The sequence below is a fragment of the Lysobacter antibioticus HS124 genome, from assembly GCF_000336385.2.
In the GTDB taxonomy this organism is placed as follows: Bacteria; Pseudomonadota; Gammaproteobacteria; order Xanthomonadales; family Xanthomonadaceae; genus Lysobacter; species Lysobacter firmicutimachus.
On sequence record NZ_HG424471.1, the window covers coordinates 1 to 52,925 of the forward strand.

Genomic DNA, 52,925 nt, shown 5'->3' on the forward strand with positions numbered 1-52,925 from the left:
CCCGCCCCGCCGTATTCGTGGGCTGCGTCGCCGGCGCCTACGAACGGCCGCTGCGTACGGCGCTGGCTCGCCTGGCGGCCGCCGTCGGCATCGCCCTGGACGCACCCGCCGGCCAGGGCTGCTGCGGCGCCCTGCACGCCCATGCCGGCGACCCCGCCGGCGCGGAGGCGCTGGCCGACGCCAACCGCCGCGCCTTCTCCGGCCACCGGACCGTGCTGACCCTGGCCAGCGGCTGCCACGAGTCGCTGGCGCGATCGCTGGGCGGCGCCCGCGACGCGATCGATTTCCTCGCCGAACACGGCGAACGCCTGCGCTTCCGCCCGGCCGCGCAGCGCGTGGCCCTGCACCTGCCCTGCAGCCAACGCAACCTGTCGCGCTCCGCGCCGGCCCTGCGCCGCCTGCTGGCGCGGGTGCCGCACTTGCAGGTGGTCGAACTCGACGCCGGCTACGGCTGCTGCGGCGCGTCCGGCAGCCAGATGCTGACCGATCCGGCGCGCGCCGCCGATTTCCGCGCACCGCTGCTGGAGCAGTTCGCGCGCAGCGGCGCGACGGTATTGCTCAGCGCCAACATCGGCTGCCGCCTGCATCTGGCCGGCGGCACCGGTCTGCCCGTGCTGCATCCGCTGGAGTTTCTGGCGCAATGCCTGGACGCGGAGCAAGCGGCGTAATCGCCGCCTGCCCCACCCCGGCTCGATCCGCTTGCCGACCGTCCTGCGCAGGCGGGAACCCGGGCCGCACCGAGGCAACGCCCCGAGCATCGGCTTTCGCCCCAGCGACGGCCGGGCCGCCCCCGTCCCGGACGATTTGTCCACCCGCCTCCGGGCCCGCAACCCTGACGCGCGCGCCGTAGAATCGCGTTCATGACGACCCGCCGCCTCACCCCCCTGGACCGCACGCTGGCCGAAGCGCAGCGCGCCCTCGACACCGTGTTCGGCGCGCCCGCGGCCGAGCGCCCCAACCCGGCCGGCAGCACCGCCGAGCTGGTGCTGGAGCCCGACGAGCGCCGCCATTCGGCCGGGCTGATGCGGATCAACCACGTCGGCGAGGTCTGCGCCCAGGCGCTGTACTGCGGCCAGGCCGCGGTCGCGCGCGACGAGGCCACCCGCGAACACCTGCTGCACGCCGCCCAGGAAGAGACCGACCACCTGGCCTGGTGCGCCGACCGCCTGCGCGAACTCGACAGCCGCCCCAGCCTGCTCAACCCGCTGTGGTACGCCGGCAGCTTCGCCATCGGCGCCCTGGCCGGCCTGCGCGGCGACGGCTGGAACCTGGGCTTCGTGGTCGAAACCGAGCGCCAGGTCGAGGCCCATATCGACGAGCACCTGCAGTCGCTGCCCGAAGGCGACCAGCGCAGCCGCGCGATCCTGCGCACGATGAAAGCCGACGAAGCCCGCCATGCCGAAAACGCCGAGGCCGCCGGCGCGCGCATCTTGCCGATGCCGGTGCCGGCGCTGATGGCGGCGGCGTCGAAGCTGATGAAGTCGGTCGCTTACAGGATCTGAACGGCCGGGATTGGGGATTGGGGATTCGGGATTGGTCTTGAAGCGGCAAGCGCCGGCCAGGCCCTTCCGCCTCGCCGAAGTCCCCGTTGAAACAGGGGACTGGGGATTTGCTCCTGCCTTGACCCTGGCCTCGTTCCGATCGCCCGCCCGCAAACGCGAAGCCCGCCTTGCGGCGGGCTTTGGCGTTGCGGCGCAGCAACCGACTCAATCGGCCAGGTTGCGGCCGTGGTAGAGCTCTTCGATCTCGCGGCGCAGGCGCGCCTCGATCTTCATCCGCTCCTTGAACGACAGGTTCTTGGCCTTCTCCTCGAACAGGTAGGTGTCGAGGTCGAATTCCTTCAGGTGCATCTTCGTGTGGAAGATGTTTTCCTGATAGACGTTCACGTCGAGCATCTCGTAGCGCGACTTGATGTTCTTGGCCAGATAATCCTGGATCGAATTGATCTTGTGGTCGATGTAGTGCTTCTTGCCCTTGATGTCGCGGGTGAAGCCGCGCACGCGGTAATCCATCACCACGATGTCGGACTCGAAGCTTTCGATCAGGTAATTCAGCGCCTTCAGCGGCGAAATCACGCCGCAGGTGGCGACGTCGATATCGGCGCGGAACGTGGCGATGCCGCTGTCCGGATGGGTTTCCGGATAGGTGTGCACGGTGATGTGCGACTTGTCCATGTGCGCGACCACGGCGTCGGAGATGATCTCCTTGCCGGCGGCCTTCTTGTCGATCACCGGCTCCTCGGAAATGAGGATGGTGACCGACGCGCCCTGCGGGTCGTAGTCCTGGCGGGCGATGTTGAGGATGTTCGCGCCGATGATTTCCGCCACATCCGTGAGGATCTGGGTGAGGCGGTCGGCGTTGTACGCCTCGTCGATGTATTCGATATAGCGCCTGCGCTCGTCTTCCGAGGCGGCGAAGCAGACATCGTAGATATTGAACGAGAGGGCCTTGGTGAGGTTGTTGAAACCCTGCAACCGCAGGCGCGGCAACGGCTTGACCACTGTAGGAGGATCCGGACGGACGGCGAGGGCCGCGATTATGAGGCAATTGGCCCCGGGGGGAAACGCACCGCGTTTTTGGGCGTTGTCGATTACAAAAGCGTGACCGCTTCTGCGCTTCCATCATCGCTCTCTATCGGACCGGGATTTTCAGGGGCAGGATTTGCCCCAGCGGCCGGATCGCCCTAAGCTCGGCCGACAGACGAAGCCCACTCCCAATGTCCGCCAACCCGGTAGCTCCCTTGACCGCACTGCGCCGAACCAACAGCCCGTTGTTGCCTGACGGCGCAACGATCGAACGTTTCCTGGCCCACTGCCATCGCCGCCGCTACCCGTCCCGCACGGACGTGTTCCGCCCCGGTGACCCGGCCAGCACCCTCTATTATGTCGTCTCCGGCTCGGTGAGCATCATCACCGAAGAAGAGGACGGCCGCGAACTGGTCCTGGGCTATTTCGGCCAGGGCGAATTCGTGGGCGAACTCGGCCTGTTCATCGAGAGCGACCACCGCGAGGTGATCCTGCGGACCCGCAGCACCTGCGAGCTCGCCGAGATCGGCCACGAGCGCCTCTACGACCTGCTGCTGACCCGGCTGTCGTTGGACGCGCCCAAGCTGCTGTACGCGATCGGCGCGCAGATTTCCCGGCGCCTGCTCGATACCAGCCGCAAGGCCGGCCGCCTGGCCTTCCTCGACGTGACCGACCGCATCGTGCGCGCCCTGCACGACCTGGCCAAGGAACCCGAGGCCATGAGCCACCCGCAGGGCACCCAGCTGCGCGTGTCCCGCCAGGAGCTTTCGCGCCTGGTCGGCTGCTCGCGCGAGATGGCCGGCCGCGTGCTGAAGAAGCTGCAGGCCGACGGCAAGCTCCACGCCCGCGGCAAGACCGTCGTTCTGTACGGGACCCGCTAAGTCCCGATGGGACGAGTCGCACCGTCCGCCGAGACCGCACCCCGGGTGCGGCTCGCGGAACTGGGCGACGCCAGCGACGTGGCCGAGCTGCTGAGCCAGCTCGGCTACCCCTGCACCCGGGATGAGGCTGCCGAGCGCATCGCCGTGCTCCGCGACGACCCGCGCCACTACCTGCTGCTGGCCGAACTCGACGGCCACGCCTGCGGCTTGGTCGCCAGCCATACCCGCTATTCGCTGACCCATGGCGCCGACCTGACCCGGATCACCGCCCTGGTGGTCGCCCGCTCCTGCTATCGCCAGGGCATCGGCCGCCTGCTGCTGCGCGAGGTCGAGCGCCGCGCCCGCCGCGACGGGGTCAGCCGGATCGAAGTCACCAGCAACAGCGCCCGCCTCGAGGCCCACGAGTTCTACCGCCGCTGCGGCTATGCCGACGGCTCGGTGAAGTTCGTCAAGACCCTCGGCGATTGACCCTGTCTATCGAAGCGCCGCCGCAGCGGCCTCGAATCCGGCGGATCGGCCGATCCGGCCAATCCCCGGGAAGCCGCCGCGCAGGGCGGATCACCGCTTTCGTGTCGGGCCGATGCCGGCCTCCACCGGGCCACGCCGGCGCCGGCGCCCCCCGCTGGCCTCAGGGGTCGGCCGGGGCCACCGGGTCGCCGGCCCGGCCGGGGCAGCCCCAGTTGAGGATCGGCGTGCCCGGCGGCAGCACCCGGCGGAACATGTCCACCCGCCCGGCCTTGGGATTGACCACCACCGGCGCGCGCGCCGCTTTCAACAGCGGCAGGTCGGCGCTGCTGTCGGAGTAGGCGATCTCCACCGGCGCGTCGAAACCGACCTCGCGCAGCATGGTCATCTTCATGTCCGAATGGCAGTGGCGACGCGCGGCCAGCGCGCCCAGGCGTGGGCCGACCAGGGTGCCGACCACCGGCACGTCCTCGTGGGCGACGAAGGCCAGGATCGCCCGCGCCAGTTCCGGCGGCGCGCCGGTCGCGACCACCACCCGGTCGCCCTGCACGCGGTGGCGATGCAGCACGTCCAGGGCGATCGGCAGCAGGCGGGCGCGGATCTGCGCGGTGTGCAGGGCCACGTAGCGGTCGATCATCGCGTCCAGGCCGCGCGCCCGGCTCAGGCCGACCGTGCCGATCCAGACGAAGGCGGAAATGCCGCGCCGGCGGGTCGGCAGCCAGGCCACCATCGGCCCGGCCACCGGTGCGATCAGCAGCGCCAGCGCCATCCGCCACCACGAGCGCTTGATCAGCCAGGCGAACAGATGACTGCCGGAATCGCCGTCGTACAGCGTGTGATCGAAATCGAACACCACCAGCGGCGCGCCCTCGCGCACCGGCGGGAAGTGCGCGGGCCGGACCGCGCTCACGCCGCGAACAGCCGCTGCAGCGCCGCGCCCGGGTCGCGTTCGCGCATGAAGCTTTCGCCGACCAGGAAGGTCTCGATGCCGGCCGCGCGCATGCGCGCGACGTCGGCCGGGGTGGCGATGCCGCTTTCGGTGACCAGGGTGCGGTCCGGCGGCACCGCGCTGCGCAGTTCCAGGCTGGTGTCGAGCGAGACCTGGAAGGTGCGCAGGTTGCGGTTGTTGACCCCAATCAGCTCGCAGTCGGTCTGCAGCGCGCGTTCGAGCTCGTCGATGTCGTGCACTTCCACCAGCACGTCCATGCCCAGCTCCATCGCCAGGCCGGCCATCTCGATCATCGGCCCGTCTTCGAGCGCGGCGACGATCAGCAGGATCGCGTCGGCGCCGATCAGGCGCGCCTCGTAGATCTGGTACGGATCGACGGTGAAATCCTTGCGCAGCACCGGCAGCGCGCAGGCCTCGCGGGCTTCGCCGAGATAGGCGTTGCTGCCCTGGAAGAAATCGACGTCGGTCAGCACCGACAGGCAGGCCGCGCCGCCGGCTTCGTAGCTGCGCGCGATCTCGGCCGGCTTGAAGTCGGGCCGGATCAGGCCCTTGGACGGGCTGGCCTTCTTGACCTCGGCGATCACCGCCGCCTCGCCGGCGGCGTGCTTGCGCTTGATCGCATCGACGAAACCGCGCGTCGGCAGCTGCATCGCCTGCGCACGCGCGCGCACGTCGACCAGCGGACGCACCCGGCTGCGCTGTTCGATCTCTTCGCGCTTGCGCGCCAGGATGGTGTTGAGGATGTCGCTCATGCCCTGCTCTTGCTCCCATACGCGCGTTCGACCTTGGCCACGCGCAGTTCGAAATGGTCGTACCAATGTTCGCGCCCGTAGGCGCGGGTGGCGGCGTGCTCGGCCTGGCGCTTCCAGGCCGCGATGGCCGCCTCGTCGGCCCAATAGCTTACGGTGATGCCGAAGCCGTCGTCGCCGCGGACCGATTCGACGCCGAGGAAACCCGGCTGCTGCGCGGCCAGCTCGACCATGCGCTGCGCGGCCTGGCCGTAGCCGGGGTCGTCCTCGCCGTTGCGCTGCGAGCTGAAGATCACCGCGTAGTACGGCGGGCTGGGCAGTCGGGCGAAGCGGGCGGTCATGCGGGCTCCCGGGTCAGGAAGAAGGCAGAAGCAAGGGCAACGGCAAGTCCCCCCTGCCCGTTTTTTTCAAAGGAAGGAACGACAACGGCAGCATCGAGCCGGTTGAACCGGCGCGTCCGGGGCCGAGCCGCTCGCTGCCCCCTGTCCCTGCGCCCCTGTGAAAAAGTGCGGTCACGAGAGATTCGATCCTGCATGCCGCGATCACGCCCCCGCCAATTCCCGGGTCAGCGCGACGAATTCGTCCAGCTTGGCCCGCGCCGCGCCCGAAGCGATCGCCCGGCGCGCCAGGACGATGCCTTCGGCGATGCTTTCGCTCTTGCCGGCCGCGTACAGCGCCGCGCCGGAGTTCAGCGCGACGATCTCGCGCGGCAGGCCGTCGCGGTTCTCCAGCGCCTGCAGCAACAGCACCTTGGATTCGTCCGCGTCGGCCACGCGCAAGTTGCGGCTGGCGGCCATGGCGATGCCGAAATCCTCCGGGTGCACTTCGTACTCGCGCACCTGCCCGTCGCGCAACTCGCCGACCAGGGTGCCTGCGCCGAGCGAAAGCTCGTCCATGCCGTCGCGGCCCCACACCACCAGCGCGCGTTGCGCGCCCATCTCCTGCAGCACGCGCACCTGGATGCCGACCAGGTCGGGATGGAACACGCCCATCAGGATGCTCGGCGCGCCGGCCGGATTGGTCAGCGGGCCGAGGATGTTGAACAGCGTGCGCACGCCCATCTCGCGCCGCACCGGCGCCACCACCTTCATCGCCGGGTGGTGCACCGGCGCGAACATGAAGCCGATCCCGGCGCGCTCGATGCACTGCCCGACCTGCTCGGGCTGCAGCTCGATCGCCGCGCCCAGCGCCTCCAGCACATCGGCGCTGCCGGACTTGGACGAGACGCTGCGGTTGCCGTGCTTGGCGACCTTGGCTCCGGCCGCGGCGACCACGAACATGCTCGCGGTGGAAATATTGAAGGTGTGCGCGCCGTCGCCGCCGGTGCCGACGATGTCGACCAAATGGCTGCGGTCGGCGACCTCGACCGGCCGGGCGAACTCGCGCAGCACCGTGGCCGCGCCGGCGATCTCGCCGACGGTCTCCTTCTTGACCCGCAGGCCGGTCAGGATCGCCGCGGTCATGGTCGGCGAAACTTCGCCGCGCATGATCGTGCGCATCAGCTCGACCATTTCGTCGTGGAAGATTTCGCGGTGCTCGATGGTGCGTTGCAGGGCTTCTTGCGGATTCAAGGGCATGGGATCGGGGCCTGGTAGGAGAACGGTGCGGCGGTCGGCGGGTACGGCGGGCTCAGCCTCGCCATCGTTCGCCGTCGCGTCCGTGGCGCAGGTCGCGTACCGAGTAGCGCGGGCGCGCCGTCATCGCTGCAGGAAATTGCGCAGCAGGGCATGGCCGTGCTCGGTCTTGATCGACTCGGGATGGAACTGCACGCCCTCGACCGGATGCTGGCGATGGCGCAGCCCCATGATCTCCTCGAAACCGCCGTCCTCGAATTCGGTCCAGGCGGTGACCTCCAGACAATCCGGCAAGCTTTCGCGCTCGACCACCAGCGAGTGGTAGCGGGTCGCCTCGTAGCCGTCCGGCAGGCCGGCGAACACGCCGCGCCCCTCGTGCCGGATCGGCGAGGTCTTGCCGTGCATGATCCGCTTGGCCCGGATCACCTGGCCGCCGTAGGCCTGGCCCAGGCTCTGATGGCCCAGGCACACGCCCAGGATCGGCGTGGTGGCGCCCAGTCGGCGGATCACGTCCAGCGACACCCCGGCCTGGTCCGGCGTGCACGGGCCGGGCGAAATCACGATCCGCTCCGGCGCCAGGCGCTCGATCTCGTCCGCCGACAGCTCGTCGTTGCGGATCACCCGCACCTGCGCGCCCAGCGCCTGCAGGTACTGGACCAGGTTGTAGGTAAAGCTGTCGTAGTTGTCGATCATCAGGACGGACATGACGCGCCTCGAATGCGGAGGATGCCGGGGTGCGGGCCGGCCAGGATGCCGGCGGCGGGTTGCGCCGGCTGCGACCCGGCGCACGCGGCGACCGCGGACGGGCGCACGCGCTCGCGCCGGCGCGCAGGCCGGTGGAGAGGGGAATTACGGGAAGCGGAGCGGGCTCCGGCCGGCGCGGAACCGGCGGGGCGGCGCGCGCGGGCGCGGCGGGGGAATTCAGCGTCCGGCGGGACGGGGGTCGTAGGCGGGGTCACGCAGCGAATCCTCGGAGGTCGGCGAAGCGGGGACGAAGGCGGCACGCCACCATCGCCAGCCCAGGCCGGCCCATGCGGATTTCTGCGGAATTGCGCGAACGATCATGGCCCTACTGTAACCGCTGGGCTCGGGTCTGCGCGAGAGCCCGGCCCCTCCGCCCCCCTCCGCCCCCCGCCGGCCCGACCGTACGGCGCCGCCCGGGCCGGCCGCAGGCCGCGGCCTCAGTCCGCGTTCGCCAGGCTCACCCGCACCCGCAGCCCCGGCGCCTGATCCAGCAGCGCGATGCGGCCGCCGTGGCGGTGCGCGATCGCCCGCACCAGGCTCATGCCCAGGCCGGTACCGGGCGAGCCGCGGTGCGCCTCCAGGCGCTGGAAGCGGTCGAACACCCGCTCCCGGTCCGCGGCCGGAATGCCCGGGCCGCGGTCGCCGATCTCCAGCACGATTTCGTCGCGTTCGCGCCGCAGGGCGACCTCGACCTCGGTCGCCGGCGGCGCGTACTTGACCGCGTTGTCGAGCAGGTTGACCAGCAACTGGAACAATTGGTCGGCGTCGCCGCGCACCCGCGCCTGCGCCGCCGCGGCGGCACGCAATGCGATGCCGCGCTCGGCGGCGATCGGCGTGTACAGCTCGACCGCGTCGGCGACCAACGCCGCCAGGTCCAACACCGGCTCGTCGTGCACCGGCGGCTGCGCTTCGATCCGCGCCAGTCGCAATAGCGCACCGAAGGACTGCAGCAACTGGTCGGTCTCGGCGATGGCTGCGTCCAGGCGCGCGCCGGTCTCGCCCTGGGCGCGCGCGCGCAACTCCTCCAGGCGGTTGCGCAGCCGGGTCAGCGGCGTGCGCAGGTCGTGGGCGATGTGGTCGGTGGCGTGGCGCACGCCGCCCAGCAATTCCTCGATCCGGTCGAGCATGGCGTTGAAGCGGCGCGCGAGCCGGTCGAAGGCGTCGTCGCTGCCGTCGGGGGTGGCGCGCAGGCCGAGTTCGCCGTGGCCGACCCGCGCCGCGGTGTCGTCGAGATGGCGCAGCCGGCGCGACACCCAGCGCGAGGTCAGCCAGCCGATCAAGGCGCCCAGACTCGCCGCGAACGCCAGCGCGATCAGTGCCGTACGCAGCATCAGCGCCAGGAACCGGTCCTGGCTGCGGGTACGGGTGCCGGTCAGCAAGACGCTGCCGTCCGGCAGGCGCTGCAACTGCGCGACCACGCGCCGCTCGCCGTCGCCGTCGCGCTCGGTGAATTCGATCCAGCGCGCGCCGCGGCGATGGTTGGGCAAGCGCGGGTAATCGCCGGCGATCATGCGGCCGTCGTTCGCGGTCAGGGCGTAGACCGCATCCGGGTCCTCGTCGCCGGCGATGCGTTCGCGCAATTCGCTCAGCAGCGCGGCGCGGCCGTCGTCGCGGTACAACTCGATCAGGCCGGCGGCGTCGACCCGCACCAGTTCGCGCGCGTCCTGGGTCAGCATCGCCGACACCGCGTAGTGCACGCCGACGCCGAGCAGGACGAAGGCGAGCAGGAACGACACCGTCACCGCCAGCGCCAGCCGCGCGCTGGTCGAACGCGGCCACGGCCGCCAGCGGCTCATGCGCCGAGCCGGTAGCCGGCGCCGCGCACGGTGTGCAGCAGCGGGCGCGGGAAGCCCTGGTCGATCTTCTGCCGCAGGCGGCTGATGTGCACGTCGATGACGTTGGTCTGCGGATCGAAGTGGTAGTCCCACACGGCTTCCAGCAGCATGGTCCGGGTCACCACGCGTTCGGCCTGGCGCATCAGGTATTCGAGCAGGCGGAACTCGCGCGGTTGCAGCTCGATGCGCTTGTCGCCGCGGCGCGCTTCGCGGCTGAGCAGGTCCAGTTCCAGGTCGGCCACCCGCAACCGGGTCGGCTCGCTGCCGCCGGCCTGGCCGCGGCGGGCGATGCTGTCCAGCCGCGCCGACAGCTCGGCGTAGGCGAAGGGCTTGACCAGGTAATCGTCGGCGCCGGCGCGCAGGCCTTCGACGCGGTGATCGATTTCGCCGAGCGCGGTCAGCAGCAACACCGGCACCCGGTTGCCGGCGCCGCGCAGGGTCTGCAGCACGGTCATGCCGTCCAGCCCGGGCAGCATGCGGTCGAGCACGATCGCGTCGAAGGGTTCGGTGGTGGCCAGGAACAGGCCGTCCTTGCCGTTGTCGGCGTGGTCGACCGCATGGCCGTCCTCGCGCAAGCCCTTGGCGATGAAACCGGCGGTATGGGGGTCGTCTTCGACGATCAGGACGCGCATGCCGACTCCGGACTCGCGACGGCGCAACAAGGACGGCGACAGGATACGCCGCCCGTCGAGGCCGCGAGGTAAATCAGCCGCGACGCAAAGGCGATGCCCCGCCGGCTCGGCCGGCGGGGCATCGGGCCCACGCCGACGATGCGTGGGGCTCGGGGGCTCAGGGCGAGCGGGCCGGCCGGCGACCGACGCAGTGGGGTCGTGCGGTGCGCAGCGGACGGAGACGATCCGCGCCGGGCGGCGGCCGGCGCGGGCTCACTTCGACGCCGGCGCCGTGGCGGCGGCCGCGGGCTTGGCCGCCTTCTTGGCCTTGTGGTGGGCGTGCTTGACCGTCTTCGCGGCCGGCGCGGCGCCGGCGGCCGTGGTCGGCGCGGCAGCGAAAGCGGAACCGGCGAACGCGGTCAGGGCGACGGCGATCAGGGCGTTGCGGACGTTCATGGGAAGCTCCTTGCAGTTCGGGGTTGGGAGTCTGGGCCGGTGGGGCGTGTCCCCATCGCCGGCTCAGATTGCGCCCTCGCCCCTGCCGCGCAGCTTTCCTGCGCATGAACTTTTTTTAATCCGCCGCCGCAAGCCGCGCTGTGCGTCTTTTTTGTGGGAACGACGTGAGCCGCGACCGTCGAAGCGATGTACGCGAGCGCGGCGACCAGAGCCGCCCGCCTCGCATGTGCGGCCCACACGACAGCCGGGCCGCATCGCTTCGACCGATGCGGTGGTATTCGTCCCTGCGGTTGTGGCGGCTCACGCCGCTCCTACAAGGGCTTGCGCGACACTTACAAACCGCGCGCCGCCTCGGCCACGGCACGGAACAGCGCGCGGCCCTTGTTCATCGTCTCCTCCCACTCCTTCTGCGGGTCGGAGTCGTAGACGATGCCGGCGCCGGCCTGCACGTGCAGGCGGCCGTCCTGGATCACCGCGGTGCGGATCGCGATCGCGGTGTCGGCGTCGCCGTGCCAGCCGATGTAGCCGACCGCGCCGGAATAGACGTTGCGCTTGACCGGCTCGAGCTCGCGGATCACTTCCAGGGCGCGGATCTTCGGCGCGCCGCTGACCGTGCCGGCCGGGAAGGTCGCGCGCAGCACGTCGGCGTAGCTCAGCCCCGGCTGCAGGCGGCCGGTGACTTCGCTGACGATGTGCATGACGTGGCTGTAGCGCTCGATCACGAACTGTTCGCCGACTTCGACCGTGCCGGCTTCGGACACCCGGCCGACATCGTTGCGGCCGAGGTCGATCAGCATCAGGTGCTCGGCGCGCTCCTTGGGGTCGGCCAGCAGTTCGGCTTCCAGCGCGTGATCTTCCTCGACCGTCTTGCCGCGCGGGCGGGTGCCGGCGATCGGGCGCACGGTGACTTCGCCGTCCTGCAGGCGCACCAGGATCTCCGGCGACGAACCGACCACCTGGGTGCCGCCGACGTCGAGGAAATACATGTACGGCGACGGATTCAGCGCGCGCAGGGCGCGATAGACGTCGACCGGGCGCGCCTTGAACGGCACGCTCAGGCGCTGCGACAGCACCACCTGGAAGATGTCGCCGGCGCGGATCAGTTCCTTGGACTTCTCCACCGCCTCGATGAAGCCTTCGCGGGTGAAGCCGGAAACGAAGTCGCCCTCGTCCAGGCCGGCCGGATCGAGCGTCTCGGGGTAGCTGGCGCCGCCGATGCGCAAGCGGTGCACGAGCTGGTCGAGGCGGCGGTTGGCGCGGGCGAAGGCCTGCGGCTCGCGCGGATCGGCGTGCACGATCAGGTACAGCCGGCCCTTGAGGTTGTCGAATACCGCGATTTCCTCGCTCTGCATCAGCAGGATGTCGGGCGTGCCGAGCTCGTCGGGCTTCTCGCCACCGGCCAGGCGGCGCTCGATGTACTGCACGCACTCGAAGCCGAACCAGCCGACCAGGCCGCCGGTGAAGCCCGGCAGGCCGTCGATCTTCGGCACCCGGTACTCGGTGCGCAGGCGTTCGACTTCGGCGAAGGGGTCCTCGACCACGCGGCTGTCGACCAATTCGCCGTGCTCGGTGACGAACAGGGTATGCCCGGCGAAGGCGTACACACGCTGCGCCGGCAGGCCGATGATCGAGTAGCGGCCGAAGCGTTCGCCGCCTTCGACCGATTCGAACAGGTAGGTATGCGGGCCGTCGGCGAGCTTGAGGTAGACCGACAGCGGCGTATCGAGGTCGGACAGCACCTCGCGCACGACCGGGATGCGGGTGTAGCCGTTAGCGGCTTGCTGCTGGAAGAGTTCGTGCGAGATCACGCGGCGGTTCCTTCATGGGCGAGTGGGCAGGAGCGACGATGGCCGACGGCCACCATCGCCAACCCACGTCGGCGCAGAAGGAGTGCGGGTTCGCCCAGGCGTTCATGGCCACACTGTAACCGCTTCGCGCACGCCGCGCGACGGGTCAGCCGGCGAGCGCGCCGGGCAGCGTCGCGGGCCCGGCGGCGGCCAGCAAAGGGCAGTCGGCCGGCAGGTGCATGCGCACCCGTCCGGGCACGCAGTCGACGCGGAAATGCCGCGCCTGCACCGGCTCGCCGTCGAGATTGAGGGTCAGCGGCGCAGCGGCGTCGATCTCGACCCGGCGCAGGCGCGCGCGGGTCGCGATCCGGTCCAGGGCGGCGTGCTTGCCTTCGGTCAGCAAAGTGCGCACCGTCGCGCCGACTTCGCCGGACAGCGCCGGCACGATGGTCAGGTCGAGCAAGCCGTCGTCGATCATCGCGTCCGGGCACAGCGCCTGGCCGCCGCCGGCCTGACGGCCGTTGCCCAGGCCCAGGGCGATGAAGTCGCCCTCCCAATCGAAACCGTCGCCGTGCAGGCGCGCGCGCAGCGGTTCGATCCGGCCCAGCTTGGCGATGCCGGTCACCAGGTAGGCCAGGCCGCCGAGCATCTTCTTCAGGCCCTCGTCGGTCTCCAAGGTGACCTGGGTGCCGAAGCCGCCGCTGGCCAGATTCGCCGCCCAATGCACGCCGTCCGGCGCCTGCAGACGGATCAGGTCGATCGCCTGCGCGGGCCGGCGCCGGATCAGTCGCAAGGCCTCGTGCGGCGCATCGGGAATGCCGGCCGCGCCGGCGAAATCGTTGGCCGTGCCCAGCGGCACCAGGCCCAGGCTGGGCAACTGCGTGGCGGTTTCGTCGCGATGCGCCAGCGTGGTGGCGACCTCGCTGAGGGTGCCGTCGCCGCCGGCTGCGACGATGCTGTCGACGCCGTCGGCGATAGCCTCGGCGACATAGCGTTCGGCGTCGCCGCCTTCCCAGGTGACCCGCACGTCCAGCGCCACGCCGTCTTCGCGCAAAGCCGCCACCGCCTCGCGCAGCGAGTCGTCGCCGGCGGACTTGCCGTTGAGGATCAGGCGCCAACGCAGTGCGGACATGAAGGTTCCAGGGCGGATCGGAGTCCGGCGAGGCTAGCAGCCGCGGCTCAAGCCGCGGTGAACATCAAGATTCGCCACGAATGTCACACACTTGTCATCGTCGATCCGGAATATGGGAGGCCATATCAGGGACGACGGGCGGAGGCTGGATTGCCTCCAAATCTTCCGGACGCGGGCCGCCAGGCCCGCGTCTTTTTCGTTGCGCCAGCAGGCACCGGCAGGAACGCAGACCGTCAGGCCGCCCGGACCGATCCGGTGCGGACGAGCGCGCCCCGCGGCTTAGCGCCCAGCGCCCCTAGCGCAGTTCTTCATCGGCCAGCACCACCCCGTCCTGGTCGGCGCACAACCACTCGCCGGGGCGAATGACCAGCCCGCCGAACTCCACCGCCACATCGCGCGCGCCCTGGCCGAGCTTGTCGGTCTTGCGCGGGCAGGTGCCCAGCGCCTTGACCCCGAGCGCCATCGCCCCGATCGCGCCGCTGTCGCGGATCGCGCCGAACACCAGCACCCCGGCCCAACCGTTGTCCAAGGCCTTGGCCGCGAGCAGATCGCCGAGCATCGCCCGCCGCATCGAACCGCCACCGTCGATCACCAGCACCCGGCCGCGGCCGTCCTCGGCCACCGCTTCGCGCACCAGCGAATTGTCTTCGTAGGCCTTGATCGTGCTGACCCGGCCGTCGAACGCCAAACGTCCGCCGTAATCGCGCAGCGGCAACTCCAGCACGCGCACTCGCTCCTCGTGGAGATCGCACAGATCGCAGGTGTTCATCGCGTCGCTCCGGCTGCCCGATGACGCCACCATGCCACGCCGTCGCGCCCGCGCCTACCGCGGCCTGCGCCTCAGCGACGCAAGCCGCGACGGGCGCAGCACGAGGAAACCGGCGCCGATCGAAGCCAAGCTGCGCAGCTGCGGCGTACGCCGCGCCAAGGGAAGCGCAGCGGGTCATGCCGCGGTTTGGTTTCGCCGCGGCCGAACCGCGCGCCTCGCTCAGCCGCGCACGCCCGCCACCGCCGCCTTCATCTTGCCGATCACCTCGGCGTAATCCGGCGCGTTGAAGACCGCCGAACCGGCGACGAAGGTATCGGCGCCGGCGGCGGCGATCTCGGCGATGTTGTCGGCCTTGACCCCGCCGTCGATCTCCAGCCGGATCGGCCTGCCGCTGCGGTCGATCATCTCGCGCACCCGGCGCAGCTTGTCCAGCGCCGAGAGAATGAAGCTCTGCCCGCCGAAGCCGGGGTTGACCGACATCAGCAGCACCAGGTCCAGATCCTGCAGCACCCACTCCAGCACCTCGACCGGCGTGGCCGGGTTCAGCACCAGCCCAGCCTGGCAACCATGCGACTTGATCAGCTGCACGGTGCGGTGGACGTGGGCGCTGGCTTCGGGATGGAAGCTGATCAGGCTGGCGCCGGCCTTGGCGAAGTCCGGCACGATGCGGTCGACCGGCTCGACCATCAGGTGCACGTCGATCGGCGCGGTCACGCCGTGCTTGCGCAGGGCTTCGCAGACCATCGGACCGATGGTCAGATTGGGCACGTAGTGGTTGTCCATCACGTCGAAATGCACCCAGTCGGCGCCGGCCTTGAGCACGTTGTCGACCTCTTCGCCGAGCTTGGCGAAATTGGCCGAAAGGATCGAAGGGGCGATGACGGTGGATTGCATGGGCGCGGCTCGGGGAGGACAGGCGGGTATTGTCCCGCAAAAGGCCGGCGCCAGCGTGGAGGGGACAGGCGTCGGCCGGCCTCGGGCCTCGGGATTTGCCGTCTCCGATGCGCTCACTTCCTGTTCTTGCGCAGGGTCTTGATCCGGTCGTAGGCGCGATTGAGCTCGCGCGCCCGCCGCTCGGCCTGCTCGCGCAGCTCGGGGGCGGCGTTGACCACCCGGTCGGGGTGGTACTGGGCGATCAGGCGCCGGTAGGCCTGGTCGACCTCGGCGTCGCTGGCCTCGCGGGTCAGGCCCAGGGCCGCATACGGGTCGTCGCCGCGCAGGCGGAACCAGTCCGAATCGAAGGCGTGGCCGATCAGCAGGCCGATCACCGCGCCGAGAAAGGGGTTGGCGCGCAGCAGCGCCGCGCCGGCGAAGAAACCCAGCAATTTGCCGTACCAGCGCTGCATCGCGCCCGCCGTCCCGGGCCTTCGCGGCCCCGCCCAGGCCCGCCCCGGGCCGCCGGACGCCAGTCTACCTGCACGCGGCGCCCAGCCGGCGTACACTGCCCGGCCCTGTCGCGCACGCGCGCGAGCCTCGCGGGCTCCGGCGACCGGCGACAGGGGGTCCACGCACCGCCATCGGGGTTTCCACCTTGACGACCACACTGCTGCAATCCGAACTGCCCGGCCTGCCCTTGCGCCATCGCGGCAAGGTCCGCGACGTCTTCGACCTGCCCGCCGAGCGCCTGCCGGCCGGCGCCGCCCCGGGCGGCGACTGCCTGCTGATGGTCGCCACCGACCGCCTCAGCGCCTTCGACGTGGTCCTGCCCGACCCGATCCCGGGCAAGGGCGAGATGCTGTGCCAGATCAGCAACTTCTGGTTCGGCAAGACCGCGCACATCATTCCCAACCACCTCACCGGCATCGACGTCGCCGCGGTCCTGCCCGAGGGCGTGGACGCGGCGCTGTACGCCAAGCGCGCGGTGGTGACCAAGCGCCTGAAGCCGGTCGCGATCGAGTGCATCGCCCGCGGCTACGTGATCGGCAGCGGCTGGAAGGACTACCAACGCACCGGCCGGATCAGCGGCATCGCCCTGCCCAGCGGCCTGCGCCAGGCCGAGCAATTGCCCGAGCCGATCTTCACCCCCTCGACCAAGGCCGCGGTCGGCGACCACGACGAGAACATCGACTTCGACACCGCGGTGCGCACGGTCGGCGCCGAGCTGGCCGAGGCGGTGCGCGACGCCACCCTGCGCCTGTACCGCTACGCCGCCGACTACGCGGCCGAGCGCGGCATCCTGCTCGCCGACACCAAGTTCGAGTTCGGCACCGATGCCGACGGCCGCCTCTACGTCATGGACGAGATGCTGACCCCGGACTCCTCGCGCTATTGGCCGGCCGACCAGTATCAGGTCGGCACCAGCCCGCCGAGCTACGACAAGCAGTTCGTGCGCGACTACCTGGAGACGCTGGACTGGGACAAGACGCCGCCGGGTCCGCGCCTGCCGGCGGAAGTGATCGAGCGCACCCGCGCCAAGTACGCCGAAGCGCTGCAGAAGCTGGCCGGGATTTCGGTCGACTGATCCCGTCGGACGCCCCGGCGCGGGGCGTCCGCGGCCAAGTGAGGGCGGCGCCGCGGCCAACCTGCCGCCGCGCCGCGCCGGTCCGCACCGATCCGCGCCACACTGCGCCTGTCCCGTCGGTCACGGATACAGGTCCGAACATGCGCGCTACCCTGCCCGCACCTCCCATCGCACGGGCATCGCATGAACATCGGTTATCTCTACCTGGCGATCGCGATCGTCGCCGAGGTGGTCGGCACCAGCGCGCTCAAGGCCTCCGACGGCTTCACCCGCACCGTCCCGTCGCTGCTCGTCGCCGCCGGCTACGGCACCGCGTTCTATTTTTTGTCGCTGGTCTTGCGCACGGTGCCGGTCGGCGTCGCCTACGCGATCTGGTCGGGCGTGGGCATCGTGCTGATCGCCGCCATCGGCTGGCTGTTCATGCAGCAGACCCTGGACGCCGGCGCGGTCCTCGGCATCGGCCTGATCGTGGCCGGCGTGGCGGTGATCCAGCTATTCTCGAAAGCCGCGGCGCACTGAGCGTCGCCCTGGCCGGCCGTACGGGCGTCCGCCCGCCGACGCCGGCGCCGTTCCGCCCCACCGGGAGCCGAGCATGAGCACCGCCGCCGAAACGCAACGCCCCATCGACCGCTGGTTCGCCAGCTACTCCGGCGACCACCGCAACGCCGTCAACCAACGCATCCACGTGATCGCGGTGCCGGCGATCCTGTGGAGCGTGATCGCCCTGCTGTGGTGCATCCCCGCGCCCGGCACCTGGTTCCGCCCCGGCATCTGGGCCGCGGCGGCGATGTTCGGCGCGATGCTGTACTACTACCGCGCTTCGCGCTCGCTCGGACTGGGCATGCTGATCCAGTTCGCCGTGTTCTCGGCCCTGACCTGGTGGATCGCGCAGCGCTTCGGCCTGAGCGCGCTGCTGTGGACGGCCATGACGGTATTCGTGGTGGCCTGGATCGCCCAGTTCGTCGGCCACAAGATCGAAGGCAAGAAGCCCAGCTTCCTGACCGACCTGACCTATCTGCTGATCGGCCCGGCCTGGGTGCTGGCCAAGCTGTACCGCAAGCTCGGCTGGCGCTACTGAGCGCCCTCAGGCGGCCGCATAGCGCGCCGCCGCCAGAGCCGCGCCCCACAGCCACAGCGCCGGCAGCAGCGACACCGCCAACGCGCGCGTCCAGCGCAGGCGCGCGCCGTCCGGCCCGGGCAGGAACAGGCGCACGCCCAGGGCCAGCGCCAGCAGCGACAGGACGAAGGCCAGGGCCGCGAACGGCGGGCCGGAACTCAGCGCGCTGCCGTGGGCGAGGATCAAACCGGTCACCGCCAGCATCGCCCACACCACCACGCCGAACAGCACCGTCCACAACACCGCGCCGAACGCCGGCCGCGCGCCGAACGCGCGCGCCACGCCGGCGCGCAACCACCAGGCCGCGATCGTCCAATATGCGATCGCCGCCAACAACACGCCCACCGCCGCGAGCAGCGGGGTTACCGAGTCATGCGCCACAATGCCGTCCTCCGCCCCGCCGTTGGGGCCGCCGTCCAGCCGGCCACGATAGCCCAGCCGCCGCCCCCATGCCCGTCCGCGATCTCGTCCTGCTGCTGCTCGTCGTCCTGTCCTGGGCGCTCAATTTCCTGACCTCGGCCTTCGCCCTGCGCGAGATTCCGCCGTTCCTGTTCACCGCGCTGCGCTTCGCCCTGCTGGCGCTGCCGCTGGCGTTCCTGCTCAAGCGTCCGCCGCCGGGCCAGTGGCCGCGCCTGATCGCGGTCTGCCTGTGCATCGGCGTGCTGCATTTCGGCCTCAGCTTCAGCGCGTTGAAAGCCGCCGGCGATCTGTCTTCGCCGGCGATCGTGCTGCAAAGCTACGTGCCGATGACCGCGCTGCTGGCTTGGTGGTTGCTCGGCGAGCGCTTCGCCTGGCGCACCGGCGCGGCGATCGCGATCAGCTTCGCCGGCGTGCTGGTGCTGGGCTTCGATCCGCTGGTGCTGGATCGGCCGCTGGCGCTGGTGCTGATGCTGGTCTCGGCCGCGTTCCTGGCCCTGGGCACGGTGTTGATGAAAGGCCTGCGCGGGTTGGACATGGTCAGTCAGCAAGGCTGGACGGCGTTGATCGCGGTGACACCGTTGCTGGCCGTGAGTCTGGTCCTGGAACCCGGCGGCCTGGCTGCGCTGGGTTCGGTCAGTTGGATCGCCTGGCTCGGCGTGGCCTACGCCGCCTTCGTGTCCTCGCTGTTCGGCCACGGCCTGTACTACGTGCTGGTGCAGCGCTACCCGGTAGCGCAGGTGACGCCCTGGCTGCTGCTGGTGCCGGTGTTCGCGATCGCCCTCGGCATCGCCTTCTGGGGCGACCGCCCCGGCCCGCGGCTGTGGATCGGCGGCGCGATGGTACTCGGCGGCGTGCTGGCGATCGCCCTGCGCACCCTGGCCAAGTCGCGGACGCGGAAGTAACCGCCGTCGCCGTCCATTGCCATTGCCATTGCCATTGCCGTTGCCGTTGCCGTTGCCGTAAGAGCTTGGCGGCGCAACGAACTCGCGAGAACAACAGCAGCCCCGAAGGGCGGCCGCAGGGATGCGGCCCGTGTGCAGCCAGGCCAGGGATGGCTTGTGCGGAGCAGCCCGGCGAAAACCTCGTCCCATAGTGGCTTTTGATCCGAAACCGCCATGGCGTTTTCTTTGGTTACTTTTGACCGAAGGAAATCCCGTAGGACGTTGTCGCCTTGGACAAAGAAAGTAACCCGGCCGCTTGCGGACGGAAGCTTTGCTTTAGAGCTTTAGAGCTTTAGAGCGACCAACGGCGCGAGACCGCAAGAATGCGGTCGCGGCTTACGCCGCTCCTACAAGGGGCGCAGGACAAGATGCGGCGAGATCGAGGGATGGCGGTCGCGGCTTGCGCCGCTCCTACAGGGGGCGCAGGACAACACGCGGCGAGATTGAGGGATGGCGGTCGCGGCTTACGCCGCTCCTACAAGGGGCGCAGGACAAGACGCGGCGAAGTTGAGGGATGGCGGTCGCGGCTTGCGCCGCTGCTTGCCCCTGAAGCAACCACGCCGACTGGCGCCGGCCTCATTCGCTCGGCGTGTCGAACATCTCGGCGGTGGGCCGGAACGGCCGCGGCGCGTAGCCGAAATCGCGCTGCGCCGGCGCCGCGTCGAAGGCCATGTCGCTGCGCATGCGCCGCACCGCCGCCTCGCCCAGGCCGGTCGCGCGCCCGGTCGCCTGCGCCGCGAGCAAGGCCAGGTTGAAGATCGGCGACGGCAGCTCGATCAGCCGCACCGGCGGACGCAGGCAGGCCAGGGTCCGCGCGACCATTTCGCGATAGGTGAGCGTTTCGCCGCCCGGCACCGCATATACCTGGCCGCAAGTCGCCGGCGCGCCATAGGCCGTGAATGCCGCCTCGGCCAGATCTTCCACGTGCACCGGCTGGCGCAACCCGTTGGCCCCGCGCGGCAGCGGGAAGTAACGCAAGCGACGCGCCAGCTGGGCGATGCGGGTCAGGGTCTGGTCGCGCCCGGCGCCGTAGATCAGGGTCGGCCGCAGCACCGTCGCCGCATCGCTGCGCGGCGGTGCGGCGGCGAACAGGTTGGCCTCGCCTTCGCGCAGCTCGGCCGCGACCCGGCGCTCGTCGGCATCGGCCGAACCGCGCTTGGTTTCGGCGCTGGTCGAACCGAACGCGATCACCCGCGAGGCCTCGATGCCCGATTGCGCGTACCAGCGCGAGAACTTCAGCAGCGGCCCGCAGCTGAAGATCGCATCGACCCGCGCCGGCAACGGCGGCATCGCGTCCAGGTCGCCGTGCAGCCAGTGCAGGCCGGGACGGTCGTGCTGCTCGTGGCGGGAAATCGCGGTCACCCGCCAACCGGCGTGATAGAGCCGTTGCAGCAGCGGAATCCCGATCTGGCCGCTGCCGCCGAACACCAACGCATGCTTCATTCGTGCGAACCCTGCCCGCCGCGCGCCGGCAGCACCGCGCGCAGCCAGAAGTAACCGATCAGCGCCGACAGCAGCGATGCACCGAGAATGCCGAGTACCGCTTCGTCGTAGCGCGACGGGTCCTGATACGCAAGCGAGGCGATGAACAGGCTCATGGTGAAGCCGATGCCGCACATCAGGCCGAGCCCGAACATCGCCCGCAGGTCCATGCCGGACGGGAACCGCGCCCAGCCCAGCGCGCGCATCAGCAGCGCGGCGCCGACGATGCCGATCGGCTTGCCCACCACCAGGCCCAGCACCACGCCCATCGGCAGCGGATCGAGCATGTCCTGCAACTGGATTCCGCCCAAGGCCAGGCCGGCGTTGACGAAGGCGAACAGCGGCAGGATCGCGTAGGCCACCCACGGATGCAACGCGTGCTCCAGGGTTTCCAGCGGCGAGTGCTCGGTCTCGTCGTCGATGGCGTTGCGCTTGTCGACGTGCGGGATCAGCAGGCCGGTGGCGACGCCGGCCAGGGTCGCGTGCACGCCGGACTTGAGCACGCACACCCACAGCACGGCCCCCAGCGCCAAGTACGGCGCCAGCGCGGTCACCCCGCGCCGGTTGAGCAGCCACATCGCCGCCAGCGCCACCGCGGCCCAGATCAGCGCGGTCGCCGACAGGCCGTGCGAATAGAAGAACGCGATGATCAAAATCGCGATCAGGTCGTCGACCACCGCGATGGTCGACAACAGCAGCTTCATCGCCACCGGCACCCGCGAGCCCAGCAGGGCCAGCACGCCCAGGGCGAAGGCGATGTCGGTCGCGGTCGGCACCGCCCAGCCGCGCATGGCCGTGGCATCGCCGCGGTTGAGGGCGAAGAACAGCAAGGCCGGCACGATCACGCCGGCGCTGGCGCAAACCATCGGCAGCACCAGCTGCGAGCGCTCGGCCAGCTGGCCGCTGAGCGCCTCGCGCTTGATTTCCAGGGCGACCAACAGGAAGAACACCGCCATCAGGCCGTCGTTGATCCACAGCAACAACGGCTTGTCGATGTCCAGCGGGCCGATGCGCAGTTGCACCGGGATCGCGCGGAACGCCTCGTAGGCGTCGCGCAGCGGCGAATTGGCGGCGATCAGCGCCAGCACGGCGGCGCAGATCAGGACGATGCCGCCGGCCGCCTCGAGGCGGAAGAACTCGCTGAGTGCGCGCAACGCGCGCCGCGGCAGCCGCGGTGGGAGGTTGGTTTCGCTCATCGGCCCATTATAGGGCCAGCCTCCGCCAAAGCCGGGCGAAAACCGGCCGCCGGCACCGGCTCAGCTGTGCAGCATCGCCACTTCGAAGCCGATCCACACCAGCAACGCGACCAGCAGGATCGTGCCCTCGCGCTTGCTGACCCGCAGATCGCCCTTGAGCATCGGATACAGCATCAAGGCGAACAACGCCGCGGCCGGCAGCTCGAAACGCACGAACGAGGCCGGCAGCGGCACGCTGCGCAGCGCCGCCATGCCGCCGATCACGATCAGCAGGTTGAACAGGCTGGAGCCGATCACGTGGCCGGCCACGATGTCGCCCTGGCCGCGGCGCGCGGCCGCGATCGCCGCGGCGACTTCGGGCAGCGCGGTGCCTATCGCCACCGGCAACAGGCCGGTCAGCAGCGGCGACAGGCCCATCGCCGCGCCGATGATGGCCGCGTTCGGCGAACCCAGGCCGCCGCTCAGCGCCGGCGACGCGCCGAAGTTCCACAGGCCGTTGCCGCCGACGATCAGATAGGCCCCCAGGTGCATCAGGAACACCGCGATCAGCACCCGCACCAGGTTCAGGCCAAGGTGGGTCTGGGTCATGGCGAACGCGGCGATGGCGTCCTGCAGCTCCGGCGCTTCGCGGCGGGTGCGGGCGGCCGCGAACGCGACCACGGCGACGAAGGCCAACACCATCGCCAGACCCTCGCCGCGGCTCAGCGCGCCGTCCAGGCCCAGCACGATGGTCGCCACGGTACCCAGCAACAGCACGACCAGCAGCGGCGCCAGTGCCCGCCAGCGCACCAGCAAGGGCGCCGCCAGCGCGGCCAGGCCCAGGGTCAGGCCGAAGTTGACGATGTTGCTGCCGACCGCGTTGCCCAGCGCCAGCGCCTGCTGGCCGCGCACGAAGGCCTGCAGGTTGACCGCCAGCTCCGGCAACGAGGTGCCGAATGCGACCAGGATCAGCCCGGCCGCGAACGGCGAGGCGCCGAAGCGCTGGGCCAGGCCCGAGGCGCCCTTGACGATCGAATCGCCGCCCAGCGCCAGCAGCAGCAGGCCCAATACGAACAAGCCGACGGCTTCGAACATGACGGTCTTCCCCTTGCGGTCGTTGCCTGGATTCTAGCCACACTCGGCCGCGGCCGAGCGTCGTTGCGCTGCGCCGCCCCCGCGCTCCGCCCCAATGTGCCGCGCCGAGCGCGGCGGGCGTCAGGAACAGCCTTCGACGTAATCGACCTGCGGCGGCAGGCCGATCCGCCAGGCGGTCACCTGGCCGGCGGCGTCGGTCTCGAATACCAGCGCGCCCTTGCCCCCGGCGCCGTCGCTCACGCGCAGGGTCCTGGCGCCTTCCACGTATTTGTGCGGCTGCTCTTCGATCCGGCCGGCGTACAGGCCGCGGATCTGTTCGGCGCTCATGCCGCGGCGGCCGCCGCCGGGCGCGGTTTCCTTGTCGTTGCCGACGTCGACGCGAACGAACTGGCCGTTCTCGAACATCAGGCCGAACTCGGCGGCGTTCTTGGCCCATTGCGGCTGCAGGTAATAGCAGCCGCCGTCGGGGGTGGCCTCGCCCTTGAGTTCGCCGCCCCAGGCCTGGCGCGCCTGCTCGGCGCTCATGCCGAACCGCAGGTCGCCGTAGCCGTCGAAGCGGGCCAGGGTATCGGCCGGCGCAGGCGCAGGCGCGGGCGCGGTGGCCGGCGGCACGTCTTCGGCCGGCTGATCGGCAGCGTTCGCGGCCGGTGGCGCCGGTTCGGCCGCGGGCGGGGCCTCGCGCTGGCAGGCGCTCAGGCCGAACGCGAGCAGTACCGCGCAGGCGAAGGTCGGAACGGACGAGGACGGCAGCGACTTCATCGACGAAACTCCGGTGCGCACGGCGCGGTACGAGGGCCGGTGCAGCCTAGCCCGCTGGCGTGAATGCAGCGCGAACGGCGCCGTCGCACACCGCGGCGCCGCACTCGTGCAGGCGCGCACGGGCCGCGATCATCGAAACGACGTCCCTGGGCGCCGCCGCCCGGGGCCGCGCTCAACCCGCGACGAAATGCTTGCGCAGCCCCGCCCAGCAAGCCTGATAGTCGCGCTGCCGGTGCGCCGCCTCGAACGCCTGCCGGGTCGGCCGGATCACCGCGCGGGTCTCGAACATGAAAGCCATGGTGTCGACGATCACATGCGGCTGCGACAGGTCGGCGGCCGAAGCCTTCTCGAAGGTCTGCGCATCCGGGCCATGGCCGGTCATGCAGTTGTGCAGCGAGGCGCCGCCGGGCGCGAAGCCGTCGGCCTTGGCGTCGTAAACGCCGTGGATCAGGCCCATGAACTCGCTGGCGATGTTGCGGTGGAACCACGGCGGACGGAAAGTGTCCTGGGCCACCAGCCAGCGCGGCGGGAAGATCACGAAATCCATGTTGCTGGTGCCGGCGGTGTCGCTGGGCGAATGCAGGACCAGGAAGATCGACGGATCGGGATGGTCGAAGCTGATCGAGCCGATGGTGTTGAAATGGCGCAGGTCGTAGCGGTACGGCGCGTAGCTGCCGTGCCAGCCGACCACGTCCAGCGGCGAATGACCGATCGGCGCGCGCCACAGATGGCCCTGGAACTTGGCGATCAGTTCGAACTCGCCTTCCAGGTCTTCGTAGGCCGCGTTCGGGGTTTCGAAATCGCGCGGGTTGGCCAGGCCGTTGCTGCCGATCGGGCCCAGGTCGGGCAGGCGCAGCAAAGCGCCGAAGTTTTCGCACACGTAGCCGCGCGAGGCGCCGTCGGGCAGGCTCACCGCGAAGCGCACACCGCGCGGGATCACCGCGATCTGCTGCGGCTCGACCTCGATCACGCCCAGCTCGGTGGCGATGTGCAACCGGCCCTGTTGCGGCACGATCAGCAGCTCGCCGTCGGCGTCGTAGAAATAGCGCCCGCGCATGTCGCGGTTGCCGGCGTACAGGTGGATGCCGACGCCGGTCTGCGCCGCCGGACCGCCGTTGCCGGCCATGGTGTAGAGCCCGTCGAGGAAGTCGGTCGGCGCCTGCGGCAGCGGCAGCGGATTCCAGCGCAGTTGCTCCGGGCTCACCGCGCCGTCGCCGAAATCGTTGTGGAACGCCGGCTGTGCGTAGGGCGAGAACGGGCCGTGCATGGCCGCGGGGCGGATGCGATACAACCAGCTGCGCCGATTGGCGTGGCGCGGCGCGGTGAAGGCGGTGCCGGTCAGCTGCTCGGCGTACAGGCCGTGGGCCACGCGCTGCGGCGAGTTGCGCCCCAGCGGCAGGGTACCGGCGATCGCCTCGCTGGCGAACTCGTTGCCGAAACCGGTTTGGTAGCCATTGCTGATCGGTGCCATGGGTCGCTTCGCTCGCTGCGCTCGCAGCCGTGGAAAGAATCGGGGTCGAGTACCGGGTAAACGTGCCGAGGCCCGCGCGGCCGCGTCAAGCGGCCCTAGCGGGCGCCGTGCGCGCTGGTCGCCGCGCCTTGCGGCGCGCCGGCGCAAGCCTGGCGATTACAGCACGCCGCGCTTGATCTGGTCGCGCTCGATGCTCTCGAACAGGGCCTGGAAGTTGCCTTCGCCGAAGCCTTCGTTGCCCTTGCGCTGGATGATCTCGAAGAAGATCGGGCCGATCGCGTTCTGGGTGAAGATCTGCAGCAGCTTGCGCTGATGGGTTTCCGGGTCGGCGTCGATCAGGATCTTGTTCTTGGCCAGGCGCGGCACGTCCTCGCCGTGGTTCGGCACGCGCTGGTCGATCACCTCGAAATAGGTGTCCGGGGTGTCGAGGAACTCGACGCCCTGGGCGCGCATGGCCTCGACGGTGTCGTAGATGTTGTCGGTGAAGCAGGCGATGTGCTGGATGCCCTCGCCCTTGTACGCGTCCAGGTACTCGTTGATCTGCGACTTGGGGTCGCTGGATTCGTTGAGCGGGATGCGCACGATGCCGTCCGGCGCGGTCATGGCCTTGGACACCAGGCCGGTCTTGGCGCCCTTGATGTCGAAGTAGCGGATCTCGCGGAAGTTGAACAACCGCTCGTAGTAGTCCGACCACTTCTGCATGTTGCCGAAGTACAGGTTGTGGGTCAGATGGTCGATGAAGGTCAGGCCGAACCCGACCGGGTTCTGCTCGGCGCCCGGGATCGGCTCGTAGTCGGCATAGGGGTCGCCCTTGGCGCCGTAGCGGTCGACCAGGTACAGCATGCAGTCGCCGATGCCCTTGACCACCGGCGCGTCGATGGCGCGGGTGTCGGCGCGCTCGGTCACCGCTTCGCCGCCGTTGCCGAGCACGGTGTCGTAGACCTGCTGCGCCGGCTTCTGGAAGCGGATCGCGAAGCCGCAGGCGCAAGGGCCGTGGGCGTCGGCGAAGGCCGAGGCGAAGCTGTCGGGGGTTTCGTTGACCAGGAAGTTGACCCCGCCCTGGCGGTACACCGTGATCGGGCGCGTCTTGTGGCGCAGCACCGCGCTGAAGCCGAGGCGGCGGAAATAATCGTGCAGGCGCTCGCCCTGGCCCTGCGGGGCGGCGAACTCGACGAACTCGAACCCGTCGATGCCGAGGGGGTTCTCGAAGGTGGTGACCTGCATGCCGAGGTTGGGCTGCGCATTCATGGCATTGTTCTCAGGTGGCGGCCGGGTCCGCTGCGGACGGCCTTGGCTAAGGGGTCGTTATAGTTTCACATGAAACCATAAGCAAGGCACAGTGCAGCATGAATCGACCACCGTCCCAATCCGAATCGCCCGATCCTGAACAGCGCAGCGGCGCCCCCGCTTCCGCGCCGGCCCGCCGTGGCGCGGGACCGCGCCATGCCGAACTGGATCTGGACCACTTCCTGCCCTACCGGCTCTCGGTCCTGTCCAACCGGGTCAGCGGCGCGATCGCCCGGGTCTATTCCGAGCGCTTCGCCCTCAGCGTGACCGAGTGGCGGGTCATGGCCGTGCTCGGCCGCTTCCCGGGCCTGTCCGCCAACGAGGTCGCCCAGCGCACGGCGATGGACAAGGTCGCGGTCAGCCGCGCCGTCGCGCGCCTGATCGACGCCGGCCGGCTGGAGCGCGACACCCACGACGACGACCGCCGCCGCTCGGTGCTGCAGCTGTCGGCCGACGGCTACAAGATCTACGACGAGGTCGCGCCGATGGCCCTGGCCTTCGAACAGCGCCTGCTGGCCGGGATCGAAACCGCCGAACGCGAGGCCCTGTTCCGCCTGCTCGACCGCCTGGACGAGCTGGAGATCCAGGCCGAGGCGGAGCTGGCGGCGGCGCGTTGAGCCGGGATTCGGGATTCGGGATTCGGGATTCGGCAGAGCATAGGCCCGGCGGCGCACCCGCTTATGTAGGAGCGGCGTAAGCCGCGACCGCCGAAGCGGTGGAATGCCGCGCCAGCCTCTCGTAAGCCCAAGCGCGGCAGAACGCCAGCGCTTATCCGGGTTTCTGCGGCTGCGCTTGCGCACGTCGCTTCGGTTGCCGCGGCTCACGCCGCTCCCACAGGGGGCGACGCGCCGGGCGGGCCAACGAAAAAGGCGACGGCCGCAGCCGTCGCCTTTGGATCGCTGCGCGGACCGCGGCATCCAGCGGACGCCGCAGCCGCAGAGGCGGTTACTTCACCCCGTGCATCAGCTTCTGCACCAGCGGCGCGACCAGGAACAGCAGCGCGCCGGCGCCGACCAGCGCCCAGAACCCGAAGGTGTAGCCGCCCAACGCCGAAGTCGTGGTCATGCCGCCCTCGCCGCTGACGTGGCCGGCGAAGATGCCGGACAGGTTGTTGCCGATGCCGGTCGACAGGAACCAGCCGCCCATGCCGAAGCCGACCAGGCGCACCGGCGCCAGCTTGGTCACCATCGACAGGCCGATCGGCGACAGGCACAGCTCGCCGATGGACTGGATCCAATACACCGCGAACAGGGTCCAGAACGGAATCTTGCCGTTGTCCAGCAGGCTGCCCAGGGCGAACATCAGCAACAGGAAGGCCAGGCCGTTGAAGATCAGGCCGAGACTGAACTTGCGCGGGATCGACGGATTGGCGCGGCCCATGGCCACCCAGATCCAGGCGATCAGCGGCGCCAGGGTGATGATCGCGATCGAGTTGACCGACTGGAACCAGGCGGTCGGGAACACGCGCTCACCGCTCAGGCTGTAGACGAAGTCCGCCATCGCGCCGGAGAAGATGTCGCGGTCGACGATCTTGTCGGCGAGGAAGGTGAAGGAGCTGCCGGCCTGCTCGAAGAACATCCAGAACAGGATGTTGAAGGTGAAGATGATCAGCATCGCGATCACCTTGTCGCGCTGCACCGCGCCCTCGCGGAAGCCTTCGACCAACAGCAAGCCACACAGGCCCAGGAACATCGCAGTCAGCACGCCCTGCAGCGCGCCGGCGCCCATCGCCAGCAGGAAGTACACGATCGGGATCGCGACCAGCGCGCCGAGGAACACGTACAGCACCTTGCGGCGATCACCCTGGTTCTCCGGCGGACGGCCGATGCCCTGCAGGCCGGCGCGGCCGATCCAGAACCACACCAGGCTGATCAACATGCCGACGCCGGCGGAGATGAAGACGATCTTGTAGTCCGGCAGCGATTCGCTGCCGAAGATCTTCTGCGCCAGGTACTGGGTCAGCAGCGGCGCCAGCATCGCGCCGAGGTTGATGCCCATGTAGAAGATGGTGAAGCCCGAGTCGCGGCGCTCGTCGCCGACCGCGTAGAGCTTGCCGACCATGGTCGAAATATTGGGCTTGAACAGGCCGTTGCCGCAGATGATCGTGGCCAGGCCGAGCTTGAAGATCTGCTCGTTGGGCAAGGCGATCATGAACAGGCCCGCGGACATGATCACTGCGCCGAGCAGGATCGAGCGCTGGTAGCCGAGCACGCGGTCGGCGATGTAGCCGCCGAAGATCGCCGCGGCGTAGACCAGGGCCAGGTAGGCGCCGTAGATGCGGTTGGCCGGCGCTTCGCCGGCGGCGTCGCCGCCGTGGAACTGGTGGACGATGTACAGCACCAGCGCCCAGCGGATGCCGTAGAAGGCGAAGCGCTCCCAGAACTCGGTCATGAACAGCATCCACAGGGGCTTAGGATGCCCCAGTCGCTGCTGGAATTCCGGAATGGGCGCCTGGCCCGAGGTCGTTGTAGCGGCTCCGCTCATGCGGTGTCCCCTGTCGTGTGGAAACTGAATAAAAATCCCACGCCGACGGCACGGGCCGGGGAGATTTACCGGCCCGGGGCGGTCCCGTCAAACCTTAGTCGTAGCCGCCGCGCTGTGCTGCAATGCAACAATCGCCCGCCCAAGCAGCTGAACGGGGGAGATTTTTGCGCCATCGGGCGGATCGAAGTTCGCCGTTCGGGTGCTGGCGAAGGGCGAACGTCGGCGATCGGCCGCGCAAATACGGCTACGCAGGCCGGTCGAGGGGCGACTGCGCGCCGACGGGTCGTGCGGACAGGCTCGCCGACCGCCTCTGTGGCGCCCGGTCGGGCGGGCCGCGCCGGCGGACTGCGGACCCGGTCCGCCGCAGCGCGAAGGGGCTCAGTAGCCGTCGCCGCGCTCGGGACCGGCGCCGATCGTGGTGCGGACCTCGAACAGCTCGGGGAAGAAGGTCAGCTCCAGCGCCTGCTTGAGGAAGCCGACCCCACTGGAGCCGCCGGTGCCGCGCTTGAAGCCGATGATGCGCATGACCGTGCGCATGTGGCGGAAGCGCCACAGCTGGAACTGGGTCTCCAGGTCGACCAGGTCCTCGCACAGGGCGTACTCGCGCCAGTAGCGGTCGGTGTTCTCGTAGATGCGCTCGAACACCGGCTGCAGGGCGCGGTCGCTGACGTGCGGCCGGCGCCAGTCGCGCTGCAGATGGTCGGCGGGGATGGCGTGGCCGAACCGGGCCAGATACATCAGGAATTCGTCGTACAGGCTCGGCGCCGCCAGCGCCTGCTCCAGGGCCGCCTGGCCCTGCGGGTCGTAGGCGAACACCCGCAGCATGGCCTCGTTCTTGTTGCCGAGCATGAACTCGATGGTGCGGTACTGCAGCGACTGGAAGCCGGAGGACGGGCCCAGGGTCTCGCGGAAGCCCATGTACTCCGAGGGGGTCAGGGTTTCCAGCACCGACCATTGCTCGGTCAGCTGGCGCAGCGCCTGCTTGCAGCGGGCCAGCACCTTCTGGCACTGCCAGACCTGGTCGCGGCGCAGATGCTCCAGGGCGGCGGTCAGCTCGTGGATGATCAGCTTCATCCACAGCTCCGACACCTGGTGCTGGATGATGAAGAGCATCTCGTCGTGGTGCGGCGGATCGGACAGGCCGCGCTGGGCCGACAGCAGTTTGTCCAGCTGCAGATAGCCGCCGTAAGTGATGCGTCCGTGCAGGTCGGTATGGATACCGCTTTCCAGTTCGCGCTGGTTCTTTTCGACGGACATACGGCACAGCTCGCGGCAGGGGCGCAAAGCGTAGCGCAAACCCAGCCGGCGCAGGGCCCGGCGCGCGCAACGCCGGCGCCGCACGAGCGCAACGGTCGCGGCCGGTGCGACACCCCCAGCGCACAATGGCCGGGCCTGCCAAGCACGTCCCGCAGGCGCATTCTCAAGGGGAATCCATGCATAAATTCGCAAGCCGCGCCCTCGCGGCCGGCATCGCTTTGGCGTTGGCCGGCGCCGCGCAGGCGCAGGTGGTCGTTTCGCAGGTCTATGCCGGCGCCGGCCAAAGCGGCGCACGCTACAACGCCGATTTCATCGAACTGCACAACAACGGCAGCGCGCCGGTCGACCTCAGCGGCTGGAGCCTGCACTACGCGCCGGTCAACGGCGCCAACGCGTGGCAACGCACGCCGCTGAGCGGGGTCATCGCCCCGGGCGGCTACTTCCTGATCCGCCAGCGCGTTTCGGTCGGCTCCAGCCCGCTGACCGCCTACGACCTCGCCGGCAATCTTTCGTTGAATCAGCTCAACGGCAAGCTGGCCCTGGTCAATCACAACAACCCGATCAACGTGTCCTGCCCGACCGGTTCGATCGACTTCGTCGGCTACGGCAGCATCGACTGCGCCGAAGGCGCGGCGCCGACGCCGGCCGCCGGCATCGCCAGCGCGCAGTTGCGCAAGGACGGCGGTTGCGTCGACACCCAGGTCAACGGCGCCGATTTCAACATCGGCTCGCCGACGCCGCGCACCCGCAACTCGGCCGTGCGCGCCTGCCCGCCCGGTCCGCCGCCGCGCCTGTCGGCGCTGGATGTCGCCCAGGCCGAAGGCCACGGCGATATCGCGCCGTTCCTGTTCAAGCTCAAGCTGGACCGTCCCGCCGGCATCGGCGGCGTCAGCTGGAGCGTCTTCAGCAACGGCCAGGGCACGGCGCGTGCGGGCGAGGACTATCTGCCGATCGACCTGCGCGGCACCATCCCCGCCGGCCAGACCGAAGCCAGCTTCGCCCTGCCGGTGAAGGGCGATGCGCTGATCGAAGCCGACGAAACCGTCGCCCTGCAGATCAAGGTCCATTCCGGCGCGGTGACCGCCAACGGCGACTACCTCAACCTCCAGGCCGTCATCGTCAACGACGATCCGCAGCAACCGCCGCCGCGGCTGTCGCTGCAGCCGATCGCGCTCAAGGAAGGCGACGCCGACATCGCGCCGTTCCCGATCGAACTGCGCCTGGATCGCCCGGCCGACGGCAACGGCGTGCGGGTGCGGGTGAGCTCGGCCGACGGCGGCACGGCCCGCGCGGACGAGGACTATCTGCCGTTCGAGTACGAAGCGATGATCGGCCCCGGCCAGGACCGCGTCCACCTCAGCTTCGGCGTGCGCGGCGACACCCGCTACGAAGGCGACGAAACGGTCAAGATCAAGGCGCAGATCCTGTCCGGCGCGATCGGCGAGGACGGCAGCGTCGCCCTGGAAGGTTTCAGCACGATCCTCGACGACGATCTGCGGGTGGTGCCGATTCCGGCGGTGCAAGGGCCTGGCGCGATCTCGCCGTTGCGCGGCGAGTTCGTCGCGGTCGAAGGCATCGTCACCGCGCTGAGCGAGGACGGCTTCTATCTGCAGAGCGAAGAGTTCGAAAGCGACGGCGATCCGAACACGTCGCAGGGACTGTTCGTGCAGACCGGCGCTCGGCCCGATCCGCAATGGCGCGGCCTGCGCGTGCGCGTCGGTGGCACGGTCGCGGAACTGTCCGACGGCGGCGCCCATCCCATGCGCGGCACCATGACCGCGATCGCGGGCTCGCCGGCGGTCGTTGCGCTGACGACGTCGCCGCGGCCGTTGCCGCCGGCGCCGCTGCTGCCCTGGGCCCCGGTCGCCGGCGCGCCGGATTACGAAGCGTTCGAAGGCATGCGCGTGGGCCTGCCGGAGGTGCGCGTGGTCGGACCGACCGGCGGCGTCTTCGATGCCGCGCAGGAGCGCACCCGCAGCGACGGCCGCTTCCACGTCGCGCTCGGTCCCTACGACCAGCCGGCGCCGATGCGCGAGCCGGGCACGCGCTATCCGCCGATCTTCCACGGTCAGGTCCAGGGCTGGCTGCCGCGCTGGGACGGCAATCAGGAGGTGGTCGGCGTCGACAGCGACGCCGACGGCCATGCGCCGGTCGATCTCGGCGTCGGCGCACGCGTCGACGGCGTGATCGGTCCGCTGGACCAACGCAGCGGCCGCTACGTCGTGATGCTGCAGCGCGAGGCGCAACTGATCGTGCGCGAATCGCCGCCGGCACCGCCGCGCATCGAGGAAGGCGATCCGCAGCAGCGCCCGACCCATGTGGTCAGCTACGACCTGAGCGACCTCTACGACGAGTACAGCCCGCCCGGCTCCGGTCAGCCGGCGACGCCGCCGCATGCCTTGGAGCGGCGTCTGGGCAAGATCTCGCGCAGCATCCGCGAGAACCTGCGGATGCCCGATCTGGTCGCGATCACCGGGATCGAGAACGAGCCCTTGCTGCAGCGCCTGGCCGAGCGGATCAACCGCGACGCCGTGGCCTTCGGCCATGCCGACCCGCAGTACCGCGCCATCGCCCTGTCCAACGTCGATCCGCTCAAGCCACAGATCGGTTTCCTCGCCCGCAGCGAGCAAGTCGGCCCGTGGGGCTCGCGGGTGGTGGTGGAGCACATCGCCCAGGTCGGCCGCGACGCGCTGTTGCCGGGCGGCAGCGGTCCGGCGGCAGTGCTGTTCGATCAGGCGCCGCTGAGCATCGATGCCTCCATCCACTCCCTCGACGGCCACCGTTTCCGCCAGCGCCTGTTGCTGGTGCAACTGGCGCCGATGGCCGGCAGCGACGCCGATACGCCGGAAGCCGAACTGCAGCGCGACCGCCGCCACCTGCAGGCCGAGTTCATCGCCGGCTGGGTGCGGCAACAGCAAAGCGACCCCGACGCGCTGCCGCTGCTGGTGCTGGGCAAGTTCGACGCGCACGCGTTCAACGACGGCCTGGTCGATCCGATCGGCACCTTGACCGGCCGGCCGAGCGAGGGCGTCAGCACGATGGTGCTCGGCGACGGCATCGACCGCTTCGATCCGGACCTGCTCAAGCTCACCGCGACCGAACCCGAGTCCGAGCGCTATTCCTCGATCGACGAAGGCAGCCGCCAGGAACTGCAGCACGCCTTCGCCGACGAGCGCCTGATCGCCGCCACCGACCGGATCCAGGTGCAGCGCCTGCGCAGCAATGCCGGCTACCCGGCGGTGCTGCGCGACGACGACTCGGTGCCGATGCGCGCCGGCGACGTCGACCCGCTGCACCTGCGGCTGGTGCCGCGGACCCACGCCGACTTGCGGGTCTGGGCCGGCCCCTTGCACGGCGAATCCCAGTTGGAGGCCGGACGCCCGCTGGAACTGTCGGTGTCGGTGGACAACCAGGGCCCGGACTGGGCGCGCCAGGTCGGCCTCGGCCTGGCCCTGTCCGGCGCCTGGCCGAACCTGGAGGTCAGTGCGGTCATGCCGGGCTGGCGCTGCGAAGCTCCCACGATCGTAGGCGATCACACCAGCGTGGCCTGCACCGGCGAGCCGGTCGACAGCACCGGGCACCAGAGCCATTGGTTCCATCTGCGCAGCGCCACCGACGCGGCCATGGCCGGGCGCACGGTCGAACTCGCGGCCTCGGTGACCTCCCCGTCCGCCGATCCGGACCCGGCCAACAACGCCGCCCGGATGGCGCTGCCGATCGTCGCCGCCGGCACGCCCCAGCCCTGAGTTCCTCCAGGTTTGAACCGCGGTACCGCCCCCCGGCTCCGGCCGGGGGGCTTCGCCGACGGACGGCCCCGGCCGTTTCGGCCCGAATCGGGCTCGTCCAGCGGCGCCAGTCGGCCGGGCCGGCGCAGTTCGCGACGGCCGTCGAAAAAACGCAGGCGCGGCGTCATCGCCGTGCAACGCCAAGAAGTGAGCATTAGGGCACAATCCACCCCGTCTGCGTGTCCGGGGGGATCCAGGCGTTCACATGGGGAGAAACATGGATAAGTGCTTCAGCCGCCTTTCGGCGGCATTGTTGTTGGCTTTGGCTTCGGCTGGATCGGCCCACGCCCAAGTCGTCATCAGTCAGGTCTACGGCGGCGGCGGCAATTCCGGCGCCACGCTCAAGAGCGATTTCATCGAGCTGCACAACAACGGCAGCGACCCGGTCGACCTGACCGGCTGGAGCGTGCAGTACGCCTCCAGCACCGGTTCGAACTGGTCGCGCACGCCGCTGACCGGCACCATCGCGCCGGGCGGCTATTACCTGATCAAGCAGGCCGACGGCAGCGGCGGCACGGTCGCCCTGCCGACGCCGGACGCGATCGGCACCCTGGCGATGGCCGGCGGCGCCGGCAAGGTCGCCCTGGTCAATCACAACAACGCCCTCAGCGGCGCCTGCCCGCTCGGCAGCATCGACTTCGTCGGCTACGGCAGCGGCACCAACTGCGCCGAAGGCAGCCAGCCCACCGCCACGCTCAGCGCGATTCTCGCCGCGCTGCGCGCCGACAACGGCTGCACCGATACCGACGTCAACGGCGCCGATTTCGCCACCGCGCCGGCCGCGCCGCGCAACCGCGCCAGCGCCGCGTTCTCGTGCGGCGGCGCCAATCTGCCGGTATTGAGCATCGGCGACGTGCTGCGGCTGGAAAACGCCGGCGAGTTCGTGTTCACCGTGACCCTGTCCGAACCGGCGCCGGCCGGCGGCGTCAGCGTGCGCTACGCCACCGCCGACGGCAGCGCGAGCGCCGCGGGCGACTACAACGTCGCCAACGGCACCGTGACCTTCGCCGAAGGCCAGACCAGCGCCACCGTCGCCGTGCAGGTCAACGACGACAGCGACACCGAGGGCGACGAAACCTTCTTCGTCCGGTTGAGTTCGCCGACCGGCGCCCGCCTCGGCGACGGCGAAGCGATCGGCACCATCGTCAACGACGAAGTCGAGCTGACCGCGATCCACGCCATCCAGGGCAGCGGCCAGACCTCGCCGCTGGTCGGCCAGCGCGTCTACACCTCCGGCATCGTCACCGGCCGCAAGAGCAACGGTTTCTTCCTGCAAGCGCCGGACGACCAGATCGACGCCGACCCGGCCACCTCCGAAGCCGTGTTCGTGTTCACCGGCAGCCCGGTCCCGGCCGCGGCCGCCGTCGGCAACACCGTGCGCGCCAGCGGTCAGGTGATCGAATACATCCCGACCGCCGACCCGGGCCAGTTGCCGCTGACCGAACTCGGCAACGGCGTGCAGGTCGTGTTCGTGTCGCAGCCGGCGGTGATGGGTCCCAACACCCTGCCGCAGGCGGTCGCGCTGAGCACCTCCCTGCCCTCGCCGGACGGCGGCCTGGACCAGCTCGAGCGCTTCGAGGGCATGCGGGTGGTCATCCCCAGCGCCACCGTGGTCTCGCCGACCCAGGGTTCGAAGAACGAAACCAACGCCACCGGCAGCGGCAACGGCATCTTCAACGTGGTCGTCACCGGCGTGCCGCGTCCGTTCCGCGAACCGGGCATCCAGGCGCCGGACGCCGCGCCGGGCGGCGGCAGCATTCCGCCGATCCCGCGCTGGGACTTCAATCCGGAACTGATCACCGTCGACAGCGACGCGCTCGGCGGCACCGCCTTCAACCTGTCGACCGGCGCGGTCGTCACCGACCTCACCGGCCCGCTGGACTACGGCTTCCGCCGCTACACCATCCTGCGCGATCCGGCCGCCTTGTCGACCATCACCCAGGGCATGCAGCCGGTCGCCTCGCGCCTGCCGCTGCCGTGGGAATTCACCATCGCCTCGTACAACGTCGAGCGCTTCTTCGACGCGGTCAACGACCCGGCGATCGGCGAACCGGTGCTGACCCCGGAGGCCTACGCGCGCCGCCTCGGCAAGGTCTCGCAGGGCATCTCCTACCTGCAGCAGCCCGACATCCTGGGCCTGATCGAAGTCGAGAACCTGACCGCGCTGCAAGACATCGCCGCGCGCGTCAACGCCGATGCGGTCGCCGCCGGCCGCCCCGATCCGAAGTACGTCGCCTACCTGCAGGAAGGCAACGACATCGGCGGCATCGACGTCGGCTACCTGATCAAGACCGCCGACTTCGGCGGCCAGGCCCGGGTCGAGGTGCAGGCGGTGACCCAGGTCGGCAAGGACGCGACCTGGACCCAGCCCGACGGCAGCAGCGGCCAGCTCAACGACCGCCCGCCGCTGATGCTGCAGGCGACCGTGCACGGCGCCGACGGCCGCAGCTTCCCGGTCACGGTGATCCTGGTCCATCAGCGCTCGCTGATCGACAGCGAACTCGACGACGCCGCCGGCCATCGCGTGCGCATGAAGCGCCAGGCCCAGGCCGAGTTCCTGGCCCGTTTCATCCAGGAACGCCAGCTCGCCAATCCGGCCGAACGCATCGTCACCCTCGGCGACTTCAACGCGTTCGAGTTCAACGACGGCCTGACCGACGTGATCAACACCGTCGCCGGCACGCCGACGCCCGACGACCAGACCGCGGTGCCGGGCGACGGCGCCGACCTGGTGGAACCGAACCTGGTCAAGCTGGGCGATCTGGAAACGCCGGATCAGCGCTACAGCTACACCTTCGGCGGCAGCGCGCAGACCATCGACCACGTGCTCGCCAACCAGGCCCTGGTCGGCGCCGCGGCCGGGCTCAAGCTCGACCACGCCCGCATCAATGCCGACTTCCCGGAGATCAACCGCAGCCTGGCCGATTCGCCCTCGCGCCTGTCCGACCACGACCCGGTCGTCGCCTACATCGACGCGCGCAGGCGCGCCGATCTGGCAGTGATCGCCTCGACCTCGACCGCCTCGGTGCGCGTCGGCCGTCCGGTGCAGTTCAGCGCGACGCTGAACAACGCCGGCCCGGAACAGGCGGACTATCCTGGCATCGGCTTCGCCATCAACGCCGAACTGCCGGCGCTGAGCGTGGTCGCCCCGGCGGGCTGGAACTGCGACACCCCGCAGGTGAACGCCGGTTCGACCCACGTCGCCTGCAACCGCGATGCCCTGGCCAACGGCGAAGGCGCGACCTTCGCGCTGTCGGCGAACGCAACCGAAGCGATGATCGGCAAGACCACCACCCTGGCGGTCGCCGCGCAGGCGCAATCGTTCGATCCGAACGACGGCAACGACCAGGCCCTGGTCAACGTGGAGACCACCGCGCGCGCCGACCTGGCGATCGACGTCGACGGCCCGCGCGTGTTGCGCGGCGGCCAGAACGGCGCGTTCTCGGTCGCCCTGCGCAATCGCGGCGGCGATGTCGCGGTGCTGCCGAGCGTGACCCTGTACGGCGATGCGCCGGCGGGCAACGTCTCCATCGCCGCGCCGGCCGGTTGGAACTGCACCGTCGCGCCGCAGCGCAGCGGCTTCGAAGCCACTTGCGAAGGCGCGCGTCTGGCCGCCGGCGCGAGCCAACGCTTCGACTTCGCCATCGTCGCGCCGCGTCCGGGCCTGTTCGACCGCCGACTGCTGCTGACCGGCCTGGCCGCGTCGGCGGTGGAAGATCCGAATCCGTTCAACGATTTCGACTTCCACCTCGTGCAGCTGACCGGTCGCTGGTGGTGATCGGCCGCGGCGGAACCGGGCGTCCGCGCCCGGTTCCGGCCGCGGCGAAAACCCGCCAACGCGGCATGCAAGATCAAAGCGCGGCTCCGGCCGCGCTTTTTTTTGCGCGATGCCGGTCGCGCACCGGCCGGCGGCGGATCGAAACCCGACCGGCGGCGCGTTCGCGGCGTGCGGCAGCGCCCGAATCCATACCGCGCCGTCCTGACGTTATTTGGCGTCTAGCGCGTTCCGGCGAAACTTGCATGCCGCACCGCGCAACGGCGCTTAACGCGCCTTTGGGTATCATCCGCGCCATGACGCAGCGCCCGTCCAGCGGGCGCCGCGGCTTTAGCCCGGCCCGGAATTCCCGGCTTAATGCGCGGAATCCGGACCCAGCCAGTCTGAAGCTGACCAGCGCGCCCGGCACTGGATCCGGGACCGGAACGATTCGGACCTCATCCCTTTTCCGTGAGGACCTTTCCCGATGACCGTCGCCGCGACGTTCGAAATCGAATACCTCCAATACCTCGGCGCCGACGGCAAGCCCGTCGCCGAGATTCCGGCCGCGTTCAAGGACGCCAACGTCCTGCTGCCGTTGTTCAAGCAGATGCTGTTCGTGCGGACCTTCGACAGCAAGGCCATCGCCTTGCAGCGCACCGGCAAGCTCGGCACCTACGCCGCCTGCCTGGGCCACGAAGCCACCCACGTCGGCATCGGCGCCTCGATGAAGCCCGACGACGTGTTCGCGCCCAGCTATCGCGAATACGGCGCGCAGTTCATGCGCGGCGTGCAGCCGCGCGAAGTGCTGATGTACTGGGGCGGCGACGAGCGCGGCAACGACTTCGCCGGTCCGCGCAAGGACTTCGCCTGGTCGGTGCCGATCTCCACCCAATGCCTGCACGCTGCCGGCGCCGCGCTGGCGTTCAAGCTGCGCAAGGAAAAGAATCTCGCGGTCGCCTGCTGCGGCGACGGCGGTTCGTCCAAGACCGACTTCTACGCCGCGCTGAATTCGGCCGGCGCCTACCAGCTGCCGCTGATCCTGTGCGTGATCAACAACGGTTGGGCGATCTCGGTGCCGCGCTCGGCCCAGACCGGCGCCAAGACCCTGGCCCAGAAGGGCCTGGCCGGCGGCCTGCATTGCCTGCAGGTCGACGGCAACGATCTGATCGCGGTGCTCGAAGGCATGCGCCGCGCGGCCGAGCTGGCGCGCAACGGCGGCGGCGGCAGCGTGATCGAATTCATGACCTATCGCCTGCACGACCACACCACCGCCGACGATGCGCGCCGCTACCGCGACGAGGCCGAGGTCAAAGACGCCTGGACCCGCGACCCGGTGCCGCGCCTGCGGGCCTACCTCACCGCCCAGGGCGTGTGGAACGAAGAACTGGAAAAAGCCTGGGCCGAGGAATGCGCGGCCAAGGTCGACGTCGAAATCAACGCCTATCTGGAAACGCCGGTGCAACCGGTCGAAGCCATGTTCGATTACCTCTACGCCGACATGCCGGCGGATCTGCAGGCGCAACGCGCCGAAGCGCTCGCCCAGGAGGGCCGCCGATGAACGCCGCCACCCAAGCCAAGATCGACACCGCGCAGCCGGTCGCCACCCCGGCGGCGATCACCTTGATCGAAGCCATCACCCAGGCGCTGGCCTACGAGATGCGCCACGACGACACCGTGCTGGTGCTGGGCGAGGACGTCGGCGTCAACGGCGGCGTGTTCCGCGCCACCGCCGGCCTGCAGCAGCAGTTCGGCCCCGAGCGCGTGCTCGACACGCCGCTGGACGAAACCACCATCGCCGGCCTCACTGTCGGCCTGGCCGCGCAGGGCATGAAGCCGATCGCCGAAGCCCAGTTCGACGGCTTCGTCTATCCGATGCTCGACCACATCATCTGCCACGCCGCGCGTTTCCGTCACCGCACCCGCGGCCGTCTGAGCTGCCCGATGGTGCTGCGCGTGCCGTGGGGCGGCGGCATCCGCGCGCCGGAACACCACAGCGAAGCCAACGAAGCGCTGTTCACCAACGTGCCCGGCCTGCGCGTGGTGCTGCCGTCCTCGCCGGCGCGCGCCTACGGCCTGCTGCTGGCGGCGATCCGCGACCCGGACCCGGTGATCTTCATGGAGCCCAAGCGCATCTATCGCCAGTATAAGGAAGTGGTCGCCGACGACGGCGAAGCGCTGCCGCTGGACGTGTGCTACGTGCTGCGCGACGGCAGCGACATCACCCTGGTCAGCTGGGGCGCGCAGGTCAAGGAAACCCTGGAAGCGGCCGACAAGCTGGCCGGCGAAGGCATCAGCGCCGAAGTCATCGACGTCGCCACGCTCAAGCCGCTGGATTTCGCCACCATCGCCGAGTCGGTGGCCAAGACCGGCCGCTGCGTGATCGTGCACGAAGCGCCCAAGACCGCCGGCTTCGGCGCCGAGATCGCCGCGCGCCTGGCCGAGGAGTCGATGTACGACCTGCTGGCGCCGGTCGAGCGCGTCACCGGCTACGACACCCACATCCCGCTGTTCCGCCTGGAGATGAAGTACCTGCCCAGCGTCGACAAGATCGTCGCCGCGGCCAAGCGCGCGCTCGGCCACGGCTGACATGCGCGCACTCGTCGTCGCCGGCTACCGCGCCCAGTACCACGACCCGATCGCGTTCGAGCGCGGCGCGGTGGTGCGGCTCGGCGAACGCGACAGCGAGTGGCCGGCGTTCGTGTGGACCACGCTCGACGACGGCCGCGCCGGCTGGGCGCCGCTGGACTGGCTGCGCCCGCTCGACCCCGCTGTCGACGGTACGCTGCGCGCACAGGCGCTGCGCGACTACGACGCGCGCGAGCTCGACGTCGAGGCCGGCCAGCGGCTGCGCCTGATCGACGAGCTCGGCGGCTGGTGGTGGGCGCAACGCGAGGACGGCGCCCAAGGCTGGGTGCCGGCGCGCAACCTGGGAACGATCGACGACGGCGCCTGACCGCGCCGATGCCAAGGACGACGCCGGCCCGACCGCGTCGCCAACTTACTCAAGAGACCAACGAGTTATGAGCGATACCAAGACCTTCCTGCTTCCCGACCTCGGCGAAGGCCTGCCGGACGCGACCATCGTCGAATGGGCGGTCAAGGTCGGCGACACTGTCCGCCTCGACGACACCCTGGTGTCGATGGAGACCGCCAAGGCGGTGGTCGAAGTGCCCTCGCCGGTGTCCGGCAAGGTACTCAAGCTCGCCGGCGGCCCCGGCGACGTGATCGTCACCGGCACCATGCTGGCCGAATTCCAGATCGACCCGAACCTGCCGCAGCGCGCCGACGGCCAAGACACGGGCCATCACCACGGCGGCGGTCATGCGCCGGCGCCTCAAGCGCAAACCGCGTCCGCCGAACCTGCCGTGCCGGCCAAGGCCGAAAGCGCCGATCGCGCCGACAGCGGTACCGTGGTCGGCGCCATGCAGTCCTCCGACGCGGTGCGCAGCGAGCAGGCGGTCGCGGTCGGCGGGGTCAAGGCGATGCCGGCGGTGCGCGCGCTGGCGCGCAAGCTCGGCGTCGACCTGAGCCGGGTCCGCGCCACCGGCGCCGACGGCACGGTCAGCATGGACGACGTCAAGCGCGCCAGCGCCGACGGCTCGGCCAAGATCGGTTCCGCGCCGGCCGCCGCCATCGCGCCGCGCGCCGCCGCGGCCGCCGAAGCGCCGGTCGCCGCGCCCGCGCGCAGCACCCTGTCGCAATCGGGCCGGCCGATGCGCACCCAGCCGCCGGGCGTGGCCGCGACCGGCCAGCCCGAGCAGCTCAAGGGCGTGCGCCGCAACATGGCCCGGGTCATGGCCGACGCGCACAGCAAGGTCGTGCCGACCACCCTGGCCGACGACGCCGACATTCACGCCTGGGCGCCCGGCAACGACATCACCGGCCGCCTGGTGCGCGCGATCGTGACCGCATGCAAGGCGGTGCCGGCGCTCAACGCCTGGTTCGACGGCGACAAGCTCACCCGCACCCTGCACCCGCACGTGGACATCGGCATCGCCGTGGACACCGACGACGGCCTGTTCGTGCCGGCGCTGCGCAATGCCGACGTGCTGGACACGCGCGGCGTGCGCGAAGCGATCAACCGTCTGCGCGCGCAAGTCGAGGATCGCAGCATTCCGGCGTCCGAGCTCAGCGGCTACACCATCTCGCTGTCCAACTTCGGCATGTTCGCCGGTCGCTACGCCACGCCGGTGGTGGTGCCGCCGACCGTGGCCATCGTCGCCGCCGGCAAGGGCCGCCATCAGATGACTCCGGTGATGGGCGGCTTCGAGTCGCACAAGGTCATTCCGCTGTCGCTGACCTTCGACCACCGCGCCTGCACCGGCGGCGAGGCCGCGCGCTTCCTCAAGGCCATGATCGACGATCTGGCGCGGCCGAACTGAGTCGCCGCAAGCGGTGCGCCACGGCGCGCCGTTTCGCATCGACCGGCGGAGTCAGCGCCGGCCTCGCGACGCCGCCCTCGGGGCGGCGTCGTTGTTTCGGGGCTCGGCAGCCGCGCGCGTCCGCCCTGGCCGCGACCGCGATCCCGATCACGCTCGGCGTGTTCGCGGCATCCAGGAATAAAAAATTCCCTCAAATAACGGCAACGGAATCGCGCTAGCGTCGGCGCGCAATCCCGCTGCCGGCCGCCCGTGCGCCGGTTCCGCCTGTCCACCTCATCGTCCCTCGAGAGGTTTTCCGATGATCCGTTCCCTGCGTCCGATGCTGACCGGGCTGTCGCTGGCCGTGTTCGGCCTGGCCCTGCCCACGGCCCACGCCGCCCGCCCGGCCTTCCAGATGCCCTTCCCCTGCGGCCAGACCTGGTACGGCGACACCTACCCCGGCCACGGCCTGCGCTATGCGGTCGACCTCAACCACAAGCCGCGTCCGCTCAGCGACGCCGACCTCGGCTCGACCGTGGTCGCCTCGGCCAAGGGCGTCGCCCACACCTACAACCCGCACCAAGGCACCGGCTACGGCAAGTTGGTGGTGATCGATCACGGCGGCGGCTGGCAGACCTACTACGCCCACCTCAACAGCATCAGCGTCGCCAACGGCGCCAGCGTCGAGCAGGGCCAAAAGATCGGCACGCTCGGCAAGACCAGCCGTCCCGGCAACAACATCTCGGCGCATCTGCACTACGAACAGCGGCTCAACGGCGACGACCAGAAGATCGTCTGGAACGGCTCGACGATCGTTTACGACCAATACGAAGTCGCCTACAAGAGCCGCAACGCCTGCAGCGGCGGCGGAGGCCATGCCGGCACCGTGCGCACCAGCGGCTCGCCCTTGAACGTGCGTTCCGGCCCGGGCACCGGCTACAGCATCGTCGGTTCGCTCGCCAACGGCGCCGCCGTCACCATCCGCTGCCAGAAGACCGGCGAGTCGGTGACCGGCACCTATGGCACCAGCAATCTGTGGAACAACGTCGGCGCCGCCGGCAGCAACCGCTATATTCCCGACGCCTACACCTACACCGGCTCCGACGGCCGGGTCGCGCCGGATTGCTGATCGCGCCGGGCCCGTCGCAGCGAACGGAGCGCCCATGAGTCCACGCAGGTTCGGATTCGCCTTGCTCGCCGCCTTGGCGGCCGGCATCGGCATCGGCCGCCTGCTGCCGCGCGACGACGCCGGTACCGCCGCCACCGTCGCCGCGACGCCGGCAGCGGCCGCAACGCCCGGCCCTGTTCGCGTCCCCCAGGCGCCGTCGTTCGCGACGGCGCCTGTCGCGGCACGCGGCAGCGAAGACCTCGACCGCGCGATCCGCCGCGCCGCGCAGGACCCCGCCCATCTGCGCGAACTGCTGCGCGAATACGCCTTCGCCGCCGACCTCGACCGCCGCGGCGCCCTGCTCGCGGTGCTGCAGGGCGTGGCCAACGACGAGGTCCTGCAGGCCGGCCGCCGACTCGCCGGCGACGCCGATCCGGCGGTGCGCGACCAAGGCTATGCGTTGCTGCGCGCGTTCCCGCTCGATCGCGCCGAGGCGCGCGCCGCCATCGCCGACGGCCTGCAGCGCGAAACCGATCCGGCCTTGCTCGCACAGTTGCTCGGCGGACTGGAACCGGCCGTGCTCGCCGACGAAGACGCCGCCCCTTTGCTGGAACGCGCCGTCGCCCTGACCGGCCACACCGACCCGGCGGTGCGCGCCGGCGCGGTGCTGCAGTCGGCGCGCTGGAACCGCAGCGGCGACAGCGCCGCCTTGCTCGAACGCGCGCTGCTCGATCCGGCGGCCGACGTCCGCGCCGCCGCGGTCGCCGGGATCGAAGCCTCCGGCGCACGTACGCCGCGCCTGCGCGACGCCTTGCTCGATCTGGCCGGCGACGCGCGCATCACCACCGAACAACGACGCGCGGCGCTGTTCGCGCTGCAGCGCTTCGCCCTGGATCGCGCGGACTACGCGCTGTACCGCCAGGCCGAAGCCGGCATCGCCGCGGCCGAAGCCGAGCGCGACGCCGCCGCGATGCCTCATTGAGCGGACCGCAAGCCCGGCACTTCCCGCATCGGCGACGGCGCGGCACTCTGGCCGTCCCTCATCGCAGCGGAGCAGCGCCATGGCCCATCGCAGCCGCCTGGCCGGATTCATCATCGATTGCGAAACCGGCGAGATCGACCAGGCCGCCGAATTCTGGAGCCGCGCGCTCGGCCTGGCCCGGGTCGAACAGGCCTACGACGGCGACGGCGCGCAGTACGCGCCGCTGGCCGAAGGCCCGGCCGGGCTCAACATCGAAGTACAGATGGTCGATCACCCCTCGCGCGTGCACCTGGACATCGAAAGCGACGACATCGACGCCGAGGCCGCGCGCCTGGAAGCGTTGGGCGCCACGCGCATCGGCTTCGTCAAGCGCTGGTGGGTGATGCAGGCGCCGACCGGGCACCGTTTCTGCATCGTGCGCATGAAGCACCCCGAGCGCGACCCGGCGCCCAACCTCTGGGACTGAGCCCGGCGTCGAGAGCGCGTGGTTGCCGCGCTCAACCTTCGTCGACCGCGAGCCGGTCGCGGCCCTGCGCCTTGGCCCGGTACAGCGCGCGGTCGGCGCGGTCGAACACCTGCTCGGGCCGGTCGCGCGCCGGATCGCCGCCGGCGATGCCGATCGACACCGTCAACGCGAACGGCAGCGAAGCGCGCGCCAGGCGCTGGCGGATGCGCTCGCCGACTTCGCTCGCGGTCGCCAGATGCGTGCCCGGCAGCACCACCAGGAACTCTTCGCCGCCGAAACGCACCGCCACGTCGCCCTCCCGGATCGACGCGGCGACCGCATCGCCGACCGCGCGCAGGGCGCGGTCGCCGAGCAGATGCCCGTAGCGATCGTTGACCTGCTTGAAGTGATCGACGTCGACCAACAGCAAGGTGTAGGCGGCGTTGCGCAAGGGCTCCATCGCATCCTCGCTGCCCAACAGCTGGCTCAGGGCCGAACGGTTGAGCAGCCCGGTCAGCGCGTCGTGGCGGGCGCTGTGCTGGAGCAGTTCGTGACGCCGCTGCAGGTCGGCCTGGGCCGACTCCAGTTGCAAGGCGAAAGCTTCGCGCTCGGACAGCAAGCGGCGCTGTTCGATCGCATAGCGGCGCAGCTCGAACAGGTGCTGCACCTGGCGCGCGATCACCGCCACGCCGTCGCGCTGGGCCGCGCGCAACTCGCGCGGCCGATGGTCGAGCACGCACAGCGTGCCGAGGGCGTAACCGTCGGGACTCATCAGCGGCGCACCGGCGTAGAAACGCAGCGGCCGTCCGTCGAGTTTGAGGCCGAGCCCGGCGAAACGCGGGTCCTCGGCGGTGTCGGCGATCACCATCAGCCGATCGGGCTCGGCGTCGGCGATCAGCTGGCTGCAGATGCTTTGCGAGCGCAGGCGCTCGGTTTCGCCCAGGCCGTGGCGCGCCTTGTACCAGATGCGGCCGTTGTCGACCAGGGCGATCGCCGCCGCCGACGCGTCGCACAGCGTCGCCGCCAGCCGCACCAGATCGTCGTAGGCCGCCTCCGGCACGCTGTCGAGCAGTTCGTAGCCTTCCAACGCCGATTGCCGCGCCGACTCGTCGTGCGGCTCGGGCAGCAACGGAAACGGACTGGGGCGCAGCGGCACGATGGGCATCGGCGGGCCGGACCAGGCGGTGACGGCCACCAGCCTAAGTCGCGCTCGATTCATGTCCTGTGACGATTCCATCCGCGAACTGCGACCGGGTCGTCCTCCCGGCTCAGCCGGCGCTGGGATTCGGCGCGGCGTCCGCGCCCGCGGCTCAACCGCGATCCAGCCAGACCTGCAGGCCCTGCGCGTTGAGCTCGATGTCCACCGCCAGGATCGTCCGTACCTGCGACTCGTCCAGGGCGCAGCCGTGGGCACGCACGCGCTGGACATAGTAGTCGCCCAACTGCGCGACCAGGCGCGCATGGCGGTCGCCGCCGGCGGCCTGCGCGGCGCGGGCGATCGCCACCATCGCGTCGATCTGCACGATCAGTTCCGCGCCCAGCCGCTGCACGTCGCCGACCGGGCCGTAATGGGTCAGGCGCATGGCCGCGGGATCGCGGGCCAGCAGCGCGCGGATCGAGGCCTTCAAGGGCTCCGGCTCGAACTGCACCGGCGTGCTGGTCGGCAGGGCGTACGGCCCGCGCGCACTGTCGAACTCGCGATAGGACAGGCCGAAGGTGTCGCCGGTGAACCAACTGCGGCTGCGCTCGTCCCACAGGCATAGGTGGTGGCGCGCATGACCGGGCGTGTCGACGCATAGCAGCGGCCGTCCGGCGAGTTCCACCGTGCAACCGTCGCCGGCGCTGACCACCCGCTCGGCCGGCACCGGCACGATGTCGCCGTAGCTGCGCGCCATTTCCTCCGCGCCGTAGACCGCAGTGGCGCCGGCGACCAGGCGCGCCGGGTCGATCATGTGCGGCGCGCCGCGCGGGTGCACCAGCAGGCGCGCATTCGGCAACTGCCGCATCAGCGCGCCGGCGCCGCCGGCATGGTCGAGATGGACGTGGGTCAGGATCAGCCAGTCGACGTCGGCCGGCGCCAGCCCCCGCGCGCCCAGCGCCTGCAACAGCCTGGACACCGAATGCTGGGTGCCGCAGTCGACGAAGGCGGCGCGGCCGCGCTCGACGATCAGATAGGCCGCGTCGAACGCCGGGCGGTGGAAGCCGGTATCGACGGTGTCGATGCCGTAGTCGGCGGAGGCTGCGTTCATGGCGGGGCCTGCGGGAACGAAGGCCCCAGTCTAAGCCGCCACTCGCGGCGCGGCGATGCGACCTGAGTCGAAAGCCCCGCGCTGCGGCTCAATCGCCGTGCGGATAAGCGCGCCGCAGCCAATGCCGGCGCAAGGCCCAGGCCAGGGTCAGCATCGCCAGGAACACGCCGTAGCCGAGCGACGTGGCCAGGATCTGCGGCCACATCGCACCGTAGTTCGCCCCGGCGTGGGCGTGCGCCCAATGCACCGCGAGCACGAAGGCGCACACCGAGACCATTAGCGACACGGCGTCGAACAACTGTCGCGCCGGCGTGCGCGGCCGGCGCGGGTACAGCCAAAACAGCGCGCCCAAAATCGCGAACCAGGGCAGGAACAGGATCAGCGCCAGGTTGAGCTCGACGAAACGGCTCACGTCGCGGCGCCGGCCTTGGCCGCTTCGGCCTGCGCTTCGGCTTGCACGATCGCCGCCAGCGCGGCCGCGGCCTCCTCGCGCTGCGCCGGCTGCAGCGGTTCGGCCGCGGCCAGCAGCGCGTCCAGATCGCTGCGGCCGCTCTTGAGCGCGGCGATCAACTGGCCGGCGTCCTTGGGCGAAGCGAAGCCCTGGCTCTGCACCAGCACCCGGTCGCCGTCGGCGAGCTTGAAATAGAACCGGCCGTCGGCCTCGCGGTATTGCTTGAACACCGGCAGCGCGCGGCGTGTCTCGGCCGCGGCCGCGGCCGCGCCAGAGGCCTGCGACAGATCGCGCAAGCCCACCGCTTCGCGCAGCTTCTTCATCGAGGCGACGGCGTAGCGCTCGCGCACTCGCCTGGCGCCGTCGATCAGGATCGCCTCGATCTTCTCCGGCTGCGCCATCAGCGCTTCGTATTTCTCGCGCAGCGGCGCGATCTCGCGGTCGATACGCTCGAACAGCGCCTGCTTGGCCTCGCCCCAGGCGATGCCGTCGGCGAAGGCCTGGCGCATCGCCGCGGTTTCGTCGGCGCTGGCGAAGGCCTGGTAGATCTGGAACAGCGCCGAACCCTCGGTCGACTTGGGCTCGCCCGGCGCGCGCGAGTCGGTGACGATCGAATAGATCAGCTTCTTCAGCTGCTCGCGCGGCGCGAACAGCGGAATGGTGTTGTCGTAGCTCTTGCTCATCTTGCGCCCGTCCAGGCCCGGCAGGGTCGCCACCGCCTCTTCGATCTGCGCTTCGGGCAGGACGAAATGCTCGCCGTAGAGATGGTTGAAGCGCTGGGCGAAATCGCGCGCCATCTCGATGTGCTGGATCTGGTCGCGGCCGACCGGCACCTTGTGCGCGTTGAACACCAGGATGTCGGCCGACATCAGCACCGGGTACATGAACAAGCCGGCGGTGATCGCCGCGTCGTCGTCTTCGCCTTCGGCGCGGTTCTTGTCGACCGCCGCCTTGTAGGCATGGGCGCGGTTGAGGATGCCCTTGCCGGCGACGCAGGTCAGGAACCAGGACAGTTCCGGAATCTCGACGATCTCGCTCTGCCGGTAGAACCACACCTTGGCCGGGTCCAGGCCGCAGGCCAGCCAGGCCGCGGCGATCTCCAGCGTGGAGCGCTGCACCCGCGCCGGCTCCTGCACCTTGATCAGCGCATGCAGGTCGGCGAGGAAGTAAAAGCTTTCCACGCCCGGGGTCAGGCTGGCGGCGACCGCCGGGCGGATCGCGCCGACGTAGTTGCCGAGGTGCGGGGTGCCGGAGGTGGTGATGCCGGTGAGAACGCGGGTCTGGGTCATGGGCGGCGCGGGTGCAACGTGTGGCCGGCCAGTGTACCGCCTGGGCCGGACCGCGGCGGTGCGCCCTGCCGTGCGAACCGCGGACACGGGGCGCCGGTGCCGCCGCGCCTGGCGCACGCGGGGCTGCCGCAGTCCCAAGTCCGCCCGGCTGAGCGGCGGCTGACCGCGACCGCCGCGGCGCCGACCGCGCAACCCCGTTGCCGACACTGCCGCGTTCGATCTCACGACCACCCCGGAGACGCCGCCATGTTCCGCTCGCTCGTCCTGCTCGCCGCTGCCGCCCTGACCGCCAGCGCCTGCTCCCCGCTGCACGCACGCCCGCTGGTCGACGTCGCGGTGGTCGACCGCGACAACGGCGACTGGCTGCCGGCCTGGCCGCACCGCGGCCAGCAGTGGATCGCCGGCACGCCCGGCCATCGCTATTCGGTGCGCCTGACCAACACCAGCGGCGAACGCGTGCTGGTGGTGTTGTCGGTCGACGGCGTCAACGCCGTCACCGGCCAGACCGCGCATCCGTCCCAGGCCGGCTATGTGCTCGACCCCTGGCAGTCCACCGAGATCAACGGCTGGCGCAAGTCGCTCGACGACGTCGCCCAGTTCGTGTTCACCGACCTGCCCGACAGCTATGCCGCGCGCACCGGCCGCCCCGACAACGTCGGCGTGATCGGCGTCGCGGTGTTCGAGGAGTCGCGCCCGGTCTATCGCGAGCCGCGCTATCCCTACCCGGCGCCGGCGCCCTACCCGCCGTACGCGCGCGACGAAGCGGCCAAGGCCGAACGTCGCGCGGCCGGCAACGCCGCTCCGTCGGCGGCGAGCGAGGCCGCGGCCGACGCCGCCGCGCAATCGATCGGCACCGGCCACGGCGCGCGCGAGTGGTCGCCGGTCGGCCAGACCCAGTTCGTGCGCGCCAGCCGTTCGCCGGCGCAAGTGCTGGAACTGCGCTACGACGATTACCGTAGCCTGGTCGCGCGCGGCGTGGTGCCGCGCTACCGCGCACCGTACCGCGATCCGCAGCCGCGCGCGTTCCCCAACGGTTTCGTCGCCGATCCGCCGTCGCGCGGCTGGTGAGGTTGGGGACGCAAACGACGAAGGGCCGGACGGATCCGGCCCTTCGTCGTTCTTGGTCGAACCGCAGCGACGTCGCTGCCGCGGTGCAGCGCGATCAGTTCAAGGTCTTGCCGAAATCGCGCACTTCCTTCTCGGCGCGCTCGCGCTCCCAACCGTAGCGTTCCTGCAGCTTTCCGGCCAGGTATTCGGAATTGCCTTCGGCGACATCGAACACGTCGTCGGTCAGGTCGCCCCACTTGGCCTGGGCCTTGCCCTTGAGCTGGGTCCACTTGCCGGCAATGATGTCTTTGTTCATCGTTCGACTCCTTCGTTGGGGGATGTCGATTTCGGCGCGATGCGTGCGTATTGCAGCTGGCGCGCATCCGGGCTTGCCGATATCGCGTGGCCAGTGTCGCAGCGCATCCGTTCGCGAGCGATCACGATTGCGTTAGCCGGCGATTGACCTCGGTGAACCGGATGAACTCTTCAGCCGCATTCGTGCGCGGGTTCGCATTCATGACGAGAACGAAGGTGAGGCGCAGCCGCACCTCATGACGCACCCCGGGGATCGGCAGGCGCCCGGCGTTCCACGCATGATCCGCAGGCAAAGAAAAAGGCCGGATCGCTCCGGCCTTTTTCGTGAGGCATCGCGGCTTGCGGCTTACTTGCCGTCGCTCGCCTTCTCGGCGGTCTCCTCGACCTTTTCGCCGGCCTTCTGCACGTCCTTGCCGGCGCCGGCGATCGTGTTGCACGCGGACAGGGTGCCCATCGAGAACAGGGCCAGCAGCAACAGGGCAGTCAAACGCTTCATGGGATCTCCTTGAACGGTCTGATTCGAACCGCCGACGACCAAAGCGGATGGTCCGGCTGGGTTCGGTGGGTGGCCGTCGATGAGTGGCCGGTGCCGGTCGCGCGCTCGTCGCGTCCTGTCGATCATGAGACGCGAGCGAATGTGAAGCCGGCGTGCAATCCGCACCGTCGCCACGACCGGACAAGGCCTTGCCGCATGCCCTGCCGCGTCGCCGTCAGCCGCGATTCATCGCCGCGGCGGCGACGGCGACCCTCACTCGCGCATCAGGGTCGACTTGCCGAACAGGCTCTCGACCAGGTCGACCGCGAGCTTGGCGGTGCGGTTGCGCTTGTCCAGGATCGGATTGAGTTCGACGATGTCCAGCGAGGCCAGCCGCCCGCTGTCGGCGATCATCTCCATCACCAGCTGCGCCTCTCGGTAATTCGGTCCGCCCGGCACGGTGGTGCCCACGCCCGGCGCGATGCTCGGGTCGAGGAAGTCGACGTCGAAGCTGACGTGCAGATGGGTGTTTTCGTCCAGGCCTTCCAGCGCTTCCTCCATCACCCGGCGCATGCCGATCTCGTCGATATAGCGCATGTCGTACACGTCCAGGCCGTGCTGCTGGATCAGCTGCTTCTCGCCCGGGTCGACCGAACGGATGCCGATCTGGCGGATCTCGTCCGCGCGCATCGCCGGCGCCGAACCGCCGAGATGGGTCAGCGGTTCCGGGCCGAGGCCGCACAGGCACGACACCGGCATGCCGTGGATGTTGCCCGACGGCGTGACCTGGCTGGTGTTGAAGTCGGCATGCGCATCCAGCCACAACACGCGCAATTGCTTGCCGGTGTCGCGGCAATGGCGAGCGACCGCGGTGATCGAGCCCAGCCCCAGGCAGTGGTCGCCGCCGAGCAGGATCGGCATGCGCCCGCCCTTCAGTTCGGCGCCGACCGCATCCATCACCAGCCGGTTCCAGGCCACCACTTCGGGCAGGTGGCGATAGCCCTCCACCGGCTTCTGCCAGGGGTTGCGCGGACCGTCGAGATTGCCGCGATCGACCACGTCGACGCCGCGCGCGCTCAGCGCTTCGCCAAGGCCGGCGATGCGCAGCGCCTCGGGCCCGAGCCGCGCGCCGCGATGGCCGGCGCCGACGTCGGTGGGCGCGCCGATAAGCGAGACCGGGGGATAGGTACGACTCATGAGAATTCCTCTGGCGGCGCGCAGCGACGGCGCCGCAGTATCGAAGGTGAACGCAGACGATGCCCGCGGCATCGCGCGATCGCCGCAACAGGGCCGCGCGTTGCGCTGCGGCCGCCGACGATGCGGGCATTCTAGCGCAGGGGTGGGGCTGAGCTGGGCAATAGCGGCGGCTGCGCTGCGGTGCAGAGCAATGGGGGAATATGGCCGATCGACGCAGGCAGCAGCCATGGCTCCCGCCGCCGGAACGATACGCCGTCAGCGGCTATCGGTGTGGATCGAGCGCGCCGGACGGCACGCCGCCTTCGGACCACCGGCCGGGCGGTTCGCTTCACTCGGCCTCGCGCGGCCCGGCGGTTGCGCGGAAGCGGTCGTCGCGCTTGAGAACCGGGGATGCGATGGCGGGGGTGTAGGAAAAGTGCCGGTCGGCTGACGGCCTTCGGGCGGTTGGCCGGGCGGTTGTCTTCTTCCCGGATTCACGTGGTGCCGCTTGTCCGAATCGAACGGACGACCGCTCGCTTACAAGGCGAGTGCTCTACCAACTGAGCTAAAGCGGCAAGTTGTGTGTCGCGTGGCCCGCGGGAGATGCGCCTGCGGCGATCCGGGGCGCGGCCATTCTACCGTCTCTCGCGTCGCCGCGGCGCGCAGGCCGGCGCGGCGGCGATCAGCCCATCGCCGAGCAGGACAGGCTCCGCCAGCGCTGTGCGCCGGACGCGCGGCGCAACGCATCGCCGTCGCTCGCGCTCGCGGCGACGTCGATCCAGGTCGCCGCCGCCGTTTCGCCGAGCGCTTCCACCTGCGCCGGAAAACCGGCCTGGCTCAACGAGGCGGCACGCTTGCGCGCGGAGTCTTCGTTGCGGAACCGTCCCAGGGCGATGCCGTTGGCGTCGGCGCCCTCGCCCATCACGAACAGATCGTCGAAGCCGGCGGCGCGAATGCGCTGCGCGGTCGCCTGCGCGGCGTCCCGGCTCGCCGCCGGCGGCAGGTACACGCGCCAACCGCGCGCGGCCGAAGCGGCGCCCTGGCTGCGCGTGGTCAGCT

The 52,925-nt window shown here is 70.2% G+C and carries 49 protein-coding genes, 1 tRNA gene and 1 pseudogene; 19 read left to right on the forward strand and 32 right to left on the reverse strand.

What is annotated here, in order from left to right:
• Together TX83_RS06890 and coq7 are read left to right on the forward strand one after the other, a co-directional pair.
• Window positions 1-668: (Fe-S)-binding protein (locus TX83_RS06890; RefSeq protein WP_141233401.1), on the forward strand; the 668-nt coding region annotated here is incomplete at its 5' end.
• A 192-nt stretch (window positions 669-860) separates the two neighbouring features.
• The gene (gene coq7, locus TX83_RS06895; protein ID WP_064747202.1) at window positions 861-1,502 is read left to right on the forward strand and encodes a 2-polyprenyl-3-methyl-6-methoxy-1,4-benzoquinone monooxygenase; all 642 of its coding nucleotides are present in this window, start codon (window positions 861-863) and stop codon (window positions 1,500-1,502) included.
• A gap of 204 nt (window positions 1,503-1,706) precedes the next feature.
• Here the strand turns inward: coq7 and speD are convergent, their stop codons facing one another.
• Entirely contained in the window at window positions 1,707-2,501 is a 795-nt protein-coding gene (gene speD / locus TX83_RS06900; RefSeq protein WP_064747203.1) for an adenosylmethionine decarboxylase, read from the reverse strand.
• 215 nt (window positions 2,502-2,716) lie between these two features.
• Between speD and crp the strand changes: the two genes are divergently transcribed.
• Both crp and TX83_RS06910 read left to right on the forward strand, forming a co-directional pair.
• Window positions 2,717-3,406 carry a cAMP-activated global transcriptional regulator CRP gene (gene crp / locus TX83_RS06905; protein WP_079248094.1) on the forward strand — a complete coding sequence of 230 codons (690 nt, stop codon included), beginning with the start codon at window positions 2,717-2,719 and terminating at the stop codon, window positions 3,404-3,406.
• Window positions 3,407-3,412: 6 nt separating this feature from the next.
• Window positions 3,413-3,874, forward strand: coding sequence for a global regulator CLP-associated N-acetyltransferase (locus TX83_RS06910; protein ID WP_075575036.1), 462 nt, complete (start codon window positions 3,413-3,415; stop codon window positions 3,872-3,874).
• A gap of 160 nt (window positions 3,875-4,034) precedes the next feature.
• Here TX83_RS06910 and TX83_RS06915 read toward each other — a convergent pair whose 3' ends face one another.
• From TX83_RS06915 to TX83_RS06980, 13 genes are all read right to left on the reverse strand, one after another.
• Complete coding sequence (locus TX83_RS06915; protein ID WP_064747206.1) at window positions 4,035-4,781, reverse strand: haloacid dehalogenase-like hydrolase; 747 nt, start codon at window positions 4,779-4,781, stop codon at window positions 4,035-4,037.
• Window positions 4,778-5,572, reverse strand: a complete 795-nt coding sequence (gene trpC, locus TX83_RS06920) for an indole-3-glycerol phosphate synthase TrpC (RefSeq protein WP_064747207.1) — start codon at window positions 5,570-5,572, stop codon at window positions 4,778-4,780. Before trpC ends, TX83_RS06915 begins: the two co-directional genes overlap by 4 nt.
• Window positions 5,569-5,910 (reverse strand): antibiotic biosynthesis monooxygenase family protein, encoded by a 342-nt coding sequence (locus TX83_RS06925; protein ID WP_064747208.1) that lies wholly within the window; start codon window positions 5,908-5,910, stop codon window positions 5,569-5,571. Before TX83_RS06925 ends, trpC begins: the two co-directional genes overlap by 4 nt.
• A gap of 201 nt (window positions 5,911-6,111) precedes the next feature.
• On the reverse strand, window positions 6,112-7,146 hold the full coding sequence (gene trpD, locus TX83_RS06930; RefSeq protein ID WP_064747209.1) for an anthranilate phosphoribosyltransferase: 1,035 nt from the start codon (window positions 7,144-7,146) through the stop codon (window positions 6,112-6,114).
• Between the two features lie 120 nt (window positions 7,147-7,266).
• Window positions 7,267-7,848 carry an anthranilate synthase component II gene (locus TX83_RS06935; protein ID WP_064747210.1) on the reverse strand — a complete coding sequence of 194 codons (582 nt, stop codon included), beginning with the start codon at window positions 7,846-7,848 and terminating at the stop codon, window positions 7,267-7,269.
• Between the two features lie 476 nt (window positions 7,849-8,324).
• Window positions 8,325-9,683 (reverse strand): sensor histidine kinase, encoded by a 1,359-nt coding sequence (locus TX83_RS06940; RefSeq protein ID WP_064747211.1) that lies wholly within the window; start codon window positions 9,681-9,683, stop codon window positions 8,325-8,327.
• Window positions 9,680-10,354: a response regulator transcription factor gene (locus tag TX83_RS06945; protein ID WP_064747250.1), complete on the reverse strand. Its 675-nt coding sequence runs from the start codon at window positions 10,352-10,354 to the stop codon at window positions 9,680-9,682. Before TX83_RS06945 ends, TX83_RS06940 begins: the two co-directional genes overlap by 4 nt.
• 252 nt (window positions 10,355-10,606) lie before the next feature.
• The gene (locus tag TX83_RS06950) at window positions 10,607-10,789 is read right to left on the reverse strand and encodes a hypothetical protein (protein WP_064747212.1); all 183 of its coding nucleotides are present in this window, start codon (window positions 10,787-10,789) and stop codon (window positions 10,607-10,609) included.
• A gap of 332 nt (window positions 10,790-11,121) precedes the next feature.
• Window positions 11,122-12,597 carry an anthranilate synthase component I gene (gene trpE / locus TX83_RS06955; protein WP_064747213.1) on the reverse strand — a complete coding sequence of 492 codons (1,476 nt, stop codon included), beginning with the start codon at window positions 12,595-12,597 and terminating at the stop codon, window positions 11,122-11,124.
• 145 nt (window positions 12,598-12,742) lie between these two features.
• On the reverse strand, window positions 12,743-13,708 hold the full coding sequence (gene yegS / locus TX83_RS06960) for a lipid kinase YegS (RefSeq protein WP_064747214.1): 966 nt from the start codon (window positions 13,706-13,708) through the stop codon (window positions 12,743-12,745).
• 295 nt (window positions 13,709-14,003) lie between these two features.
• Window positions 14,004-14,477, reverse strand: coding sequence for a ribonuclease E activity regulator RraA (rraA, locus tag TX83_RS06965; protein ID WP_064747215.1), 474 nt, complete (start codon window positions 14,475-14,477; stop codon window positions 14,004-14,006).
• A gap of 219 nt (window positions 14,478-14,696) precedes the next feature.
• Entirely contained in the window at window positions 14,697-15,371 is a 675-nt protein-coding gene (rpe, locus tag TX83_RS06975; RefSeq protein WP_064747217.1) for a ribulose-phosphate 3-epimerase, read from the reverse strand.
• 113 nt (window positions 15,372-15,484) lie between these two features.
• Window positions 15,485-15,823 (reverse strand): J domain-containing protein, encoded by a 339-nt coding sequence (locus TX83_RS06980; RefSeq protein WP_064747218.1) that lies wholly within the window; start codon window positions 15,821-15,823, stop codon window positions 15,485-15,487.
• A 185-nt stretch (window positions 15,824-16,008) separates the two neighbouring features.
• Between TX83_RS06980 and TX83_RS06985 the strand changes: the two genes are divergently transcribed.
• The 3 genes from TX83_RS06985 (at window position 16,009) to TX83_RS06995 (ending at window position 18,016) form a co-directional block, all read left to right on the forward strand.
• Window positions 16,009-16,938 carry a phosphoribosylaminoimidazolesuccinocarboxamide synthase gene (locus TX83_RS06985; protein ID WP_064747219.1) on the forward strand — a complete coding sequence of 310 codons (930 nt, stop codon included), beginning with the start codon at window positions 16,009-16,011 and terminating at the stop codon, window positions 16,936-16,938.
• Window positions 16,939-17,121: 183 nt separating this feature from the next.
• Window positions 17,122-17,457: a DMT family transporter gene (locus tag TX83_RS06990; RefSeq protein ID WP_064747220.1), complete on the forward strand. Its 336-nt coding sequence runs from the start codon at window positions 17,122-17,124 to the stop codon at window positions 17,455-17,457.
• A gap of 73 nt (window positions 17,458-17,530) precedes the next feature.
• The gene (locus TX83_RS06995; RefSeq protein WP_064747221.1) at window positions 17,531-18,016 is read left to right on the forward strand and encodes a DUF962 domain-containing protein; all 486 of its coding nucleotides are present in this window, start codon (window positions 17,531-17,533) and stop codon (window positions 18,014-18,016) included.
• A 6-nt stretch (window positions 18,017-18,022) separates the two neighbouring features.
• On the opposite strand, the gene TX83_RS07000 is transcribed toward TX83_RS06995, so the two are convergent.
• The gene (locus tag TX83_RS07000; protein WP_064747223.1) at window positions 18,023-18,436 is read right to left on the reverse strand and encodes a hypothetical protein; all 414 of its coding nucleotides are present in this window, start codon (window positions 18,434-18,436) and stop codon (window positions 18,023-18,025) included.
• A gap of 68 nt (window positions 18,437-18,504) precedes the next feature.
• Between TX83_RS07000 and TX83_RS07005 the strand changes: the two genes are divergently transcribed.
• Window positions 18,505-19,377, forward strand: a complete 873-nt coding sequence (locus TX83_RS07005) for a DMT family transporter (protein ID WP_064747224.1) — start codon at window positions 18,505-18,507, stop codon at window positions 19,375-19,377.
• Window positions 19,378-19,992: 615 nt separating this feature from the next.
• On the opposite strand, the gene TX83_RS07010 is transcribed toward TX83_RS07005, so the two are convergent.
• The 6 genes from TX83_RS07010 to hppD form a co-directional block, all read right to left on the reverse strand.
• A complete protein-coding gene (locus TX83_RS07010; protein ID WP_064747226.1) occupies window positions 19,993-20,859 on the reverse strand; it encodes an SDR family oxidoreductase in 867 nt (288 codons plus the stop codon).
• Window positions 20,856-22,094, reverse strand: coding sequence for a Na+/H+ antiporter NhaA (gene nhaA, locus TX83_RS07015; protein WP_064747228.1), 1,239 nt, complete (start codon window positions 22,092-22,094; stop codon window positions 20,856-20,858). The genes TX83_RS07010 and nhaA overlap by 4 nt, the downstream gene beginning before the upstream one ends.
• Window positions 22,095-22,154: 60 nt before the next feature.
• Window positions 22,155-23,168 (reverse strand): sodium:calcium antiporter, encoded by a 1,014-nt coding sequence (locus TX83_RS07020; protein ID WP_064747230.1) that lies wholly within the window; start codon window positions 23,166-23,168, stop codon window positions 22,155-22,157.
• A 120-nt stretch (window positions 23,169-23,288) separates the two neighbouring features.
• Complete coding sequence (locus TX83_RS07025) at window positions 23,289-23,927, reverse strand: hypothetical protein (RefSeq protein WP_064747231.1); 639 nt, start codon at window positions 23,925-23,927, stop codon at window positions 23,289-23,291.
• 172 nt (window positions 23,928-24,099) lie between these two features.
• The gene (gene hmgA, locus TX83_RS07030; protein ID WP_064747232.1) at window positions 24,100-25,398 is read right to left on the reverse strand and encodes a homogentisate 1,2-dioxygenase; all 1,299 of its coding nucleotides are present in this window, start codon (window positions 25,396-25,398) and stop codon (window positions 24,100-24,102) included.
• A 156-nt stretch (window positions 25,399-25,554) separates the two neighbouring features.
• Entirely contained in the window at window positions 25,555-26,646 is a 1,092-nt protein-coding gene (hppD, locus tag TX83_RS07035) for a 4-hydroxyphenylpyruvate dioxygenase (protein ID WP_064747233.1), read from the reverse strand.
• A gap of 98 nt (window positions 26,647-26,744) precedes the next feature.
• On the opposite strand from hppD, the gene TX83_RS07040 reads away from it, so the two are divergent.
• Window positions 26,745-27,302: a MarR family winged helix-turn-helix transcriptional regulator gene (locus TX83_RS07040; protein WP_079248097.1), complete on the forward strand. Its 558-nt coding sequence runs from the start codon at window positions 26,745-26,747 to the stop codon at window positions 27,300-27,302.
• 328 nt (window positions 27,303-27,630) lie between these two features.
• Here TX83_RS07040 and TX83_RS07045 read toward each other — a convergent pair whose 3' ends face one another.
• Both TX83_RS07045 and TX83_RS07050 read right to left on the reverse strand, forming a co-directional pair.
• Complete coding sequence (locus TX83_RS07045; RefSeq protein WP_064747234.1) at window positions 27,631-29,169, reverse strand: peptide MFS transporter; 1,539 nt, start codon at window positions 29,167-29,169, stop codon at window positions 27,631-27,633.
• Window positions 29,170-29,547: 378 nt separating this feature from the next.
• The gene (locus TX83_RS07050; RefSeq protein ID WP_064747235.1) at window positions 29,548-30,426 is read right to left on the reverse strand and encodes a tryptophan 2,3-dioxygenase; all 879 of its coding nucleotides are present in this window, start codon (window positions 30,424-30,426) and stop codon (window positions 29,548-29,550) included.
• 176 nt (window positions 30,427-30,602) lie between these two features.
• Here TX83_RS07050 and TX83_RS07055 point away from each other — a divergent pair, with 176 nt between their 5' ends.
• The 9 genes from TX83_RS07055 to TX83_RS07095 all read left to right on the forward strand — a co-directional run bounded on the left by TX83_RS07055 (window position 30,603) and on the right by TX83_RS07095 (window position 44,885).
• Window positions 30,603-34,172 carry a lamin tail domain-containing protein gene (locus TX83_RS07055; protein WP_064747236.1) on the forward strand — a complete coding sequence of 1,190 codons (3,570 nt, stop codon included), beginning with the start codon at window positions 30,603-30,605 and terminating at the stop codon, window positions 34,170-34,172.
• Between the two features lie 256 nt (window positions 34,173-34,428).
• On the forward strand, window positions 34,429-37,989 hold the full coding sequence (locus TX83_RS07060) for a Calx-beta domain-containing protein (RefSeq protein WP_087960681.1): 3,561 nt from the start codon (window positions 34,429-34,431) through the stop codon (window positions 37,987-37,989).
• 463 nt (window positions 37,990-38,452) lie between these two features.
• Window positions 38,453-39,526, forward strand: a complete 1,074-nt coding sequence (pdhA, locus tag TX83_RS07065) for a pyruvate dehydrogenase (acetyl-transferring) E1 component subunit alpha (RefSeq protein ID WP_064747237.1) — start codon at window positions 38,453-38,455, stop codon at window positions 39,524-39,526.
• Window positions 39,523-40,554: an alpha-ketoacid dehydrogenase subunit beta gene (locus TX83_RS07070; RefSeq protein ID WP_064747238.1), complete on the forward strand. Its 1,032-nt coding sequence runs from the start codon at window positions 39,523-39,525 to the stop codon at window positions 40,552-40,554. The genes pdhA and TX83_RS07070 overlap by 4 nt, the downstream gene beginning before the upstream one ends.
• Window position 40,555: 1 nt before the next feature.
• Complete coding sequence (locus tag TX83_RS07075) at window positions 40,556-40,921, forward strand: SH3 domain-containing protein (protein WP_064747239.1); 366 nt, start codon at window positions 40,556-40,558, stop codon at window positions 40,919-40,921.
• Between the two features lie 67 nt (window positions 40,922-40,988).
• A complete protein-coding gene (locus TX83_RS07080; protein WP_064747240.1) occupies window positions 40,989-42,350 on the forward strand; it encodes a dihydrolipoamide acetyltransferase family protein in 1,362 nt (453 codons plus the stop codon).
• A gap of 298 nt (window positions 42,351-42,648) precedes the next feature.
• Window positions 42,649-43,458, forward strand: coding sequence for a M23 family metallopeptidase (locus TX83_RS07085; protein WP_222423731.1), 810 nt, complete (start codon window positions 42,649-42,651; stop codon window positions 43,456-43,458).
• 34 nt (window positions 43,459-43,492) lie between these two features.
• Complete coding sequence (locus TX83_RS07090; protein ID WP_141233402.1) at window positions 43,493-44,419, forward strand: hypothetical protein; 927 nt, start codon at window positions 43,493-43,495, stop codon at window positions 44,417-44,419.
• A 79-nt stretch (window positions 44,420-44,498) separates the two neighbouring features.
• Window positions 44,499-44,885 (forward strand): VOC family protein, encoded by a 387-nt coding sequence (locus TX83_RS07095; protein ID WP_064747242.1) that lies wholly within the window; start codon window positions 44,499-44,501, stop codon window positions 44,883-44,885.
• 31 nt (window positions 44,886-44,916) lie between these two features.
• Here TX83_RS07095 and TX83_RS07100 read toward each other — a convergent pair whose 3' ends face one another.
• The 4 genes from TX83_RS07100 to TX83_RS07115 all read right to left on the reverse strand — a co-directional run bounded on the left by TX83_RS07100 (window position 44,917) and on the right by TX83_RS07115 (window position 48,853).
• Window positions 44,917-46,083 carry a GGDEF domain-containing protein gene (locus TX83_RS07100; RefSeq protein ID WP_222423732.1) on the reverse strand — a complete coding sequence of 389 codons (1,167 nt, stop codon included), beginning with the start codon at window positions 46,081-46,083 and terminating at the stop codon, window positions 44,917-44,919.
• A 91-nt stretch (window positions 46,084-46,174) separates the two neighbouring features.
• Window positions 46,175-47,113 (reverse strand): MBL fold metallo-hydrolase, encoded by a 939-nt coding sequence (locus TX83_RS07105; RefSeq protein ID WP_064747243.1) that lies wholly within the window; start codon window positions 47,111-47,113, stop codon window positions 46,175-46,177.
• Window positions 47,114-47,201: 88 nt separating this feature from the next.
• Window positions 47,202-47,525: a hypothetical protein gene (locus tag TX83_RS07110; RefSeq protein WP_064747244.1), complete on the reverse strand. Its 324-nt coding sequence runs from the start codon at window positions 47,523-47,525 to the stop codon at window positions 47,202-47,204.
• Entirely contained in the window at window positions 47,522-48,853 is a 1,332-nt protein-coding gene (locus TX83_RS07115) for a tryptophan--tRNA ligase (protein ID WP_064747245.1), read from the reverse strand. The genes TX83_RS07110 and TX83_RS07115 overlap by 4 nt, the downstream gene beginning before the upstream one ends.
• Before the next feature lie 246 nt (window positions 48,854-49,099).
• Here TX83_RS07115 and TX83_RS07120 point away from each other — a divergent pair, with 246 nt between their 5' ends.
• On the forward strand, window positions 49,100-49,921 hold the full coding sequence (locus TX83_RS07120) for a hypothetical protein (protein WP_064747246.1): 822 nt from the start codon (window positions 49,100-49,102) through the stop codon (window positions 49,919-49,921).
• A 94-nt stretch (window positions 49,922-50,015) separates the two neighbouring features.
• On the opposite strand, the gene TX83_RS07125 is transcribed toward TX83_RS07120, so the two are convergent.
• From TX83_RS07125 to TX83_RS23245, 5 genes and pseudogenes are all read right to left on the reverse strand, one after another.
• Window positions 50,016-50,216, reverse strand: coding sequence for a CsbD family protein (locus TX83_RS07125; RefSeq protein ID WP_064747247.1), 201 nt, complete (start codon window positions 50,214-50,216; stop codon window positions 50,016-50,018).
• Window positions 50,217-50,561: 345 nt separating this feature from the next.
• Window positions 50,562-50,711: an entericidin A/B family lipoprotein gene (locus tag TX83_RS07130; protein WP_064747248.1), complete on the reverse strand. Its 150-nt coding sequence runs from the start codon at window positions 50,709-50,711 to the stop codon at window positions 50,562-50,564.
• A gap of 252 nt (window positions 50,712-50,963) precedes the next feature.
• On the reverse strand, window positions 50,964-51,887 hold the full coding sequence (gene rocF, locus TX83_RS07135; RefSeq protein ID WP_064747249.1) for an arginase: 924 nt from the start codon (window positions 51,885-51,887) through the stop codon (window positions 50,964-50,966).
• A gap of 478 nt (window positions 51,888-52,365) precedes the next feature.
• A tRNA-Thr gene (locus tag TX83_RS07140) sits at window positions 52,366-52,441 on the reverse strand.
• 107 nt (window positions 52,442-52,548) lie between these two features.
• A pseudogene (locus TX83_RS23245) lies at window positions 52,549-52,925 on the reverse strand (SPOR domain-containing protein); the annotation flags it as partial.

Excerpts from the sequence above, each read along its gene's own strand:
- coq7 (WP_064747202.1), top strand. The coding sequence starts at position 861 with ATGACGACCCGCCGCCTCACCCCCCTGGACCGCACGCTGGCCGAAGCG.
- crp (WP_079248094.1), top strand. The coding sequence starts at position 2,717 with ATGTCCGCCAACCCGGTAGCTCCCTTGACCGCACTGCGCCGAACCAAC.
- TX83_RS06910 (WP_075575036.1), top strand. The coding sequence starts at position 3,413 with ATGGGACGAGTCGCACCGTCCGCCGAGACCGCACCCCGGGTGCGGCTC.
- trpC (WP_064747207.1), bottom strand. The coding sequence starts at position 5,572 with ATGAGCGACATCCTCAACACCATCCTGGCGCGCAAGCGCGAAGAGATC.
- TX83_RS06925 (WP_064747208.1), bottom strand. The coding sequence starts at position 5,910 with ATGACCGCCCGCTTCGCCCGACTGCCCAGCCCGCCGTACTACGCGGTG.
- trpD (WP_064747209.1), bottom strand. The coding sequence starts at position 7,146 with ATGCCCTTGAATCCGCAAGAAGCCCTGCAACGCACCATCGAGCACCGC.
- TX83_RS06935 (WP_064747210.1), bottom strand. The coding sequence starts at position 7,848 with ATGTCCGTCCTGATGATCGACAACTACGACAGCTTTACCTACAACCTG.
- TX83_RS06940 (WP_064747211.1), bottom strand. The coding sequence starts at position 9,683 with ATGAGCCGCTGGCGGCCGTGGCCGCGTTCGACCAGCGCGCGGCTGGCG.
- TX83_RS06945 (WP_064747250.1), bottom strand. The coding sequence starts at position 10,354 with ATGCGCGTCCTGATCGTCGAAGACGACCCCCATACCGCCGGTTTCATC.
- TX83_RS06950 (WP_064747212.1), bottom strand. The coding sequence starts at position 10,789 with ATGAACGTCCGCAACGCCCTGATCGCCGTCGCCCTGACCGCGTTCGCC.
- yegS (WP_064747214.1), bottom strand. The coding sequence starts at position 13,708 with ATGTCCGCACTGCGTTGGCGCCTGATCCTCAACGGCAAGTCCGCCGGC.
- rraA (WP_064747215.1), bottom strand. The coding sequence starts at position 14,477 with ATGAACACCTGCGATCTGTGCGATCTCCACGAGGAGCGAGTGCGCGTG.
- rpe (WP_064747217.1), bottom strand. The coding sequence starts at position 15,371 with ATGCAATCCACCGTCATCGCCCCTTCGATCCTTTCGGCCAATTTCGCC.
- TX83_RS06980 (WP_064747218.1), bottom strand. The coding sequence starts at position 15,823 with ATGCAGCGCTGGTACGGCAAATTGCTGGGTTTCTTCGCCGGCGCGGCG.
- TX83_RS06990 (WP_064747220.1), top strand. The coding sequence starts at position 17,122 with ATGAACATCGGTTATCTCTACCTGGCGATCGCGATCGTCGCCGAGGTG.
- TX83_RS06995 (WP_064747221.1), top strand. The coding sequence starts at position 17,531 with ATGAGCACCGCCGCCGAAACGCAACGCCCCATCGACCGCTGGTTCGCC.
- TX83_RS07005 (WP_064747224.1), top strand. The coding sequence starts at position 18,505 with ATGCCCGTCCGCGATCTCGTCCTGCTGCTGCTCGTCGTCCTGTCCTGG.
- TX83_RS07010 (WP_064747226.1), bottom strand. The coding sequence starts at position 20,859 with ATGAAGCATGCGTTGGTGTTCGGCGGCAGCGGCCAGATCGGGATTCCG.
- nhaA (WP_064747228.1), bottom strand. The coding sequence starts at position 22,094 with ATGAGCGAAACCAACCTCCCACCGCGGCTGCCGCGGCGCGCGTTGCGC.
- TX83_RS07020 (WP_064747230.1), bottom strand. The coding sequence starts at position 23,168 with ATGTTCGAAGCCGTCGGCTTGTTCGTATTGGGCCTGCTGCTGCTGGCG.
- TX83_RS07025 (WP_064747231.1), bottom strand. The coding sequence starts at position 23,927 with ATGAAGTCGCTGCCGTCCTCGTCCGTTCCGACCTTCGCCTGCGCGGTA.
- hmgA (WP_064747232.1), bottom strand. The coding sequence starts at position 25,398 with ATGGCACCGATCAGCAATGGCTACCAAACCGGTTTCGGCAACGAGTTC.
- hppD (WP_064747233.1), bottom strand. The coding sequence starts at position 26,646 with ATGAATGCGCAGCCCAACCTCGGCATGCAGGTCACCACCTTCGAGAAC.
- TX83_RS07040 (WP_079248097.1), top strand. The coding sequence starts at position 26,745 with ATGAATCGACCACCGTCCCAATCCGAATCGCCCGATCCTGAACAGCGC.
- TX83_RS07045 (WP_064747234.1), bottom strand. The coding sequence starts at position 29,169 with ATGAGCGGAGCCGCTACAACGACCTCGGGCCAGGCGCCCATTCCGGAA.
- TX83_RS07050 (WP_064747235.1), bottom strand. The coding sequence starts at position 30,426 with ATGTCCGTCGAAAAGAACCAGCGCGAACTGGAAAGCGGTATCCATACC.
- TX83_RS07055 (WP_064747236.1), top strand. The coding sequence starts at position 30,603 with ATGCATAAATTCGCAAGCCGCGCCCTCGCGGCCGGCATCGCTTTGGCG.
- TX83_RS07060 (WP_087960681.1), top strand. The coding sequence starts at position 34,429 with ATGGATAAGTGCTTCAGCCGCCTTTCGGCGGCATTGTTGTTGGCTTTG.
- pdhA (WP_064747237.1), top strand. The coding sequence starts at position 38,453 with ATGACCGTCGCCGCGACGTTCGAAATCGAATACCTCCAATACCTCGGC.
- TX83_RS07070 (WP_064747238.1), top strand. The coding sequence starts at position 39,523 with ATGAACGCCGCCACCCAAGCCAAGATCGACACCGCGCAGCCGGTCGCC.
- TX83_RS07075 (WP_064747239.1), top strand. The coding sequence starts at position 40,556 with ATGCGCGCACTCGTCGTCGCCGGCTACCGCGCCCAGTACCACGACCCG.
- TX83_RS07080 (WP_064747240.1), top strand. The coding sequence starts at position 40,989 with ATGAGCGATACCAAGACCTTCCTGCTTCCCGACCTCGGCGAAGGCCTG.
- TX83_RS07085 (WP_222423731.1), top strand. The coding sequence starts at position 42,649 with ATGATCCGTTCCCTGCGTCCGATGCTGACCGGGCTGTCGCTGGCCGTG.
- TX83_RS07090 (WP_141233402.1), top strand. The coding sequence starts at position 43,493 with ATGAGTCCACGCAGGTTCGGATTCGCCTTGCTCGCCGCCTTGGCGGCC.
- TX83_RS07095 (WP_064747242.1), top strand. The coding sequence starts at position 44,499 with ATGGCCCATCGCAGCCGCCTGGCCGGATTCATCATCGATTGCGAAACC.
- TX83_RS07100 (WP_222423732.1), bottom strand. The coding sequence starts at position 46,083 with ATGAATCGAGCGCGACTTAGGCTGGTGGCCGTCACCGCCTGGTCCGGC.
- TX83_RS07105 (WP_064747243.1), bottom strand. The coding sequence starts at position 47,113 with ATGAACGCAGCCTCCGCCGACTACGGCATCGACACCGTCGATACCGGC.
- TX83_RS07115 (WP_064747245.1), bottom strand. The coding sequence starts at position 48,853 with ATGACCCAGACCCGCGTTCTCACCGGCATCACCACCTCCGGCACCCCG.
- TX83_RS07120 (WP_064747246.1), top strand. The coding sequence starts at position 49,100 with ATGTTCCGCTCGCTCGTCCTGCTCGCCGCTGCCGCCCTGACCGCCAGC.
- TX83_RS07125 (WP_064747247.1), bottom strand. The coding sequence starts at position 50,216 with ATGAACAAAGACATCATTGCCGGCAAGTGGACCCAGCTCAAGGGCAAG.
- TX83_RS07130 (WP_064747248.1), bottom strand. The coding sequence starts at position 50,711 with ATGAAGCGTTTGACTGCCCTGTTGCTGCTGGCCCTGTTCTCGATGGGC.
- rocF (WP_064747249.1), bottom strand. The coding sequence starts at position 51,887 with ATGAGTCGTACCTATCCCCCGGTCTCGCTTATCGGCGCGCCCACCGAC.